Raw genomic sequence first — 40,494 nt, 5'->3', positions numbered from 1 at the left:
CCCCCTCGCCGGCGACCTTGATGGCGGGCAGCACGTCCTCGAGCCTCCACGCCACGCCCTTCTCGGCGATCCTGGCGTCAAAGGCGTCGAGCATCGCGCGGTCATAGGAGCGCGTCGAGGAGTCAATCGGGAACATGCCGGACGCGTCGCCGATCGAGAGGACCTTCTCGCCGGTGAGCCTCCAGTGCGCGTAGCCGGCCAGCGTGGTCATGAACGCGATGTGCGGCACGTGCTCCTCGTTGTCGAGAATGGCCTGGTAGACGTGGCTCACGCTCCAGCGCTCGGGGATGTGGAAGCGGAAGAGCTCGCTGAGCTCGTGGGCCGCGCGCGTGGTGGTGGTGTTGCGCCAGGTGCGGAACGGCACGAGCAGGGTGCCGTCCGCGTCGAAGGGCAGGTAGCCGTGCATCATGGCCGAGATGCCGAGCGCGCCCACCTTCTTGAGCGTCACGCCGTAGCGCTCGCGCACGTCGCGCTTGAGCGAGGCGTAGGCGGCCTGGAGCCCGGAGACGAGCTCCTCCTCCGGGTAGGTCCAGTATCCGTCCGCGAACTGGTTCTCCCAGTCGTGGGTCCCCACGGCGATCGGCTCGTTGTCGGCGTCGTCGAGCACCGCCTTGATGCGGGTCGAGCCGTACTCGATGCCGAGCGTGGTCCGTCCCGCCTCGAGGTCGGCGACGATCTGTTCTGTGGTCTTGGGCATGATTGCTCCCAGCTCAATGGGGCCGTGCCCGCGGGGGGCACGGCCGGTTCCGGACGTTTGCGCGACGCCGCCCTAGCGGTAGTAGACCTCGCCGAGCCTGAGGTCGCGCAGGAAGTCGCGCAGGTTGGTGTTCGCGTCGATGATGACCGCCTCGATGCCCATGCAGTCGGCCCAGTCGGCCATCTGGTCGGCGGTGAGGTCGAAGCTCACCGCGGTGTGGTGCGCCCCGCCCGCGTAGATCCAGGCCTCGGTGCCCACCTTGAGGTTGGGGCGCGGGGTCCAGAACATCGTGCCGGTGGGGAGCTTGGGCATGGGCTTCTCGACCTTCTTGCAGTCCACGTCCTGGATGATCAGGCGGAAGCGGTCACCGAGGTCGATCAGCGAGGTGGCGATGGCCGGGCCGGTCTTGCTCGTGAAGACCAGGCGCGCGGGGTCCTCGCGGTCGCCCATGGAGAGCGGCGTGGCGCGCATGGCGATCCTTCCGTCGGCGACGGACGGGTCGACCTCCGCCATGTGGGACTCGAGGATGCCCTCCTTGCCCGGGACCAGGTTGTAGGTGTAGTCCTCCATGAGCGCCGAGCCCTTGGCGTCCGGGTCGCCGGCGGTCATGACCTTCATCAGGCGCACCATCGCGGGCGTCTTCCAGTCTCCCTCGGGACCGAAGCCGTAGCCCTTCTGCATGAGGCGCTGGATGGCCAGGCTCGGCAGCTGCCTGAGGCCGCCGAGGTCGCCGAAGTGGTCCGAGAAGGCGTTGTAGTTGTGCTCCTCGAGGAAGCGCTCGATGCCGATCTCCTGCGCGGCCTGGACCTCGACGTGCGCGCGGAACTCAGCCGGGTCGCGCCCGTCGAGAATGACGTCGTAGGTGTCGTAGTACTCGTCGGTGAGGGCGCGGACCTCGTCGGGCGTGACGGCGTCCACGTAGGGCACGAGCTCGTTGACGGGCCAGGCGTCTACGGTCCACCCGAACTTGACCTGGGCCTCGACCTTGTCGCCGTCGGTGACGGCCACGTTGCGCATGGTGTCGGCGAAGCGGCACACGCGGATGTTGCGCGACTCGTTGACGCCCACCGCCACGCGCATCCACTGCCCCAGCTCGGTGAGGACGGCCTCGTCCTTCCAGTGGCCGAAGACCACCTTGTGGGTCCAGCGCATGCGGGCGAAGATGTGCCCGAGCTCGCGCTCGCCGTGGGCGGCCTGGTTCTCGTTCATGAAGTCCATGTCGATGGAGTCGTACGGGATCTCCTCGTTGTACTGCGTCGCGAACTGGCAGAGCGGCTTGCGCAGGTCGTGCAGGCCGGCGATGTAGTTCTTGGACGGCGAGAAGGTGTGTGCCCAGGTTATGATGCCCGCGCAGTCGGGGTCGGCGTTGGCCTCGTTGAAGGTGGCCTGGATCACGTCGCTCGTGAGCAGGTTGGGCTTGAGCACGACCTCGTACGGGACCTTGTCCGAGGCGTTGAGCGCGGCGACGACCTCCGCGGAGTGCTCGGCTACGTGCCGGAGCACCTCGTCGCCGTAGAGGTCCTGCGTGCACGGGCAGAAATAGAAGCGATATCTCTTGATGTCGAGCATCCCGGTTCCTTTCTTGACGGGGCGGACGGGGGCCGCCCTAGGGGACGCCCCTCATCCTCGCGCCCCGTCCCGAGGGACGGGGCTTGAGGAAGGGGAAGGGAACGACCCCTCGCCCCGCGCGGCGGGGCGAGGGAGCCAGCGTTGGGTCACTCCGTCTGCTTCTTTCTCGCCAGGACGATGCTCTGGATGACGAGGAACAGGCAGATCATGGCCGCGACGGTGATCTTGGACCACCAGGCGTCGGTGAAGCCGGCGGAGGAGACGATGTTCTGGATGACGCCGAGCGAGAGCACGCCGAAGAACGTGCCCGCGATGTTGCCGACGCCGCCCGTGAGCATCGTGCCGCCGATGATGGAGGCCGCGATGGCGTTCATCTCCATGCCGTCCGCGTTGGTGACGGCGCCCGAGGCGGAGTGCAGGATGTAGACGTATCCCGCGATGCCCGCGAGAAGCCCGCTGATGACGTGGGCGAGGAACAGCGAGCGCTTGGTGTTGATGCCGAGCATCAGCGCGCTCTGGCGGTTGCCGCCGAGGGCGTAGAAGCTGCGGCCGAGGCTCGTCCAGCGCAGCATAACGAAGGCCAGCACCACGAGGATGAGCGCCACGGCCACGCCGATCTCCATGTAGGCGGGCGTGAAGTTGCCGGAGTTGTTCATCGACCCGAGGAACGGGATGTTGATGCGCGTGTTCTTGAGGGCGAGGAACGCCTCGTTCTGCACGTTGAAGGGCTCGGTGTGGATGATCGTGGTCAGGCCGCGGGCGAAGAACATGCCGGCGAGCGTGACGATGAAGGGCTGTATCTCGAGGTAGGCCACGAGGAAGCCCTGCACCAGCCCGAAGGCCAGCCCGATGCCGAGCGCGATGAGCAGCGCGGTGACGGGGTTGCCGCCCATGTAGTCGAGGTTCACGGCGCAGCACATGGTCACGAGGCCCACGACGCCGCCGACGGAGATGTCGATGCTGCCGCAGATCATGACCAGCGAGAGGCCGATCGACGTGATGATCAGCGGCGCGTTGGTGTTGAGGATGTTGAAGAACGTCTGCCACCTGAGGAATCCCCTGCCCAGGAACGCCATGGCGAACGCGTACATGAGGACGAACACGACGATGGTGATCGTGAGCAGCAGGTTGGTGTCGGTGATGGTGCGCTTGGTGGCACCCTTGCCGCCCTTGGCGGTCTTGCTCAGAGCTGCCATCTTACTTTGCCACCTCCACTTCGGCCTGCTTGGGGCTGCGGATGCGACGCCACAGCGCGGAGAGCTTGGCACGGACGATCGGGGCGCTCAGCACCACGAGCACGATGACGACGATGGCCTTGTACGCCGGAAGGGCGGCGGAGGCGACGTTGAACTTGTAGAGCGTGGTGGTCAGGAACTGGATGATGTAGGCGCCCAGGATCGACGAGCCCATGTTGAACTTGCCGCCGGACAGGGAGTTGCCGCCGAGGGCCACGGCCAGGATGGCGTCCATCTCGATGTCGGAGGCGATCGTCTGGTAGTTGATCGTGTTGAGGCGGCTGACCTTGATGAGGGCGGCCACGGCCACGCACACGCCGAGGATCACGAACGTGAGCCACTTGATGAAGGTCGGGTTGAGGCCGTTCAGACGCGAGGCTCGCTCGTTGATGCCCACCGACTGGACGTAGAGGCCCAGGTTGGTGAACTTCAGCACGAGGAAGATGATCACGAAGCACGCGATGGCGATGAAGCACGGCGTGGGGATGGGGATGCCCGCGATGAACCCGCCGAAGACACCGAAGCCGGAGTCGGTGGGGATGATCGGCAGCTGGTTGTTGTTGATCCACGCGGCGATGGAGCGGCCGGCGGTGTAGAGGATCAGTGTGGCGACCATCGGCTGGACCTTGAAGACGGCCACCATCACGCCGTTGAAGGCGCCGCACACCATGGCGACCAGCACGCCGACGAGAAACGCCACGATGATCGGCGCCGCCAGGGTGTCGGGGTGCATGTTGCCGCCGCAGAGCACGGCGAGCATGGCGGAACCCGCCACGGCGATCGTGGCGCCGACGGAGATGTCCTGCCCGCCCGTGGCCGCCGTGACCAGGGTCATGCCGATGGCCAGGATGGCCAGCTCGGAGCCGTTGTTGAGAATAGAGATGACCTGGCCGGACAGGACCGAGTTGCCGGTGCTGTCCTGGTTGACCGTGATGGCGAAGAACGACGGGTCGGCAATCAGGTTGAACACCACGAGCGCGAGGAGCGCCACGATCGGGATGATCAGCTGGCTGTGGATCAGGCGCTTGAAGAAGCCGTCCCCCGCCTTCTTCTCAGTCTTCCCAGTTGTCACTTTGCCTCACCTCCCGCGATGGTGCTCATGATCTTGTTCTGGTTGAGGTCGTCGCCCGAGAGCTCGCCGACGACGTGGCGGTCGCGCATGACCACCAGGCGCGAGCAGGTGCGGATCATCTCGTCGAGCTCGGAGGAGATGAACGTCACGCTCATGCCCTGCGAGGCGAGCTGCAGCACGAGCTTCTGGATGTCGACCTTGGTGCCGATGTCGATGCCGCGCGTGGGCTCGTCCAGGATCAGGTAGTCGGGGTGCGCGAAGAGCCAGCGCGCCAGGATGACCTTCTGCTGGTTGCCGCCGGACAGCGACTTGATCGGCGTGTCCGCCGAGGCGGTCTTGATGTCGAGGAGCTGGATGTACTCGTCGGCGATCTTGTAGGTCTCGGCCTTGGAGAAGGGCTTGAGGAACCCGCGCAGCACCTGGGCCGCGAGGATGATGTTCTCGCGCACCGAGAGGTCGCCGATGATGCCGTCGCCCTTGCGGTCCTCGGGCAGGTAGGCGATGCCGTTCTTCATGGCGTCGAGCGGCTTGGAGATCTTGACCTGCTTGCCGGCCTTCTTGACGGTGCCGCCCGTGACGTGGTCGGCGCCGAAGATGGCGCGCACGCACTCGGAGCGACCGGAGCCGAGAAGACCGGTGAAGCCGGTGACCTCGCCCTTCTTGATGTGGAAGTCGAAGGGGTAGATGGCCGCAGTGCTCTTGAGGCCCTCGGCCTCGTAGACGGTCTCGTCCGCGTCGTCGCCGGCGTAGGTGGCGTAGTCGCCCTTGATGTCGGCCATGTCGTCCATCTGCTTGCCGAGCATGGCGGCAACCAGGTCGACGCGCGGCATCTTCTCGATCTCGTACTCGCCCACGAGCTGGCCGTCGCGCATGACGGTGATGCGGTCGCAGATCTCGTAGACCTGGTCGAGGAAGTGCGTGACGAAGATGATGCCCACGCCGCGCGCCTTGAGCTGGCGCATCATGCCAAAGAGCTTGTCGACCTCCTGCTCGTCCAGCGACGAGGTGGGCTCGTCGAGGATGAGCACCTTGCAGTCCATGTCCACCGCGCGCGCGATGGCCACCATCTGCTGCATGGCGATCGAGCAGCTGCCGAGCTGCTGCTTGGCGCTCACGGGGATGCCGAGGCTCTGGAGGATCTTGTCCGCGTCCGCGTACATCTTCCGCCAGTTCTCGGTCTTCTTGTGGCCGCGGCCGATGTACATGTTCTCCGCCACCGTGAGGTTGGGGCAGAGCGTGATCTCCTGGTACACCGTGGCGATGCCCAGGTCCTGGGCCTCCTGCGGCGAGCGGATGGAAACCGCCTTGTCATGGCCGGCGAGATAGATGTCACCGCCGTCCTTCTCGTACACGCCGGTCAGGACCTTGATCAGCGTGGACTTGCCCGCGCCGTTCTCGCCCATCAGGGCGTGGACCTCGCCCGGGCGGAGCGTGAAGTCGACGTTCTGCAGCGCCTTCACGCCCGGGAAGTACTTGCAGATGCCCCGCATCTCAACGAGATGGTCTTTTTCCACCGGTGTTCACCTCCCTGTTCACAGGTTGGGGCGCGGCGCCTGCGTAGTGTCAGTCGCGCCGCGCCCCCCTTTGTTCAATCGATCAGAAGTTTCGTCTCAGATGAGGCCTAGATGCCGTTCTCGTCGATGTACTCCTGCGTGCAGGTGTCGCAGTCGGCGTAGCCCTCCTCCATGATGATGGTCTTCTCGGTGATCTCCTCGCCGGCCTCGAGCTTCTTGATGATGTCGAGGATCGTGGAGGCCTGGTAGGGGTTGCACTGGCCGTCGTAGTTCCAGTTGCCGGCCATGACCTCCTCGAGGGCCCAGGTGTTGTGGTCGAAGCCCATGATGACCACGTCGCCGTCCTTGCCGTGGGTGATGCCGGCGGCGTCGAGGGCGGCAACGGCGCCCTTGGCCATGTCGTCGTTCTCGGCGTAGATGACGTTGAACGGGGTGCCGGCGTCGATCACGGACTGGGTGATCTGCTGGGCGGTCTCGGCGTTCCAGTCGGCGGCCTGCTGGGTCACGATGTTCCAGCCGTTGGCCTCGGCGGCGTCGTTCAGGCCGTTGGTGCGGCCGACCTGGGCGGCGGAGCCCATGACGCCCTGGATGTGGATGATGTTGTACTCGGGGAGCTGCTGCTCGGCGAGCCAGTCGCAGGCGGTCTTGCCCTCGGCGTCCATGTCGGAAACGACGGCGGCCACGTAGAGGTCCTCGGGGGCGTCAACGACGCGGTCGAACAGGATGGTCTGGGTGCCGGCGTCCTTGGCGTCCTGCAGCGGGGTGTCCCAGCCGGCGGTGTCGGCGGCGGAGACGAGCAGGTACTTCACGCCGTTCTGGATGAACTGCTGCGCGGAGGCGATCTGCTCCTCGTTCTTCATGCTGTAGGCGAACTCGGCGTTGAAGCCGTTGTCCTCGGTGAAGGTCTCCTTCATGTCCTTGTCGTTGGCGGTGCGGTAGCCGGACTCGTTGGGGTCGTTGTTGATGATGCCCACCGAGATGAGCTCGCCGGAGCCGGAGGAGGCGCCGTCATCCGTGGAGGCGCCGCTGTCGCCGCCGTTGCAGCCCGCGAGCACGGCCATGCCGGAGGTGCCGCCGACCAGGCCGAGGCCCTTCAGGAAGTTCCTTCTCGAGATGCTCATGTTCGTTCCTTCCCTTTCCCGTTTTGCGCCGCGCCTTGTGCGATCGGCGCACAAATCATTAAGTAAACGCATATAAACACGTTTACTTACGAACCGAACCTCGTTCCCAGGCGCCTTTCCCTCGCGCCCGGCCCCGGTCTGCCCTCTGCCTCCTATGGGCGCGCGACCGGGTGATGCTTCACTCAAGCGGACCAGGAGTCGCCTCTTGTCCCCCGACTCCTGTCTCGCTCCCCCCTCTGAGCTTCCCTCTCTGTGCTTTTGCTGATTCTTTTGTACTCTCTGCGTTAGGGGCGGGGCACGCTCTTACCCGTCAACGGCAGCATCCCGGCCGTAAGCGCAATGTTTACGAATTGTTTATACGGTTTTCGGCGCTTTGGTAGCCTAAATGTTTAGCTTTGTTTAGAAAACGCGGCCTCAACGATGGTTTGCATCCCACAGGCGCCGGAGCCCGCGCAGCGTCAGCGTCTCGTCCACCGTCACGTCTCGGCGCAGCAGGGCGGCGAGGCCGGCGGCCCCGTCGCCGGTGAGCACGACGGGGACCTCGGCGCCGAGCTCCCCCATGACGGCGTCGAGAAGCCCGTCGACGCGCGCGGCCTCTCCCAGGACCACGCCCGAGCGCATGGCGTCGCGCGTGTTGCGGCCGATGACGCGCGCGGGGGCACGCAGCTCGATCATCGGCAGACGGGCCGCGGCGGCCGCGAGCGAGCGGGCGCCGAGCGCGACGCCGGGGGCGATGATGCCGCCCGCGAAGGCGCCGTCGGCGTTCACGACCTCGATGTTGGTTGTGGTGCCCAGGTCGACCACCACGACGGGCGCCCCATGGTCGGCGCGCGCGGCCACGACGTCCGCCACGCGGTCGGCACCCACCTCGGAGGGGTCGTCGTAGAGCATGCGCACGCCGGTCTTGAGCCCGGGCCCCACCACGAGCGGGCGCGCGCCGCCCACCTGGGCGAGGGCGCGCGTCCACGGCTCCGTGAGCGAGGGCACCACGCAGGCGAGGATCGCCCCCGCTGGCGCGGGAGCCCCGAGCGCGCCGAGCGCCTGCTCGAGCGCCAGGCGCGCCTCGTCGGCCGTGAGCCGCTCGGGCGTGGTGAGCTCCCAGGTGCCCGCGAGCCCCTCGCCCGAGAAGAGCCCGAGCCGCGTGGTGGTGTTGCCCACGTCAACGGTCAGCACGTTCTTCTCGCCACCCTGCGCCATTGGTCCTCCGTGTGATCGCCGTGCGCGCCCGCGCCGTCATTCTCTATACTCTACCAATCCGCAGAAACCCGACTCCCCATGAGGGGGAGCGGATATTCAAAGGAGACCATATGAGCGCTTCTGCCTCGCGCGCCTCGTGGCGCGAGCAGCTGAGCCCGGTGGGCATCGCCATCGGGTGCGTCGGCTGCGTCATCATCACGGCCTCGTCGGTCTACACCGCCCTCAAGATGGGCGCGCTGCCGTGGCCCACGATCTTCACCTCCATCGTCGCGCTGTTCTGCCTGCGGGCCTTCGGTCGGCGCAGCCTCAACGAGGCCAACGTCACGCAGATCGTGATGTCGGCCGGCTCGATGGTGGCCGGCGGCCTCGCCTTCACGATCCCCGGCATCTGGATGCTCGGCCTGGCCGACGAGGTGAGCTGGACCGAGATGCTCGCCGTGGCGCTGGCCGGCACGCTTCTGGGCCTGGTGTGCACGGCGGCCATCCGGCGGCGCTTCGTGGACGAGTCCGACCTCGAGTACCCCATCGGCACCGCCGCGGCCGAGACGCTGCTCGCCACCAGGACCGGCGGCGTCACGGGCAGGCGCCTCTTCGGCTCGATGGGGCTGGCCGGGCTCTGGTGCGTGGCCCGCGACGCGCTGGGCCTCATGCCCACGCTGGTGGCGCAGCTGCCCATCCCCGGCGTGAGCTTTGCGCTCTACAACTCCCCGCAGATGCTCTCGGTGGGCTTTCTGGTGGGCGGCGTGTCCGTGGCGTTCTGGTTCGCGGGCGCCGTGGCGGGCAACTTCGGCGTCATCGTGGGCGGCACCGCCGCGGGCCTGTGGGACACCGTCACCGCGCAGGGCGTCGTGTCGAGCCTGGGCATGGGCCTCATGATGGGGTCGGGCATCGGCGTGGTGGTCAGGGACATCCTGCCGCACGCGGCCCACGTGCTCCGCGGCCGCGGCGCGCTTGCCGGCGAGAAGGACCGCGGCGGCCGGCGCGACTTCGGCGTGCTCGCGCTCATGGTGGCCGCGGCGGCGCTGCTCGTGTGCATGGGGCTCGGCCTGGGGCCGGTGGTTGCCGTGGTCGTGGTGCTTCTCGCCTTCGTGACCACGATCATGAGCGCGCAGTCGGTGGGCCAGACCGGCATCGATCCGATGGAGATCTTCGGGCTCATCGTGCTGCTCGCCGTGGCGGCGTTCTCGGACGCGAGTCAGGTGCAGCTCTTCTTTGTGGCGGGCGTGGTGGCCGTGGCGTGCGGCCTGGCCGGCGACGTCATGAGCGACTTCAAGACCGGCGCGATCATCGGCACGAGCCCGCGCGCGATGTGGGTGGGCCAGGCCATCGGCGCGCTGCTGGGCACCGTGGTGGCCGTGGCCGTGCTCGTGACGCTGGTGGGCGCCTACGGGACGGGCGCCTTCGGTCCGGGGCAGATGTTCGTCTCGGCGCAGGCGAGCGTGGTGGCGACGATGGTCTCGGGCATCCCGAGCGTGCCCGCCTTCGTGGTGGGCCTTCTGGGCGGCGTGGCGCTCTACTGCCTGGGGCTGCCGGCGATGATGTTTGGCCTGGGCGTCTACCTGCCGTTCTACATGTCGCTCACCGCGACGCTCGGCGCGCTCGCCAAGTGGGTCTACGACCGCGTCTGCGCCGCCCGCGGCGTGGGCGACGCCGAGGAGCGCGGCATCGTGGTGGCCTCCGGCGTGCTCGGCGGCGAGTCGATCGTGGGCGTGGTGATCGCGCTGGCGAGCGTGGTGACGGGGCTCGCGGGGTAGCGCGGCCGGCCGTCGCCCGCCCGCGGGCGTAGGGACTGTCCCTTGTCAATCACGGGACGAGACACCCTCCCAAACCTCACAGCTAGTCTCTTCTCCAAAGGTCATTCCTTGGAAAACGTCTCCCGAATATCGAGAAACACAGACCAGCTGTGAGGTTTGACTCAGAGGCGAGAAGGACCGGCGGCCGCAGGCGTCACGCGTAGCGACGGGCGACCGCCAGGGTCTGCGGCACGTAGGCGCCGCCGAACAGCACGCAGTGCAGCAGCAGCGGGGCCAGCTGGTGCAGGCCCACGCGCTCACGCCAGCCGTCGGCGAGCGGCGAGGCCTCGTCGTAGCCGCGGACGATCTCGTCGAGATGGGGGCAGCCAAAGAGCGCGAGCATCGCGAGGTCAGTCTCGACATGCCCGCCATAGGCCATCGGGTCGATGAGGACGCCGCCGGTGGGGGCGTCCGCGTTGGCGTCCCAGAGCAGGTTGCCCGACCAGAGGTCGCCGTGCAGGCGCGCGCAGGGGGCGCCCGACGCGCGGACGAGCGCGGGCTGCGGGGCGTCGAAGGCGCCGTCCGCCAGGCGCGCGGCCACGCGCCCCAGCAGCGTGGCGGCGGCCGCGTCGAAGGTGCCGTCGTCCACGAGGATGCGCACGTAGTGCATGATGCGGTGCTCGGCGAAGAAGGCGCCCCAGCTCGCGGGCGCGTGAGCGGCGTCCGTCACGTAGGGCGTGCGCCCGAGCGGGTGCCAGGGGTCGCCGGTCCAGCCCGCGGGCGGGCAGCCGTACCAGGGGGCGCCCGCAGCGTGCGTGCGCGCGAGGGCCGCCCCGGCGCGCCGAGCCGCCGCGGCCGTGGGCACGCCGGTCGCCACGCGCTCCTCTACGAGCTCGCTCGCGTCGACACGCAGCACGCGCGCGACGCGGATGCCGCCGGCGGGCTCGGCCTCCGCGAGCCACGCGAGCGCCGCGGCCTCGCCGGGCACGTTGTCCCCGCGCGTCGCGCGCTTCACGAACGTAGCGCCGTCCTTCTCGCCCATCTGCGCCCCTCCTGTCACCGTGCACCTCGCAAGCATAGCGCCCGCGGACGGCGCGGCCACGCTACAATGATGCGACCCGCGCCCAGAAAGGACGGACCATGGCCCAGATCAACTATCAGACCGCCCGCTTCGAGGGGTCGTTCGGCACGGTGGCGCAGCTGCCGCCGTCGACCACGCCCGAGGTCGCCGTGGCGGGGCGCTCCAACGTGGGCAAGTCGTCGCTGCTCAACAAGCTGTTCGGGCGCAAGGGGCTCGTCAAGGTGTCGTCCACGCCGGGCAAGACCGCCAACATCAACTTCTTCGAGGTGGACGGCATCCGCTTCGTCGACCTGCCCGGCTACGGCTTCGCGCGCGTCTCGCAGAGGGAGAAGCAGCGCTGGGCCGACCTCATCTCGGGCTACTTCGCCCAGGAGCGCAGCTTCAACCTGGTGGTGGCGCTCGTGGACATCCGTCACGACGCGCAGAAGCTCGACCACGAGATGGTGGGCTTCCTCCAGCAGAGCGAGCTCCCCTTCGTGGTGGCGCTCACCAAGGCCGACAAGCTCGGCCGCTCCAAGCAGGCCCAGCAGGCCGCGGCCATCGCACGCCAGCTCGGCGTCGCACGCGAGCAGGTGGTGGTGACCTCGTCGGAGACCGGACTGGGCGTCGACGAGCTGCGCCGCCGCATCGCGGAGGCGTGCCTGTAGCGCCGCGCGACCGGCGCGCTACAGCGCCAGCAGCCCCAGGTGCTCGAGCAGAATCTTGAGTCCCAGCAGCACGAGCACCACGCCGCCCGTGACGCTCGCCGGCTTCTCCCAGCGCGCACCGAAGAAGTGACCCACCGCCACGCCCACGAGTGACAGCGCGAACGTGATGACGCCGATGAGCGTCACCGCAGGCACGATGTCCACCGCCAGCGCCGCGAACGAGATGCCCGCCGCCAGCGCGTCGATCGACGTGGCCACCGCCAGCACCAGAAACTCGCGCAGGTCGATGCCGCTCGTGTCCTCGCAGCCGCAGCCGTCCCCCTCGTCCCCGCCGCAGAGCGCCTCCCAGAGCATCTTGCCGCCGATGAATGCCAGCAGCACGAAGGCCACCCAGTGGTCCACCGGGCCGATGAGCCACATGAACTGGCTGCCGAGCGCCCAGCCCACGAGCGGCATGAGCGCCTGGAAGCCCCCGAAGAACAGCGCCAGCACCACGGCCGTGCGCAGGTTGAGGCGGCGCATCCCCAGCCCCCGGCAGACGGAGACGGCGAAGGCGTCCATCGACAGCCCGACCGCCGTCAGCAGCAGCTCCACGATTCCCATGACGTCCCCTCTCCCCCTCAGGCGCGCCATCATACCATGCGCCCCACCCGCCAGGCGCAACGGCGGGCCAACACGCACGGGTATGTACACTCGCTCCGGGTATGTACACCCCCGGGCACAGCGCCGTTTACAAACCACCAGGTCAGAGCGTTGGCAAAACGAAATGGCCGTCCGCTTGGTGTACATACCCGACAGGAGTGCGCATACCCGTCAAGCGAGGGCATGCCCACCCGCCGCGGGCGCGCGTTTCGACCCTGAAAACGGCCTTGCGCTCCACCGCGCTAAAGCGTATAGTCGCGTTCACGCTTTAGCGCAGTAAAGCACACCGAGAAGAACCTCGTGGAAGGGGTCACCCCATGGACAGAAGGACGTTCCTCCTCACCTCGCTCTCCGCCGCGACGCTCGCGGCCGGCGCGCTCGTCGGCTGCGGCGGCACCAACGGGCCCGCGAGCGACGACGCCAGCGACGCCACCACCGACGAGAGCGGCGCCGTCGACACCGGCGCCGCCCAGACCGGCACGCTCATCGTGGGCTTCGACTCGGCCTACCCGCCCTACGGCTACGTGGGCGACGACGGCGAGTACACCGGCTTCGACCTGGACCTCGCCACCGAGGTTGCCAACCGCAACGGCTGGGACGTCCAGCTCGAGCCCGTTGACTGGGACGCCAAGGACACGCTGCTCAACAGCGGCGCCATCAACTGCATCTGGAACGGCTTCACCGTGGAGGGTCGCGAGGACGACTACACCTTCTCCGAGCCCTACATGCTGAACGCCCAGGTCGTGGTCGTGAAGGCGGGCTCCGACGTCACGAGCCTCGCCGACCTCGCCGGCAAGACCGTGATCACGCAGGTCGACTCCGCCGCGCTCGACGTCCTCGAGGGCGACCAGGCCGACCTCGCCGCCACCTTCGCCGGCGGCGCCCCGCAGACCATCGGCGACTACAACACCGCCTTCCTGCAGCTCGACTCCGGCGCCGTGGACGCCGTGGCCTGCGACCTCTCGATCGCGGCCTACCAGCTCGCCGCCAACCCCGACAAGTACACCCAGCTCGACGAGCAGCTCTCCACCGAGCACTACGCCGTGGGCTTCAAGAAGGGCGACACCGAGACCGCCGACACCGTCACCGAGACGCTGCGCGCCATGAACGAGGACGGCTTCGTGGAGGAGCTCTGCGACAAGTACGCCGACCAGGGCATCTCGTACAGCAACTGGTGCCTGGAGTAGCGATCGCGTCATAGCTGCGGGCCCGGCCCTGGGGGCGCTCGCCCCTCAGGGCCGCTCGCGTGAGAGGAGCGCAGGTGGACTTCCCGACGATGGTCGGCATGCTCGGCGAGGGGTTTCTCGTCAGCCTTCAGATATTCGCGCTCACGCTCGTGGGTTCGCTGCCGCTCGGCATGCTCGTGGCCTTCGCGCGCATGAGTCGCTTCAAGCCGCTCGCGCTTCTCGCCCGGCTCTACATCTCCATCATGCGCGGCACCCCGCTCATGCTGCAGATGTTCGCGATCTACTTCGCTCCGTACTACGTCTTCGGCATCAGCCTCACCACCGACTCCAAGTGGTATGCCACCATCGTGGCGTTCATCATCAACTACGCGGCGTACTTCGCCGAGATCTACCGCTCGGGCATCCAGTCGATACCGCAGGGCCAGCACGAGGCGGCCGAGGTGCTCGGCTACTCCAAGGCGCAGACCTTCGTGCGCATCGTGCTGCCGCAGGTCATCAAGCGCATCATGCCCTCGATGACCAACGAGGTCATCACGCTGGTCAAGGACACGTCGCTGGCGTTCTCCATCGGCGTCATCGAGATGTTCACGGTGGCCAAGCAGCTCGTGGCCGCGCAGGTGACGATGGTGCCGTTTGCCATCGCCGCGGCGTTCTACTGGGTCTTCAACCTGCTCGTCGACTTCGTCGCCGGGCGCATCGAGAGAAAGCTGAGCTACTACCATGACTAGCGCCGTCGGTGCCGAGAAGGACGTCGAGCGGGCCGCGCGGGGCGCCGAGAAGGGCGCCGCGCCCGTGGTCTCGCTCGAGCACGCGCGCAAGAGCTTCGGGGACGCCGAGGTGCTGCGCGACATCTCGCTCTCGGTGGCCCCGGGCGAGGTCGTGGCCATCATCGGGCCCTCGGGCGGCGGAAAGTCCACGCTGCTGCGCTGCCTCACGCTGCTCGAGCGCCTGGACGGCGGCTCGCTCTCCTACGAGGACCTCGCGGTGGCGCGCGACGGCTCCTACGGCGACAAGGCCACGCTCGTGCGCGCCCGTCAGCGCTTTGGCCTGGTGTTCCAGAACTACAACCTGTTCCCGCACTTCTCGGTGCTGCGCAACGTGATGGACGCGCCGGTCTGCGTGCAGCGCCGCCCGCGCGCCGAGGCGGAGGCCGAGGCCCGGGCCCTCTTGGCCAAGATGGGCCTCGCCGGCAGCGAGGACAAGGTGCCCTGCCAGCTCTCGGGCGGGCAGCAGCAGCGCGCGAGCATCGCCCGCGCCCTGGCCATGCACCCCGACATCGTCTACTTCGACGAGCCCACGAGCGCCCTGGACCCCGAGCTCACCGCCGAGGTCCTGCGCGTCATCAAGGAGCTCGCGGCCGAGAACATGACGATGGTGGTGGTCACGCACGAGATGTCGTTCGCGCGCGAGGTGGCCGACCGTGTGGTCTTCATGGACGGCGGCGTGATCGTGGAGCAGGGCCCGGCCGAGCAGGTGCTCGCCCACCCGCGCGAGGAGCGCACCCGCGCGTTTCTCGCCCAGCGCGGCGAGTAGGGCGCGGGCGGGCGACGGAGCGCGCGCCGGCTACTCCGCGCTCTTGAGCGCGCCCACCATGTCGATGCGGTCGAGCGAGCGGTTGGTGATGAGGTTCACCACCAGCGTGAACGCAAAGGCCAGCGCCGCGGAGATCACGTAGGTCAGCGGGTCCACCACCACGTCGAAGTACAGCGACGGCATCCGCAGGATCCACGTGAGGCTGCGCGCCAGCGCGTAGCCCATCGGCAGGCCCACCACGATGCCGATCAGCGTGAGGACGATCGTCTCCTTGTTGATATAGCGGTGCACCTCGCCCGCCCGGAACCCCAGGACCTTGATCGTGGCCAGCTCGCGCTCGCGCTCCGAGATGTTGGTGTTGGACAGCGTGAACACCACCGTGAACGCGAGCGCCGCCGCCAGGACGATGACCACATAGACCACGGTGTTGATCAGCGTGAAGGCACCCGAGAAGTCGTTCACGAGCTTCTGGGTGGCCGTGACTGAGAGCATCCGCCCGTCCTCGGTCAGCTCCTCGGCGTACGCGACCTGCTCGTCCGCCGACCCCGTCAGGTGAGCGAGAAGCGCGTTGGGCTTAAGCTCCGCGCCGAAGGCCTCCTCGTAGGCGTCCTCACTCATGTAGAGCGCGTCGCCGAGGTAGCTGAGCGCCACCGCCCCCACCCGCGCGTCGCCCTCGGCGAGCGTGGAGTCCTGCAGGTGCGCCTCGTCGCCCGGCTCGAGCCCCGTGACCTGCTCGAGCCCCTTGGTCGCCGCCACGCCCGCCTCGTCGAGGTCGATCCGCTCGCCCGCTTCGTCGCGCAGGTCCACGTAGGCGCCCAGGTCCGTGCCCTCGGGCACCACGTAGAGCTGCACGCTCTCCTTGTCGTCGCCAAAGGTCGCGGTGACGCTGTCCACGTAAATCGGCACCAGGTCCGCCACCTCATCAGACCCCGCGAGGTCGTCCTCGACCGAGCCCAGGTCATCCGCCGACGTCACGACCATGAGGTCGTAGCGCACCACGCCGCCGTCGCCGTACTGGCGCGGGGACAGCGAGATCACCGTGTCGCGGATGCCGAAGCCCGTGATGAGCAGCGCCACGCACCCGGCCACGCCGAGGACCGTCATGAGGAAGCGCCGCTTGTAGCGCAGGAGGTTGCGCGCGGAAACCTTGTTGAGGAACCCCAGCCGTCGCCACACGAGGCCGACGTGCTCCAGGAAGATGCGCGACCCGGCCTTGGGGGCCTTGGGCAGCATGAGCGAGGCGGGCGTCTCGCGCAGGTCGCGCCAGCAGACGGCCAGCGTGGCCCCCACGATGCCCACGGCGAACAGTGCGGTGGCGCCGCACGCCGCGAGCGCGTCGAACCCCAGCGCAAACCCCGGCAGCGCGTACATGGTCGAGAAGAACGTGAAGATGATGACCGGCAGCGCCACGAAGCCGAGCACGTTGCCCACGACGCCGCCCACGACGCACGCTGCCAGCGCGTAGAGCGCGTACTTGGAGAGGATCCGCCCGCGACCGTAGCCGAGCGCCTTGTAGACGCCGATGAGCCCGCGCTCCTCCTCCACCATGCGCGTCATCGTGGTGAGGCTGATGAGCACCGCCACCACGAAGAACACCACGGGGATCACGGTGCCGATGGCCTCGATCGAGGAGGCGTCGGAGTCCACGCTCGCGTAGCTCGCGAGGCTCGAGCGGTCCTGCACGTACCACGTGGCGTCAGGGATGTCGTCCACCTCGGCGCGCGCGTCGGCGATCTGCTGCAGGGCGTCGGCGCGCTCGGACTCGTAGGTTGCGCGCGCGTCGTCGAGCTCGGCCTGGCCGGAGGCGAGCTCGGAGCGACCGGACGTGACCTCGTCCCAGCCGCTCGAGATCTGCCCCTGGGCGGCCGCGAGCTGGTCGTAGGCGGCGCTCGCCTGGTCGAGCCCGGCGCGCGCCGAGGCGAGCTGCTCCTCCTGCGTGACGATCTCCACCATGCCTGGCACGAGCGTCGACACCTGCGCCAGCTGGTCGCGCAGCGAGGCGAGCTGCGCGGTCACCTGCGTGCGATCGAGGCTCAGGATTTGGCGGATGGCGCCCTGGAGCTCGGGGCTCAGCTGGGCGAGAATGCCCTCGATCTGCTGCTGGGTCTCGGCGGGCAGCTCGTTCCAGGACGTCTCGACGTCGCCGAGGGCGTCGAGAATCGCGATGATCTGGTCGATGGCGCCCGTGCCCTCGCTCACGAAGGCATCGATCCGCGGCTGCAGCGCCGAGGCCGCCGACTGGGCCCCGACGGCGGTCGTCGCACCCGCGAGGCGGTTCCAGTCGTCGGCGGGCCAGGCGTCGCCGGCCAGCGTCGCCATGACCGCCGCGCTCGTCTCGGCCTGGTCGCGCGCGGCGGCGAGCTGCGCGGCGCCGTCCTCGACCTGCGCGCGGCGCGACGCGATGGTCGCGGGGATCTGGTCGACCGAGCAGCCCAGCTGATCGGCGATCTGCGCGAGGCCCTCGTCCACCTGCGCGCCCGACGAGGAGAGCTCGCCGGCCGCGGCGTCGAGCCGCGCGCGGCCGTCGTCCAGCTCGGCCTGGCCGTCCGCGATCTGGTCGGCGGCATCCTCGAGCCGCGCGTTCGCCTCGGCCTCGGCGTCATCCACCTGGGCCGTGGCGTCGGCGCGCAGCCCCTCGCCACGGGCCCGCTCGCGCTCGGCGCGCGCGTCCTCCACGCGCTGGCGCACCGCGTCGACGGTCCGCTCGTACTCGTCCGAGTAGCACAGCGGATCCGCGGCCCCCTCGACCGTGAGGTAGGCCACCGAGTAGGTGTCCGGGTCGCTCACGCAGTCGGGCAGGACGAAGAACGAGTACTGCGCGCCGCCGCTCGAGCGGAACGACATCGTGCCCTCGCCCGCATTGACGTCCATGGGGTCGAGCACCACCGCGATGATCGTGTACTCCTTGCGCTCGAAGACCTCGGTGGCCCCGTCCTCGCCGTCGTCGGCGCCGCGGAACGTGACCGTGTCGCCCAGGCAGAGCCCGGAGTCATCGAGGAAGCGCCGCGTGACCGCCACCTGGTCGTCGCGCGTGGGCAGGTGCCCCTCCAGGACCAGCGGCTCGTTCATGCCGTCCTCGGAGAGCGCACGCACCTCGACCTTCTCGGAGGAGGAGCCCACCGCCGTGTAGACCGTCTCGGCCCAGCCGCCCTCCGCGGCCTCCACCCCGTCGAGCGCCGCGAGGGCGGCCACGTCGTCGTCCGTGAGGCCGAGCGTGGACTGCACGCGCAGGTCGAAGAGGTCCTGCTCGTCGAAGAAGGCATCGGCGGAGTCGCGCAGGTCCGTGCAGGCGGCGCGCAGCCCCACGAGCATCGTGACGCCGAGCGCCGTGATCGTGGCCAGCGCCACGAAGCGCTTGAGGCTCCCACGCACCGTGCGCAGGATGCCGCGGGCGAAGGCGCTTCTCGGCCCCCGTGGCCCCCTCTTCCTGTCAGCGCGCCGCGCCAACGCCCTCGCCTACCACTCGATCTGCGCGATAGGCAGCGGATTGGGGTTGACCGTCATGTCCGTCACGCGCCCGCTCTTGAAGCGGATGAGGCGGTCGGCCATGTCGGCCAGCGCGGCGTTGTGGGTGACGATGACCACCGTGACGCTCTCGGAGCGGCACATGTCCTGCAGAAGCTGCAGGATCTGCTTGCCGGTCTGGTAGTCGAGCGCGCCGGTGGGCTCGTCGCAGAGCAGCAGCTTGGGGTTCTTGGCCAGGGCGCGCGCGATGGAGACGCGCTGCTGCTCGCCGCCCGAGAGCTGGGCCGGGAAGTTGTCCATGCGCTCGGCCAGCCCCACCTTGGCGAGCGTCTCGGCCGGGTCGAGCGAGTCCGGGCAGATCTGCGTGGCCAGCTCCACGTTCTCGAGCGCCGTGAGGTTGGGCACGAGGTTGTAGAACTGGAAGACAAAGCCCACGTCCGCGCGCCGGTACAGCACGAGGTCGTTCTCGCCGGCGTGGCTGATGTCGCGCCCGTCCACCACCACCAACCCCGCGGTGGGGCTGTCCATGCCGCCCAGGATGTTGAGCGCGGTGGTCTTGCCCGCGCCCGACGCGCCCAGGATGACGGCGAGCTCGCCCCTCTCGACCACGAAGCTGGCCCCGTCCAGGGCGTTTATCTGCGTGGACCCCGAGCCGTAGGTGCGCACGACGTCCGTGAACTCGATGTAGGCCATTCCCCCGACTCCAATAACTCGACAACGTGTTGTCTAATCGGAAGTATACTGGGGGCACGTCAACGCGTCATGAACGTCTCGACAGCCGGGAGCAAAGTGTCGAGCCGTCCTCCGAGCGTCCACAAACCCCAAGGGCTCCGGAAACGGGGGCGAGAAGACCGTGAGAAAGCAGCCGCAGGTCACCGAACAGACCCGCGCCAACCTGCGCGCGGCGTTCTGGGAGCTCTACGCGCAGCGGCCCATCGAGAAAATCTCCGTGCGCGAGATCACCGAACGCGCCGGCTACAACCGCGCGACCTTCTACCTCTACTACCACGACATCTACGAGCTTCTGGAGGAGATCGAGGACCAGCTGCTCGACGGGCTCTCGAGCCTGGTCAACGACCGCCTCATGCGCGGGGAGCGGCTCGACTTCTCGCAGCACATGGGCACGATCCTGCAGATGGCGCAGCGGTATCGCGGCTACTTCGAGGTGCTCGTGGGCGAGCGGGGCGACCCTGCGTTCGTGCGCCGCTTCAAGGGGGTGCTCGCGCCGCTGCTCGAGCGCTTCGTGCTGCCGGCCGAGGGCCTCGCGCCGCAGGAGGCGCGCGTGCTGCTGGAGTTCTACCTCTCGGGCATCGTGGCCGCGGTGAGCACGTGGCTCTCGGAGGACGAGCCGATGTCGATCGACCAGCTCATCGCCCTCATCGTCGGCGAGATCCTGCGGTAGAACCTGCGCCCCGGCCACCTAGTGCGCACGGAAGAAGGCGAGCGCGATCGCGTTGGGGCCCACGTGCGTGCCGATGGTGGCGCCCACCGAGGTGATCGGCAGGTCCTTCTCGGCGATGCGACCCTCCCAGATGGCCCGGTTGTCCTCGAGGTACTTGCGCAGCAGCTTGTCCGAGAGGCCCGTGTAGCCCAGGAGCACCGGCATGCCGAAGTCGATGCCGCTCTTGTCGACCTCCTGGTGCAGCAGGTTGCGACCGTTCTTGGAGCCGCGCGCCTTGCCGAACATCACGACCTCGCCGTCGCGCACGCCCACCACGGGCTTGATGTTGAGCAGCTCGCCGATGGTGCCCACGCTCTTGGGGATGCGCCCGCCGCGCTTGAGGTACTCCAGCGTATCGAGAAGCGCCACCAGGCAGACGCGCTCGCGCTCCTCCTCCAGGCGCGCGGCGATCGCGGCGGCATCGAGCCCCTCGTCGGCGAGGCGCAGCGCGAGCAGCACCAGGACGCCCTGGCCGATGGTCGCGTTCTTGCCGTCCACGACGTGGACCTCGTCGAAGTCGGCCGCCGCGGTGACGGCGCTCTGCCAGGTGCCGGACAGCGCCGAGGACAGCGTGACCACCACGGCCTCGTCGCCGGCGGCGCGGACCTGCTCGAAGACCTGCGCGTACTGGTAGGGCGTCGCCTGGCTCGTCTTGGGGAGCTCGTCGCTCTCGACGAGCAGCTCGTAGAAGCGGTCGTTGGTGAGGTCCACGCCGTCCGCGTAGGTGGTCTCGCCGAAGGTGATGCCCAGCGGCAGCACCGTGAGGCGCGGGTCCGCGGACGCCTCGCCCGGGATGTCGAAGCCGGAGTCGGTGATGATGCGAACGGACATGGGCGTCCCCTTCCCTCGGGCCCCGGGCTAGCGCCCGATGGTCCTGAGCTTCTCCAGGATGTGGTTGAGCGAATCGTACATCTGCAGGCGCTGACGCGCGGCGAGCTCGCCGCCGGCCTCGTCGAGCACTCGGTGAATGATGTCCTCGAGCGGGCGCGTGACCTCGCGGCCCTTCTCGGTGAGGAACACCGGCGCGCGGTACTTGGTGCCGTCGCCGTCCGCGTCGCCCACCTCAACGAGCCCGTCGTCCTCGAGGTGCGCGAGCGTGCGCGACATGGCGGCGCGGCTCACGTCAACGAGGCGCGCCAGCTCCGAGGCCGTGATGCCCTCGGGGTGCTTGAGCAGGTAGTACAGGCACATAACGTCGGAGCCGCGGAAGCCCAGGCGCCGGGCCTCGGCGTTCTTGATGCGCTGGATCTCCTTGCTCAGCGCACCGATGATGCTCACAAAGTCCTCGAAGCGCGTCTCTGGCATGCCGGTCCCTTCGCTGCCTGTCACCCCCACAGTATCGACGCAGTTGTTACCTTGTCAACATCTCCACGGGTCCCCCACGGACGGGGCGCCGCGTGTCTCCCGCCCGCCCAAAGCGGGTATCCCTCCCCTAGGCAGCCGGCGAGAATAACGCGCAGAATCGGACATGCGCGTTATTTTTACCTGCTCATATATAAAGTGGTAGCTGATTCTGCGCGTTATTCACGTCGCGACCGGAATGGCCCGCGCGGCGAGAAGGGCGGCGGCGAGGCGAGGGGGGATTCGTGGACCTGTTCGACTACCTCGTAACGAGCCTCGAGGGCTTCGACGAGCGCCCGCTCGGGCCCGTCGACTCCGCGGCGCTCTCGCAGTTCTGCATGGTGCGCGGCGAGGGCGTCGTCCCGCCGGCGCGCCTGGGGGACGCCGCGTGGCGCGACCGTCTGCGCGCCTGGGCCACGCGCCCCGCGCGCTTCTCGGACCTTCTGCGCGCCGATCGCATGGACGACCAGTTCTGCGGGCTCGCTCCTGACGACATACGCCGCGAACTGGCACTTCTCGTTGCCAGCCCGCGCTTTCGCGACCTGGAGCTGCGCGACCGCGCCTCGGTTTTCGACGAGGGGGCGCACGTGCAGTTCGCGGCCGCGACGCTGGTGTGGCGCTCGCCGCGGGGCCGCGAGAACGACTTTGCCTACGTGGGCTTTCGCGGCACGGACGACAGCGTCACGGGTTGGCGCGAGAACTTCGACATGGCCGTCGACCCGCCCGTGCCGGCGCAGCGCCTCGCGGCGGAGTACCTGGCCGACGTCGCCCGCCACCTGCCGCGCCGCCTCTACGTGGGCGGCCACTCCAAGGGTGGCAACCTCGCCACCTACGCCGCGCTCGTCGCGCCGCCGGAGGTCCGTGACCGCATCGAGCGCGTCTTTGACCATGACGGCCCCGGCTTCAAGGCGAGCCTGCTCGACGAGCTGGACTTCTCGGCGCTCGAGGGGCGCATCCACCGCACCGTGCCCGAGGAGTCGGTGGTGGGCATGCTCATGGACACGCCCGCGCCCACGCGCGTGGTCAGGAGCTCCGCGCGCGGCGTGGCCCAACACAGCGTCTTCACCTGGGAGATCGAGGGCTACGACTTCGTCTACGCCGAGCGCGTGGCCCCCTCGGCGACCTTCGCGCACGAGCTGCTGGACGGCTGGCTCTCCTCGCTCGGGGAGCAGGAGACGCCGCGCGTGGTGGACGCGCTCTTCCGCGCGATCGAGGCGTCCGGGGCGAGAAGCGCCGGCGAGGTGATCTTCGGCGGCGCGGGCTCGATCGGCCTGATCACCGAGGCGGCGCGCAACCTCGACCAGGAGACGCGCGACGTGCTCATGCCCGCGCTGTCCAAGCTCGCCGCCGCGGCCGCGCGCGCCGGCGCCCACGGCGTGGCCGGCATGGTCCGCGGCGGCTGAGCGAGCGACCGACGCCGACCGGGCGCCCCGCCTCGCGCGGGCGCGCATCGGGTAGACTGGCGAGAACAGCAGCGTGGGAAGGAGAGACCATGCCGGAGATTCGCAAGCAGAACGCACCGATCGTCGAGGGAGGCCGCACGGGCGCGCCGACCCTCATGAGCCCGCGCGCCTACAACCTGACGCTGGCCGCCCTGCTCTTCGTGAGCTTCCTCGTGATGGGGCTCGCGGCGCGCTGGGTCACGACGCCCTCGTTCTACCTGACGTTCGCCCGCTCGGCGGGCGCGCTCGTCATTGGCAGCTTCGTCGTCACGATCGTGAGCATCTTCGTCATGAGCTCGGGCAAGAAGCACCAGAGCGTGACGCGCTCGGCCGTGGGGTTCGCGCTGTTCACGCTCTCGTTTGGCTTCACGCTCGGCGCAGCCACGGCCTCCTACGACAACGTGACCGTGAGCGGAGCGCTGCTCGCCACCGCCGGCGTGGTGGTGGTCTTTGGCGCGCTCGGCCTGGCATTCCCGAGCTTCTTCGCCAAGGTCTACCGCGTGTGCGCGGCCGGGCTCATCGGCGTGCTCGTGGCCGGACTGGTGCTCTCGCTGCTGGGCGTCAGCCAGGGCGCGCTCGACTGGGTCATCCTGGCGCTGTTCTGCGGCTTCGTGGGCTACGACCTCTACCAGGCCGCGATCGACGCGCCCACGCTCCCCAACGCGATCTGGCACGCGGCCGACATCTTCATCGACATCGCCAACATCCTGCTGAGCCTGCTCAACATCATGGACCGCGACTAGCTCCCGCCGGCGCCGCGCGTGCCGCTCGCCGGCCCCGATTGTTTCAACGAGAAGAACACCCTTGCGCGCCCGGGCGCGGACGCGTATCTTGTCCCCCAACAGACGACGCCGCCCCGCGGCAGACCAGCGAGAGGAGAGAAGCCATGACCACGACCGTTGCCAACGCTGCGAGCACGTCCCTGAAGTGGTGGTGGCGCAACTTCTCGTCGCTCGGTCGATGGTGAGCTCACGCGCCCTTACATCTTGCGCCTGAGGGGCTCCCGGAAGACCGGGGGCCCTTTTTCGTAGGCATCCGCGCGGGCCGCTGCCCGCATCCCCCAACAAACCCCACTCCGAAAGGATTCAAATCATGTCCCAGAACGCTGCCACCGCCCAGAACGCCCGCACCGTCACCGCCGTCGACCACGGCAAGCTCGACGTCCAGGCCCTCGTCCTTCTCGCCGTGCTCCTCGCCGTGGGCTTCATCCTCAACTTCACCGTGGGCAACGCCGTCGCGGCCGTGACCGGCGGCGTCATCCAGCCCGAGTTCATCATCTCCGCGTTCTGCCTGATGATCCTCGTGGTGCGCCCCAACGTGGGCCAGGCGCTCATCGTGGGCCTCATCTCGGCCGCCGTCATCCAGATCACCACCAAGTCGCCGTTCATCGACTTCGCCGCCGAGGGCGTCGCCGCCATGCTGATGGCGCTCATCGTCGCGGGCGGCATGCGCACCGGCGCCCGCGCGGCCGTCCCCGCGCTCGGCACCTTCGTCACCACCGTGGTCTCCGGCGTCATCTTCATGGTCATCAAGATGGCCCTGATGGGGTTCGCCCAGAACCTCACCGCCGTCATGCTCCCCGTGGTGCTGGCCACGGGCGTCTTCAACGCGATCCTGGTGGGCGCCCTGTACCCGCTCCTGCGCAAGATGCTCAAGCTGAACGACTAGTCCTGACGACGAAGCACGCGCTACCATGAGGGGCGCCGCAGCGAGCGGCGCCCCTTTCCCGGACGCAACGAGAGGCCCCCATGGCAACACCCGCACCCGCGATCATCGAGCTCGACGACGTCTCCTTCTCCTACGGGGGCGAGACGAGCCGCGCGCTCGACCACGTCACGCTGGAGGTGCGCGCCGGCGAGTTCGTGGGCGTGGTCGGCCCGTCCGGGGCCGGCAAGTCCACGCTCGCCGCCGTCATGTCCGGCGCCATCCCCCACCACTTCCGCGGCTCGTTCTTCGGCGCGGCGCGCGTGGACGGGCGCGACACCTGCGAGGTCTCGCTCACCGACATCGCGCGCGTGGTGGGCAGCGTGGCCCAGGACATCGACGCGCAGATGGTCGCCCCGGTCGTGGAGGACGAACTGCTCTTCGGCCTGGAGAACTTCGGCGTCCCCCACGACCAGATCGAGCGGCGCCTCGCGGACGCGCTGGCCACCGTGGGCATCGAGGCGCTGCGCGACCGCGAGATCGCCACGCTCTCGGGAGGCCAGAAGCAGAAGGTGGCCATCGCGGCCATCCTCGCGCTCGCGCCGCGGGCGCTCGTGCTCGACGAGCCCACCGCCGCGCTCGACCCGGCCTCGTCGAAGCTCGTCTTTGACACGCTGCGCAAACTCAACCGCGAGAACGGCATCACGGTCGTGGTGATCGAGCAGAAGGTGGCGCTTCTCGCCGAGTTCTGCGGCCGCGTGGTCGTGATGGCCGAGGGGCGCGTCGCGCTCGACGGCACGCCGCGCGAGGTCTTCTCGCATGCTGCCGAGCTGCGGCACATGGGCGTGGACAGCCCGCGCGTGGCCCGCGTGTCCAACAGCCTCGCGGAGCACGGCCTGGCGCCGGCGGGAGGCGCTCCGTGCCTCAGGGTGGGCGAGGCGACCGAGCTCGTGCGCGGGATTCTCGGCGCCGCCGGCGCCGGCGCGCCGGATGCCGAGGCGCCGCGCGGAACCGCGACGGGCAGGGCATCCCGCCACGCGCCCGTGCGCCGCCCGCACGAGGGCGAGCCCGTGGTGAGCTTCAGGCACGTGGGCTTTTTGTATCCCGGCAGCGGCGACGGCGTGAGCGACGTCAGCCTCGACGTGTGGCCGGGCGAGCTGGTGGGCGTGGTCGGGCAGAACGGGGCCGGCAAGACCACGATGACCAAGCTGCTCAACGGCCTGCTCAAGCCGGCCGAGGGCCAGGTGGTCGTGGCGGGGCTCGACACCCGCGAGGTGCCCGTGAGCCGGGTCGCGCGCCACGTGGCGACCCTGTTCCAAAACCCCGACCGCCAGCTCTGCAAGGGCACGGTGCTCGAGGAGGTCGCCTTTGGGCCCGAGCTCGCCGGCGCGACGCCCGACGAGGCCCGCGAGCGGGCGGGCCACGTGATTGAGCGCTTTGGCCTGCCCGCCGACGAGTCGCCCTTCTCGCTGTCGCGCGGGCAGCGCCAAATGGTGGCGCTGGCCTCCGTCGTGGTGACGGAGCCCGAGGTGGTGCTGCTCGACGAGCCCACGAGCGGACTCGACTACCGCGAGTGCATGACCGTCATGGAGACGGTGCGCGAGCTGGCCGAGGGCGGCTGCGCCGTCGTGATGGTCAGCCACGACATGGAGGTGGTCTCGGACTTCGCCGAGCGCGTGGTGGTCATGGCGGACGGGCACGTGCTCGCCCAGGGCCCCACCGACGAGCTCTTCGCGGACGCCGAGCTCATGGCGCGCGCCAGCGTGGAGGCGCCGCAGGTCGTGCGCCTCTCGCAGGAGCTCGCGCGCACGGCGTCGCCCGCCTTTGCCGGGATCAGTCAGGTCTCCGGCGTCGTCGACCTCGTGGAGGAGATAATCAGCCGTGGTTAGCGTCATCGACTACGTCCCCGGGGACACGCTGCTCCACCGCCTCAACCCCGTGACCAAGCTCGCGGTGGCCGCCGCCATCATCGTGGCGACCTTCCTCGCCGACACGTTCCCGCTGCTCGTGGGGCTGATCGCGCTCACGCTGGCGCTCGGCCTCTACGCCGGCGCGCTCGGGCGACTGGCGTCTCTGCTCAAGGTGCTCGTCCCGCTGGCCGTGGTGATGTTCCTGCTGCAGACCGCCTTCGCCCAGAGCGGCGAGCACCTGGTGGGCTGGCTCACCACGGGCGGGGTGGAGAGCGCGGCCAAGGCGTGCCTGCGGCTGCTCGGCGTGGCGATGCCGCTCATCCTGATGCTCTCGGTGACCAAGCTGGGGGACCTCGCCAACGCGTGCGTGGAGGTGCTGCACGTGCCGTACCGCTACGCGTTCACGTTCACCACGGCGCTACGCTTTGTGCCGCTCTTCGCGCAGGAGATGAACGCGATCGTGGAGGCGCAGACGGCGCGCGGCGTGGAGTACGACACCAGGAACCCCTTCCGCAAGCTCGTGCTCATGCTGCCGCTGTGCGTGCCGCTGCTCGCCAGCTCGGTGAGCCGCACCGACGCCACGGCGCTCGCCGCCGAGCAGCGCGGCTTCTACCTGCGCACGCGCGCGAGCAGCTACAAGCGCTACCCGCTTGCCAGCGCCGACCTCGCCGTGCTGGCGTGCTGCGTGGCGCTCATCGTGGCTGGCGCGCTGCTGTAGGGGGCGAGCGTTGTGACCGTCGGGCAACGCACCCCGCAGCGGGCGGCGCGCGGAGAAGGAGGCCTCGTGGGGGCAGATGAGAAAGGTCGGCAGCCCGAGGTCGCAACCGCGGCGACGCGCCTTCACATCAAGGGCTTTGACGCGCTGCCCGAGGAGGCCGTGGCCATCCGAACGGCCGTCTTCATGAGCGAGCAGGGCTTTGTTGACGAGTTTGACGACACGGACGACCGCGCGTGCCACCTGGTGCTCTTCGACGGGGAGCAGCCCGTGGCGACCCTGAGGCTCTTTGCCGGTGAGACCCCCGGCGAATGGGTGGTCGGCAGGCTCGCCGTTGCCAGGAGCCATCGCGGGCTCGGCCTGGGCGCCCTGACGCTGCGCGAGGCGGAAGCCGAGGCGGCTCGGCGCGGCGGCGGGCACGTGATCCTGCACGCGCAGGTCCGGTCCAAGGGGTTCTACGAGCGCTGCGGCTACGAGGCCTACGGAGAGGTGGACCTCGACGAGGGCTGCCCGCACACCTGGATGCGCAAGGAGCTCTAGCGCTCCGGCCGCGACAGCGCCGTTTTGGCCGCGCGCGGCCTCGGGGCCCGCCTGCCTGCACAAGTTGGGCGGTTTTTCGGGCGCCCCGTGAGTAGCGACGGATAGGTCTCCCGTGTTTGCGCAGGTAGGAAAATGGGAGCCCGACGGTACTACTTGAGGCGCCCCTCAAAAACCGCCCAACTTGTGCGCACCGTCAGGGGCAGGTCCCAGCAGAGGGCTCCCCGGGCGCATAATGGGGCCAGAACCAGCGTCCGCCCGCGTCCCGGGAGCCCCATGACCGCACCCTCGCCCACACCCCTTGACGTCCTGCGCCAGACCTTCGGCTACGACTCGTTCCGGCCGCACCAGGCCGAGATCACGGACGCGGCGCTCGCGGGCCGCGACGTGCTGGCCGTGATGCCCACCTCCGCGGGCAAGTCAATCTGCTACCAGGTGCCGGCGCTCGTGCTGGCCGCACGCGCGGGCGGCCTCACGGTGGTGGTCTCGCCGCTCATCTCGCTCATGGCGGACCAGGTGGGGGCGCTGCGCCAGAGCGGCGTCGCGGCGAGCTACCTCAACTCGACGCTCACCGCGCCCGAGCGCGCCGAGGTGCTCCGCGCGATGACGTCCGGCGAGCTCGCCCTGCTCTACGTGGCCCCCGAGCGCCTGGACGACCCGTCGTTTCTCGAGACCGCGTCCGCGCGCGGCGTCGCACTGCTTGCCGTGGACGAGGCGCACTGCATCTCGCAGTGGGGAAACGACTTCCGCCCCAGCTACCAGCGGATCATTGACTTCGTGGCGGCGCTGCCGGCGCGCCCGCCGGTCATGGCGCTCACGGCCACGGCCACGCGCGCGGTGCGCGAGGACATCCGGGAGGCGCTCGGCCTGCGCGACCCGCTCGTGGTCGTGGCGAGCTTCGACCGCCCCAACCTGAGCTTCTCGGTGGCGCGCCCGCGCGGCCGCGCCGAGAAGGACCGGGAGCTCGTCGCCTTCTGCCGCGCGCGGGCCGAGCGCTCCGGCATCGTCTACTGCTCGAGCCGCCGCGCCGTCGAGGAGGTCTGCGAGCTGCTCTGCGACGAGGGGCTTCTCGCCTGTCGCTACCACGCCGGCCTCCCGGCCGACGAGCGCGAGCGCAACCAGGAGGACTTCCTCTGCGACCGCCGCCGCGTGATGGTGGCCACCAACGCCTTTGGCATGGGCATCGACAAGTCCAACGTGAGCTACGTGGTCCACTACAACCTGCCGCTCAGCCTGGAGAACTACTACCAGGAGGCGGGCCGCGCCGGGCGCGACGGCACGCGCGCCGAGTGCCTGCTGCTCTACTCCCCCGGCGACGTCCACACCGCCGAGTTCCTGCTCTCCCGCTCCGAGCCGCGCGAGGACCTCACGCCCGAGCAGCGCGCCGAGCTCGCCGAGCGCGACGCCGAGCGGCTGCGCCAGATGGTCTTCTACGCCACCACCACCGAGTGCCTGCGCGCCCACATCCTGCGCTACTTCGGCGAGGAGGCCCCCGCGTACTGCGGCAACTGCGGGAACTGCCTCGCGGACTTCGAGGAGGTCGACGCCACCACCGACGCGCTCAAGGTCGTGAGCTGCGTGGCCCGCATCGCCCAGCGCGGGCGCAGCGCGGGGGCGGCCCTGGTCACGGACGTGCTGCGCGGCTCGCGCGGCGAGAGGGTCCTGCAGCGCGGCTTCGACACGCTCTCCACCTACGGCATCATGCGCGACGTCCCCGCCGCGCGCGTGCGGGCGCTCATCGACGAGCTGGTCTTTCGCGGCGTACTGGCGCGGACGGCGGGCGACTACCCCACGATCTGCCTGGGCGGTGCGGCGGGCGCGTTCCTGCGGCGCGAGTCCCCGTGGGACGAGCCGTTCGTCGTCAAGGTGGCGCGCGGGAAGCCGCGGGCCGCCGCGGTGCCGGCGGGGTCGCCGATGCGGGACAAGACCCGGCGCGCCACGGACGTCTCCGAGCTCGACGAGGCCGGTCGCGAACTCTACGAGCGCCTCGCGCAGCTGCGCGGCGAGCTCGCGCGCGAGCAGGGCGTGCCGGCCTACTTCATCTTCAGCAACGCGACGCTCGTGGACATGTGCGCCAAGCGGCCGCGCGACGCCGAGGAGCTTCTCGGCGTGTCCGGCGTGGGGGCCAAGAAGGCCGAGCGCTACGGCGAGGCGTTCCTCGCCGCGATCAACGGCTAGGGCCGCGTCGCCGACCACATGCGGCTTCCTGACGATCTTGCGCCAAGAAACGTCAGGAAGCCGCACCGCAACGTCTGACGTGCGGAAAGCTGACACTTTTGGTGGCCAAACCGTCAGGAAGCCGCATGCCAAAGTTTGAGGTGCAGGAAGCTGACGCTCTGAGCCGCTAAACCGTCAGGAAGCCGCACGTCATCCCAGCTCGACGGTGTGGAGCGACTTGTAGCGGGCGCCGTCGGGTCCCAGGATGCCGCGGAACAGGGTGACGCGGCGAGCCTCGTCCGGTCGCGGGAACGCGAGGTCTCCTAGCGCGGCGCGCGGCAGCCGGGCGCGGCGGGCGAGCGTCACGTGCGGGCGGAAGGGCTTCTCGTCGTACGCGAGGCCGCGGGCGGCCAGCTCCGCGCGCGCCCGGGCGGCGAGAAGCCCCAGCTCATCGGTCGCGCGAACCCCCAGCCAGAGCGTGGTCGCCCGCCCGGAGCCGAACGTGCCGAGGCCCTCGGCGGCCAGCTCCACCGGCCCCGCCCCCGCGCACGCCGTCTCGAGCGCGTCCATCGCGACGCGCGCCTCGGCCTCCCCCACCTCGCCGAGAAACGCGAGCGTGAGGTGGCGGTTCTCGGCCGGCACGAAGCGCCCCTCGCACGTCCGCTCGAGGGCGCGCGCGAGCGCCGAGACCTCGTCCGCGAACGCCTCCGGCAGCTCCAGCGCAACAAAGGCCCGCATCCGTCCTCCCCTCGGCGCCCGGACGTTTCCACTTGAAGAAGCCCGATCGGGCGCCGGATCGGTGTGACACAATATCGTCACAGGTGGGGAGAGGAGTCAAGGTGTTCCGTCCGTCATGTGACGCCCAGAATCCTGACGCGCACGCGAACCACGCCGTGTCGTTCCCGTTCCCCTCGCCTCCGCTCGGAACGCTGGTTGAGGAGGCATAGCCATGGCAGTGCGTCTGCGCGAGCTGAGTGACCGCATGGAGCGGCTCGGCGTGACCCTGGTGGCGGGGCGCGACGGCCTCAATCGCACCGTGCGCTGGGTGCACATGGTCGAAAGCATCGAGGTCACGGAGTTTCTCGACGGCCAGGAGCTCGTCTGCATGACGGGCATCGGCGTGCAGCGGGGCGGCGAGCCGGCCTTGGAGGAGCTCGTGCGAGCCGCCGCGGCGGCGGGGGCGAGCGGAGTGCTCATCAACGTCGGCCCCTACGTGAAGAGGATTCCCGACACCCTGGTCGCATACTGCAACGAGGTGTCCCTGCCGCTGTTCTGCGCACCCTGGGAGGTGCACCTCGCCCGCGTGATGCACATGACGTCCCTGGCGGTCGCGCTCGCCGACCAGGAGAGCCTGGAGCTCGAGGCGGCGCTCAGGAACGCGCTGCTCAAGCCCGACCAGGAGTCACTCTATCTCGAGCAGCTCAACCGCGTGGGCTATCGTCGCGAGTGGAGCTACTGCGTGAGCGCACTCGACCTCGACGTCCCCGCGGACGACGGTCCCGACGAGGACCTGAGGGGCATCGTGCTCCCGTCGGTGGACTCCCCCGTCGAGGACGCCGAGCCGCTCTCGGACGCCCTGCTGCGCCGCACCAAGAACATAGCCGACGACCTGAGAACGCTCCACGAGTGGCGCATGACCCCGTTCTCCTTCGACGGGCTGGTCATCCTGGTCTTCGCCGACTACCAGCTCGACGACGTCCGCCGGATGACCGAGGAGGTCATCGACGCCTGCGTGGCGCGCTGTCGGCATCGCATCCGCGCATACGCCGGAGTCGGAAAGGTCACCAAGAACGCTCGCTGCATCGGCAAGAGCTACGGGCAGGCGGTTCGCATCGCGCGGCTCCAGCGCCTGCGGGACGTGCCCGACTCGCCGTGCCTCTACGACGAGATGGGCGTGGACAAGCTGCTCGTCGCCGTGGACGATCCCGCGATCCTCGAGGAGTTCGCCGACGAGAGCGTCAACCGGATAGTGAGCTACGACGAGACGCACAACTCGGGCCTGCTCGAGGTGCTGAGCATCTACCTCTCCCACAACGGCAGCGTGCAGCAGACGGCCGACCAGCTCTTCGTGCACCGCAACACGGTCACCTACAAGCTGAACAAGATCGAGTCGCTGCTCGACGCGGACCTGTCGGACTTCGAGACGCGCGTGAGGCTCTACCTGGGCATCAAGGCACGCGAGATAGCGCTCTGCTAGCGGTCGCCGACCTGGGCCGGCCGCGTCGCGTCACGCGAGCGCGGCGTCCGCGGAGAGCGCTGCGTTGAGCATGACCGTGGCCCCCTCGGCACAGTGCCTCACGCTCGAGTGCTCGCGCTCGCAGTGCGAGAGGCCCGCGCGCGACTGAACGAAGATCATCGTGGTCGGCAGCATGTAGGCCGCGAACTGCGCGTCATGGCCCGCGCCGGAGTGAATCGGCATGTGGCTCACGCCCGCCCGCTCGCACGCGTCCTCGACGAAGCCCCGCAGCCGCGCGTCGAAGGGCGTGGTGTCGCGCTGCCAGGCGAGCTCGACCTCACAGGAGCATCCGGCCCAGGTGCGCTCGGTCAGGGAGAGCACCACGTCGCGAGCGCGCTCGATGACGGCCGGGTCCTCGTGACGCACGTCGAGCGTGAACTCGAAGACGTCCGGCACGCAGGTGTGCACGTTGGGGTGGCAGGTGACCTCGCCGGTCGTGTAGACGAGGTCGTCGACGTCGAGCGCATCCAGACGGTCGTGCAGGTGGCGCAGCGCCTCGGAGGCGGCGTAGAACGCGTCCCTGCGTCGCGGCATGGGGAAGGTGCCCGCGTGCGTGGTCTCCCCCAAAAAGCGGATGCGATACATGAACATGCCGATTACGCAGTCAACGACGCCCAGTTCGCAGCCGGCCTCCTCGAGAATGGGACCCTGCTCGATGTGCGTCTCGAAGTAGCAGCAGGCCTTCTCGGGCGAGATGCGCCGCTCGGCGTCCCCACGATAGGGAAACTCCGCGAGCGCCTCCCCGAAGGTGCGCGCCGGACCGTCGATGGCCCGCGACGCCATCATATCGTCATAGCGAAAGCCGCCCTTGACCGCCTCGGGAAGCCAGTCGTAGCAGGTGATTCCCGAGCACATCATGGAGGGCGGGTATAGCGAGCCCTCCTCGTTCGTCCAGATCATCGCCGTGAGCGGGTGACGATGCGCGATGCCCTCGCGCGCCACCGTGGTGAGGACCTCCATGGCGCTCATGACGCCGAGAATGCCGTCGTAGTTTCCCCCGTTGCGCACCGAGTCGGCGTGCGAACCCATGACGATCCGCTTGGCGGAGGCATCGGTGCCCGGCAGCGTCGCGTACATGTTGGCGAGGTCGTCGGCCTCAATGACCGCGCCGATGGCCTCCATGCGACGGATGAACTCGGCCCTCGCCTGGGCGTCCTCGGCCGAGAGCGCATAGCGGGTGACGCCACCGTGCCCCGTGTCCCCGAACTTCGAGAAGGTCTCGATCAGGTCTCGCATCCGTTCCTCGTCACAGGCGTACATGGCTGACCCCCTTCTGCCGAAGCATGGCCCTCTGATTGGATCCGTGCACAATGAGAAGAAAAGCTCCGTGCGCGAGCACATAACAGGCATGCTATGGGGCGTTTGTTTCGAGCCATTTACGTCGCGATATCAGTATTCGCTCAGACATGTATTTATGCTCTAGCACAAATTCTTTTGAGCGACAGCTCACTTACAATTCGCCGGCGGCGTTCGTAGACTAGCCGTCATTCGTTCACACCGACGAAGGGGGAACCATGAACGACATGACCCGGCGCGACTTTGTCAAGATCGCCGGCGGTGCCACTGCTGCGCTGGGAGGCGCGCTCGGCCTCGCGGGGTGCCAGGGCAGCGCCATCTCGCAGGCGTCGGGCGACGACTCGTCGGACGGCGACACCATCAAGATTGGCATCCTCTACTCCACGACCGGCGACTTCTCCATCTCGGAGACGCCCATGCAGAACGCGGCCAAGATGGCCGTCGACGAGATCAACGCGGCGGGCGGCATCAACGGCAAGCAGATCGAGACCGTCGTCACCGACTACGGCTCGGACCCCTCGCTCGCCTCGCAGAAGGCGCAGGAGATGATCCTGGAGAACGGCGTGTGCGCCATCGTGGGCACCAACTCGTCGGCCACGCGCGAGGCCGTGCTGCCCACCATCGAGCAGAACAACTCGCTGCTCGTGTACAACACCTTCTACGAGGGCGGCACCCCGTCCCCCAACTGCCTCTACACCAACACCTGCCCCAACCAGCAGATCAAGGACTTCATCCCGTACATCTGCGAGAACATGGGCAACCGCATCTTCTTCGTGGGATCCGACTACGAGTTCCCGCACACGGCGCTCGCCTATGCCAAGAAGATCCTCGAGGAGGAGGGCGGCGAGCTGCTCGGGGAGGAGTACATGCCCACTGACGCCACCGACTACTCCTCGGTCATCAACAAGATCAAGACCGCGGCGCCCGACGCCGTGTTCTCCGCCGTCGCGGGCAACGCCTCGGTCCCGTTCTACAAGCAGTACAGCCAGTACGGCATGGACCCGAAGGAGGTGCCCATCTGCTCCATCTCCGCGCACGAGGGCACCGTCAAGGGCATCGGCGAGCCCGCCGTGGGGACCTACTCGAGCTTCGAGTACTTCAACAGCATCGACTCCGACGAGTCGCAGACCTTCATCGAGAACTACGCCGACGCCTTCGGCACCGACACCACCGTCTCCAACTCCGCCGAGGCCGCCTACCACGGCACCTACATGCTCGCCAGGGCTATCGAGAAGGCCGGCAGCACCAACACGGACGACATCATCGCGGCGGCCGCGGGCCTCGAGTGGGACACGCCCGCCGGGCACCTCAAGATGCACGAGTCCAACCATCACGCCTACCTGTACTCCTACATCGGGCGCGTGACCGACGACCTCACCTTCGAGATCGTCAGGCAGTCCGACGGGCTGATCGAGCCCGACCCCGAGGCATAGCCCCCGTCGGCGCCGCTGGGCGCGCACACCCAAGAGGAAAGGAGGTCAGGCGATGGAGCTGTTTCTGTCGCAGCTTGTCAACGGCATCTCTAACTCGGCGATCCTGTTTCTGGCCGCCGCGGGGATGGTCATCATATTCGGCATGCTCGGCGTCGTGAACATGGCGCACGGCGAGTTCATCATGGTGGGCGCCTATGTGGGCTGCACGGTGGTGGGGTCGCTCGGGCTGCCCTTCCCCGTGGCCTGCGTGCTCGCGTTCGTGTTCACGGCGCTGCTCGGCGTCGTCATCGAGCGCCTGATCATACGGCGGCTCTACGGCAAGGTCGCCGAGACGATGCTCGCCACGTTCGGTCTCACCTACATCCTGCAGCAGATCGTCAGGATGATCTTCGGTCCCGAGGACCAGCACCTCGCCATGCCCATCGACGGCTCCGTGCAGATCGGCCCGGTCATGATGCCCGCCTACAACCTCTTCCTGGTGGCGGCGGCGCTCGTCGCGCTGGGCGTGACGATGCTGCTGTTCTTCAAGACGTCGTTCGGCATGCAGCTGCGCGCCGTCACGCAGAACAGCGACATGTGCCGCTGCCTCGGCATCAACGTCGAGCGCGTCAACTGCCTCACCTTTGCCTACAGCTGCGGGCTGGCGGGGCTGGCGGGCGTCCTGATAGGGGTCGTCAAGTCCATCACGCCGAGCATGGGCACGACGTATCTGGTCGACAGCTTCCTGGTGGTGGTGCTCGGCGGGCTCAACTCGCTCGTGGGCACGCTCGCCGGCTCGACCGTCATGGGCGAGCTCCAGACGCTCATGGCCGGCTACATGAGCGACACGACGGCGCGTCTCATCATCTTCGCGGTGATCATCGTCATCATCCGCTTCCGTCCACAGGGGCTCTTCGCGTCCCGGGAGAGGAGGTAGTCCCATGGCCTCCAGAATCAGGTCCGTCTCGCTCGACCGCTGGGTCGCGTTCGCCCTGTTCGTGATTCTCGCCGTCGTGCCCTTCGTGGGGTCGCTCTACAACACGCAGACCTTCGGCCGCTTCATCTCCTACATGATCCTCGCGCTCGCGCTCGACATCCTCTGGGGAGGGTCGGGTCTCATGGACCTCGGCTTCGCCGTGTTCTTCGGCCTCGGTGGCTACGTCGTCGGCATCTCGCTCTCCATCCAGCACGGGCTGCCGGCCTTCATGACCTCCGGCGGACTCACCGAGCTCCCCGTCTTCTACACGCCGCTGCTGTCCATCCCCGTGGCGTGGGTGATCGCGATCGTGCTCCCGGCGCTCGTCGCGCTGCTCATGGGCTACTTCGTCTTCACCAGCAAGGTCAAGGGCGTCTTCTTCAACATCATCACGCTCGCCTTCGCGTCGCTGTTCGAGCTGCTCATCCGCAACCAGCAGGCCTACACCGGCGGCTCCACCGGCGTCAACGGCATCGCTCGGGGACTCTCGGACATGGGGCTCAACACCATCCAGTGGTATTACGTCGCGCTCGTGGCGCTCGTGGCCGTCTACGCTCTCTGCCGCTGGCTCATGTCGAGCCGCTTCGGCAAGATCGTGAACTCCGTCCGGGACAACGAGGACCGCCTGCAGTTCCTCGGCTACAACCCCGCCACGTTCAAGATGACGATCTTCGCCATCTCCGGTGCCATCGCCGGCTTCGCGGGCGCTCTCTACATCCCCATGTCATCGTTCATCTCGATCGACTCGGGCGGCGTGGTGTTCTCGACCACCATCCTCATCTGGCTCGCCGTGGGCGGTCGCGGCAACCTCACGGGCGCCATGGTGGGGGCGCTCCTGGTGAACCTCCTGCAGAACACGCTCTCCACCTCCTTCGGTGACATGTGGCAGCTCGTCCTGGGCGTCCTTCTCATCCTGATCGTGCAGTTCCTGCCCCGCGGCATCATCGGCACGCTCCTGGACCACCAGCGCACGCGGCGCCTGGAGCGCATGCGCGGGGAGACGGACGGTGGCTCGGGCACCGACCGGGTCGACGCGGAAGGAGGCCGGTGATGGCGTTTCTCGAACTGGTGAACCTCACCGTTGAGTTCCAGGGGTTCCGCGCCGTCGACGAGGTGAACCTCGCCATCGACAAGGGCGACCTGCACGTGATCATCGGCCCCAACGGCGCGGGCAAGACCACGATCATCGACATGATCACCGGCAAGACCAGGCCCACCTACGGTGCCATCAACATCGACGGCGAGAACATCACCGGCAAGAGCCCCTATGAGATCGCCAAGCGCTATCGCGTGGGGCGCAAGTTCCAGGGCCCCAACGTCTTCGACCACATGACGGTCGAGGAGAACATCGAGGTCGCGCTTGCCGGGCACAGCGGGCTGGGTCAGACGTTCGCCTATCGCCGCACCCCGCAGATCGCCGAGCGCATCGACGAGCTCCTCGAGCAGGTCGGGCTCGCGGACATGCGCCGCATGGACCCCACCTACCTCTCCCACGGGCAGCGCCAGTGGCTGGAGCTGGGCATGGTGATGGCGCAGGACCCCGAGATCATCACGCTCGACGAGCCGACGGCCGGCATGACCGCCGACGAGACCTACAAGACCGGCGAGCTCATCAAGCGCGTCATGTGGGGCAAGACGGTCATTGTGATCGACCACGACATCGACTTCGTCAAGCAGATCGCCCAGAGGATCACGGTGCTCAACCAGGGCCGCGTGCTGGCCGAGGGCTCCTACGACGAGATCACCAACAACGAAGAGGTCGTGAGGGTCTATCTCAAGGCCGACAGCGAGGAGGTGTAGCCATGCTGGAGCTCAAGGACGTCGATGTGAGCTATGGACGCAGCCGCATCGTGAACGGCATCTCGCTCACCATCGGCGACGACGACGTCCTGGTGATCCTCGGCCGCAACGGTGTGGGCAAGACGACCCTGCTGAAGGGCATCGTCGGGCTGCTGCCCATCGGGTCCGGGTCGCTCTCGCTCAAGGGGGACGACATCACCAAGACGCCCGCCTGGAGACGCAGCCTGCTCGGCATCGCCTACGTCCCCCAGGGACGCGAGATCTTCCCCCAGCTCACCGTCAGGGAGAACCTCGAGATGGGGGGCATAGCCCACGGGAACTCCCTCGACGAGAAGGCCGAGGAAATCTTCGGGTACTTCCCCGCGCTCGAGCAGCACCTCTCGCGCAGGGGAGGCGTCCTCTCCGGCGGACAGCAGCAGCAGCTCGCCATAGCGCGCGCCCTCATGGCCGACCCGAAGGTCCTTCTGCTCGACGAGCCCACCGAGGGCATCCAGCCCAACGTGGTGCAGGACATCGCCGGCATCCTGAAGCGCTACCACGAGGAGAAGGGGGTGCCCATCATCGTCGTCGAGCAGAACCTCGACTTCGCGCGACGCGTCGGCAGCACCTTCGCCATGATTCAGAAGGGGCAGGTCGTGGCAAGCGGCGGCATCGCCGAGCTGACCGACGAGCTCAGCCGCAAGTACCTGAGCGTCTAGACAACCGACGACATCCCACCACAGCTAGGAGGCCCCATGAACTACGTCATCTGCATCGCGCGCGGGTTCGGATCGGGGGGCAAGACCATCGCCACCCACGTGGGCGAGCGCCTGGGCATCCCCGTCTTCGAGGACCAGGTCCTCACCATGGCGTCGGAGCGCTCCGGCCTGAACGAGCGCCTCTTCCGCGAGGCCGACGAGCGGCTGCGCGGCAGCGCCATCATGCGACGCCTCAGGCAGACGCCCGGCCATCTGCAGGAGGCGCTGCCCCACGAGCGCGCCTTCACCTCGGACGAGAACCTCTTCGCCATCCAGGCGCACATCATCTCCGACCTCGCCGCCTCGCAGTCGTGCGTCATCGTGGGAAAGTGCGCCGACGTGGTGCTGGCCAACCGCTCCAACGTGGTCTCGATATTCATCACCGCGCCGGAGCAGGAGGCGGTCGCCACCATCATGCGCCGCTGCCAGTGCGACGAGGCCCGCGCCCGCGAGCTTGTCAGCAAGACCGACCGCTACCGCTCCGACTACTACCGCTACTACAGCGGCGGCCACGCGTGGAAGGACCCGGACAACTGGGACCTCATCGTGAACACCGCTCGCACGGGCCGCGAGCGAGCGGTCGGGCTCATCTGCTCCTACGTCAACCTGCGCTTCGGCCCGCCCGATGCCCAGGGGGCCGCGGACGGGCCCGCGGGCGCCTGACGCCCGCGCGGCGTCCCGAGCGCCCGCAGAGCGAGACGCCAACCGCAACAGCCAAAAGCGAGAAAGGACCGACATGGACAGCGCCCAGATCAAGGACCTCGACCTTCGCTACAACCTGCACTCGTGGAGCAAGCAGGCGGGCCTCAACCCCCTGCCCGTCGCGGGCGGCGAGGGCATCTACTACTACGACACCGACGGCAACCGCTACACCGACATGTCCAGCCAGCTCGTGAACCTCAACGTCGGACACGGCTGCCAGCCCATCGTCGACGCCATCAAGGAGCAGGCCGAGAGCTACTGCTTCATCCAGCCGTCGTGCGCCTCGGAGCCGCGCGCGGTGCTGGCGAAGATGGTCATCGACCGCATGCCCGACAACATGGGCAAGGTCTTCTTCACCCTGGGCGGGGCCGACGCCAACGAGAACGCCATCAAGATCGCGCGACTCTACACCGGGCGCAAGAAGGTCTTCTCGCGCTATCGCAGCTACCACGGGTCCTCGTTCGGAGCGGGAAACCTCACCGGGGAGCCGCGCCGCTACCCGCTCGAGCCCGGGATCCCCGGCTTCGTGAAGTTCTTCGACCCCTACCTCTACCACGAGACCATCAAATTCGACAGCGAGGAGGAGGCCAGCGCCTACTACGTGTCGAAGCTGCGCGAGCAGATCGTCTACGAGGGCCCGGACCAGGTCGCCGCCGTGGTGCTGGAGACCATCACCGGCTCCAACGGCGTCATCATCCCGCCGCGCGGGTACCTGCCGGGCGTGCGCGCGGTGTGCGACGAGTTCGGCATCATGATGATCTGCGACGAGGTCATGTGCGGCTGGTGCCGGACGGGCAAGATGTTCGGCTTCGAGAACTTTGACGTGAAGCCCGACATCGTGACCTTCGCCAAGGGCATCACCTCGGGCTACGTGCCGCTGGGAGGCTGCGTGGTCTCCAAGGACATTGCCGCGTACTTCGACGATCACACGCTGCAGTGCGGCCTCACCTACTCCGGCCATCCCCTCGCCTGCGCCGCGGGCATCGCCTGCCTCAAGTTCTACGACGACGAGCACATCCTGGACAGGGTGAAGGAGACCGGCGCGGTCCTGGCCGAGCTCGAGGACCAGCTGCTCGAGAAGCACGCCTGCGTGGGCGACGTACGCCACATCGGCCTCTTCTCGGCAGTTGAGCTCGTGAGGGACAAGAAGACCCGCGAGCCGCTCGTGAGCTGGGGCCGGGACCCGCGCGGCATCATGCCGGGCATCATCTCGCGCCTCGCCGAGCGCCGCTTCATGACCTACTCGCACGAGAACAACATCATCGTGGCGCCGCCGCTCGTGATCACCGCGGACCAGCTCCGCGAGGAGATGGCCAAGCTCGACGAGGTGCTGGGCGAGGTGGACGACGAGCTGTAGGGTCCGGGGGGGCAGACAGAGAACAAGGGAAGGAAAACCACTCCCACAAAGAGGAGAGAAACACGGGAAGAAACTTTCCGCCCCCAAAGGGCTAAAGG

36 protein-coding genes are annotated in these 40,494 nt (G+C 68.5%); 21 read left to right on the top strand and 15 right to left on the bottom strand.

Annotated features, from left to right (window positions below; genetic code table 11):
* The 7 genes from ACWTSU_RS01245 to ACWTSU_RS01215 form a co-directional block, all read right to left on the bottom strand.
* Positions 1 to 697, bottom strand: a 697-nt coding sequence (locus ACWTSU_RS01245) for an FGGY family carbohydrate kinase (RefSeq protein WP_455138091.1), incomplete at its 3' end; no start/stop codon positions are given.
* A 72-nt stretch (positions 698 to 769) separates the two neighbouring features.
* Positions 770 to 2,266, bottom strand: coding sequence for an L-arabinose isomerase (gene araA / locus ACWTSU_RS01240; RefSeq protein ID WP_455138090.1), 1,497 nt, complete (start codon positions 2,264 to 2,266; stop codon positions 770 to 772).
* A 146-nt stretch (positions 2,267 to 2,412) separates the two neighbouring features.
* The gene (locus ACWTSU_RS01235; RefSeq protein ID WP_455138089.1) at positions 2,413 to 3,462 is read right to left on the bottom strand and encodes an ABC transporter permease subunit; all 1,050 of its coding nucleotides are present in this window, start codon (positions 3,460 to 3,462) and stop codon (positions 2,413 to 2,415) included.
* 1 nt (position 3,463) lies between these two features.
* Positions 3,464 to 4,573, bottom strand: coding sequence for an ABC transporter permease (locus ACWTSU_RS01230; RefSeq protein WP_455138088.1), 1,110 nt, complete (start codon positions 4,571 to 4,573; stop codon positions 3,464 to 3,466).
* A complete protein-coding gene (locus ACWTSU_RS01225) occupies positions 4,570 to 6,087 on the bottom strand; it encodes a sugar ABC transporter ATP-binding protein (RefSeq protein WP_455138087.1) in 1,518 nt (505 codons plus the stop codon). Before ACWTSU_RS01225 ends, ACWTSU_RS01230 begins: the two co-directional genes overlap by 4 nt.
* A 107-nt stretch (positions 6,088 to 6,194) precedes the next feature.
* Positions 6,195 to 7,208, bottom strand: a complete 1,014-nt coding sequence (locus ACWTSU_RS01220) for a substrate-binding domain-containing protein (protein ID WP_455138086.1) — start codon at positions 7,206 to 7,208, stop codon at positions 6,195 to 6,197.
* Positions 7,209 to 7,622: 414 nt separating this feature from the next.
* Positions 7,623 to 8,405, bottom strand: a complete 783-nt coding sequence (locus tag ACWTSU_RS01215) for a type III pantothenate kinase (protein ID WP_455138085.1) — start codon at positions 8,403 to 8,405, stop codon at positions 7,623 to 7,625.
* A 110-nt stretch (positions 8,406 to 8,515) separates the two neighbouring features.
* Between ACWTSU_RS01215 and ACWTSU_RS01210 the strand changes: the two genes are divergently transcribed.
* Entirely contained in the window at positions 8,516 to 10,159 is a 1,644-nt protein-coding gene (locus ACWTSU_RS01210; RefSeq protein ID WP_455138084.1) for an OPT/YSL family transporter, read from the top strand.
* Between the two features lie 193 nt (positions 10,160 to 10,352).
* Here ACWTSU_RS01210 and ACWTSU_RS01205 read toward each other — a convergent pair whose 3' ends face one another.
* Complete coding sequence (locus ACWTSU_RS01205) at positions 10,353 to 11,180, bottom strand: fructosamine kinase family protein (protein WP_455138083.1); 828 nt, start codon at positions 11,178 to 11,180, stop codon at positions 10,353 to 10,355.
* A gap of 98 nt (positions 11,181 to 11,278) precedes the next feature.
* On the opposite strand from ACWTSU_RS01205, the gene yihA reads away from it, so the two are divergent.
* Entirely contained in the window at positions 11,279 to 11,866 is a 588-nt protein-coding gene (yihA, locus tag ACWTSU_RS01200; protein WP_455138082.1) for a ribosome biogenesis GTP-binding protein YihA/YsxC, read from the top strand.
* 18 nt (positions 11,867 to 11,884) lie between these two features.
* On the opposite strand, the gene ACWTSU_RS01195 is transcribed toward yihA, so the two are convergent.
* The gene (locus tag ACWTSU_RS01195; RefSeq protein WP_455138081.1) at positions 11,885 to 12,469 is read right to left on the bottom strand and encodes a manganese efflux pump MntP; all 585 of its coding nucleotides are present in this window, start codon (positions 12,467 to 12,469) and stop codon (positions 11,885 to 11,887) included.
* Between the two features lie 356 nt (positions 12,470 to 12,825).
* On the opposite strand from ACWTSU_RS01195, the gene ACWTSU_RS01190 reads away from it, so the two are divergent.
* The 3 genes from ACWTSU_RS01190 to ACWTSU_RS01180 all read left to right on the top strand — a co-directional run bounded on the left by ACWTSU_RS01190 (position 12,826) and on the right by ACWTSU_RS01180 (position 15,228).
* Positions 12,826 to 13,695: a transporter substrate-binding domain-containing protein gene (locus tag ACWTSU_RS01190; RefSeq protein ID WP_455138080.1), complete on the top strand. Its 870-nt coding sequence runs from the start codon at positions 12,826 to 12,828 to the stop codon at positions 13,693 to 13,695.
* A gap of 74 nt (positions 13,696 to 13,769) precedes the next feature.
* Positions 13,770 to 14,423 carry an amino acid ABC transporter permease gene (locus ACWTSU_RS01185; RefSeq protein WP_455138079.1) on the top strand — a complete coding sequence of 218 codons (654 nt, stop codon included), beginning with the start codon at positions 13,770 to 13,772 and terminating at the stop codon, positions 14,421 to 14,423.
* Positions 14,416 to 15,228 (top strand): amino acid ABC transporter ATP-binding protein, encoded by an 813-nt coding sequence (locus ACWTSU_RS01180; protein ID WP_455138078.1) that lies wholly within the window; start codon positions 14,416 to 14,418, stop codon positions 15,226 to 15,228. The genes ACWTSU_RS01185 and ACWTSU_RS01180 overlap by 8 nt, the downstream gene beginning before the upstream one ends.
* Positions 15,229 to 15,258: 30 nt before the next feature.
* Here ACWTSU_RS01180 and ACWTSU_RS01175 read toward each other — a convergent pair whose 3' ends face one another.
* Entirely contained in the window at positions 15,259 to 18,675 is a 3,417-nt protein-coding gene (locus ACWTSU_RS01175) for an FtsX-like permease family protein (protein ID WP_455138077.1), read from the bottom strand.
* A gap of 9 nt (positions 18,676 to 18,684) precedes the next feature.
* Entirely contained in the window at positions 18,685 to 19,386 is a 702-nt protein-coding gene (locus ACWTSU_RS01170; protein ID WP_455138076.1) for an ABC transporter ATP-binding protein, read from the bottom strand.
* Between the two features lie 160 nt (positions 19,387 to 19,546).
* On the opposite strand from ACWTSU_RS01170, the gene ACWTSU_RS01165 reads away from it, so the two are divergent.
* Positions 19,547 to 20,095, top strand: coding sequence for a TetR/AcrR family transcriptional regulator (locus ACWTSU_RS01165; RefSeq protein ID WP_455138075.1), 549 nt, complete (start codon positions 19,547 to 19,549; stop codon positions 20,093 to 20,095).
* Positions 20,096 to 20,113: 18 nt separating this feature from the next.
* Here ACWTSU_RS01165 and ACWTSU_RS01160 read toward each other — a convergent pair whose 3' ends face one another.
* Both ACWTSU_RS01160 and ACWTSU_RS01155 read right to left on the bottom strand, forming a co-directional pair.
* On the bottom strand, positions 20,114 to 20,965 hold the full coding sequence (locus ACWTSU_RS01160) for a DegV family protein (RefSeq protein WP_455138074.1): 852 nt from the start codon (positions 20,963 to 20,965) through the stop codon (positions 20,114 to 20,116).
* A gap of 27 nt (positions 20,966 to 20,992) precedes the next feature.
* Positions 20,993 to 21,439, bottom strand: coding sequence for a MarR family winged helix-turn-helix transcriptional regulator (locus ACWTSU_RS01155; protein ID WP_455138073.1), 447 nt, complete (start codon positions 21,437 to 21,439; stop codon positions 20,993 to 20,995).
* 281 nt (positions 21,440 to 21,720) lie between these two features.
* On the opposite strand from ACWTSU_RS01155, the gene ACWTSU_RS01150 reads away from it, so the two are divergent.
* From ACWTSU_RS01150 to recQ, 7 genes are all read left to right on the top strand, one after another.
* Positions 21,721 to 22,878, top strand: a complete 1,158-nt coding sequence (locus tag ACWTSU_RS01150) for an Mbeg1-like protein (protein ID WP_455138072.1) — start codon at positions 21,721 to 21,723, stop codon at positions 22,876 to 22,878.
* Positions 22,879 to 22,967: 89 nt separating this feature from the next.
* The gene (locus ACWTSU_RS01145) at positions 22,968 to 23,660 is read left to right on the top strand and encodes a Bax inhibitor-1 family protein (protein WP_455138071.1); all 693 of its coding nucleotides are present in this window, start codon (positions 22,968 to 22,970) and stop codon (positions 23,658 to 23,660) included.
* Positions 23,661 to 24,009: 349 nt separating this feature from the next.
* Entirely contained in the window at positions 24,010 to 24,585 is a 576-nt protein-coding gene (locus ACWTSU_RS01140) for a hypothetical protein (RefSeq protein ID WP_455138070.1), read from the top strand.
* Positions 24,586 to 24,665: 80 nt separating this feature from the next.
* A complete protein-coding gene (locus ACWTSU_RS01135) occupies positions 24,666 to 26,450 on the top strand; it encodes an ABC transporter ATP-binding protein (RefSeq protein WP_455138069.1) in 1,785 nt (594 codons plus the stop codon).
* Positions 26,443 to 27,189: an energy-coupling factor transporter transmembrane component T family protein gene (locus ACWTSU_RS01130; protein ID WP_455138068.1), complete on the top strand. Its 747-nt coding sequence runs from the start codon at positions 26,443 to 26,445 to the stop codon at positions 27,187 to 27,189. Before ACWTSU_RS01135 ends, ACWTSU_RS01130 begins: the two co-directional genes overlap by 8 nt.
* A 66-nt stretch (positions 27,190 to 27,255) precedes the next feature.
* Positions 27,256 to 27,726: a GNAT family N-acetyltransferase gene (locus tag ACWTSU_RS01125; protein ID WP_455138067.1), complete on the top strand. Its 471-nt coding sequence runs from the start codon at positions 27,256 to 27,258 to the stop codon at positions 27,724 to 27,726.
* A 273-nt stretch (positions 27,727 to 27,999) separates the two neighbouring features.
* On the top strand, positions 28,000 to 29,901 hold the full coding sequence (gene recQ / locus ACWTSU_RS01120; RefSeq protein WP_455138066.1) for a DNA helicase RecQ: 1,902 nt from the start codon (positions 28,000 to 28,002) through the stop codon (positions 29,899 to 29,901).
* 189 nt (positions 29,902 to 30,090) lie between these two features.
* Here the strand turns inward: recQ and thpR are convergent, their stop codons facing one another.
* Positions 30,091 to 30,618, bottom strand: coding sequence for an RNA 2',3'-cyclic phosphodiesterase (thpR, locus tag ACWTSU_RS01115; RefSeq protein WP_455138065.1), 528 nt, complete (start codon positions 30,616 to 30,618; stop codon positions 30,091 to 30,093).
* Between the two features lie 211 nt (positions 30,619 to 30,829).
* On the opposite strand from thpR, the gene ACWTSU_RS01110 reads away from it, so the two are divergent.
* Positions 30,830 to 32,077 carry a PucR family transcriptional regulator gene (locus tag ACWTSU_RS01110; protein ID WP_455138064.1) on the top strand — a complete coding sequence of 416 codons (1,248 nt, stop codon included), beginning with the start codon at positions 30,830 to 30,832 and terminating at the stop codon, positions 32,075 to 32,077.
* Positions 32,078 to 32,107: 30 nt separating this feature from the next.
* Here the strand turns inward: ACWTSU_RS01110 and ACWTSU_RS01105 are convergent, their stop codons facing one another.
* A complete protein-coding gene (locus tag ACWTSU_RS01105) occupies positions 32,108 to 33,376 on the bottom strand; it encodes an allantoate amidohydrolase (protein ID WP_455138063.1) in 1,269 nt (422 codons plus the stop codon).
* A gap of 254 nt (positions 33,377 to 33,630) precedes the next feature.
* Here ACWTSU_RS01105 and ACWTSU_RS01100 point away from each other — a divergent pair, with 254 nt between their 5' ends.
* The 7 genes from ACWTSU_RS01100 to ACWTSU_RS01070 are packed head-to-tail and all read left to right on the top strand — an operon-like array spanning position 33,631 to position 40,396.
* Positions 33,631 to 34,845, top strand: coding sequence for a transporter substrate-binding protein (locus tag ACWTSU_RS01100; RefSeq protein ID WP_455138062.1), 1,215 nt, complete (start codon positions 33,631 to 33,633; stop codon positions 34,843 to 34,845).
* Positions 34,846 to 34,897: 52 nt separating this feature from the next.
* Positions 34,898 to 35,761: an urea ABC transporter permease subunit UrtB gene (gene urtB, locus ACWTSU_RS01095; protein WP_455138061.1), complete on the top strand. Its 864-nt coding sequence runs from the start codon at positions 34,898 to 34,900 to the stop codon at positions 35,759 to 35,761.
* Between the two features lie 4 nt (positions 35,762 to 35,765).
* A complete protein-coding gene (locus ACWTSU_RS01090) occupies positions 35,766 to 36,851 on the top strand; it encodes an ABC transporter permease subunit (RefSeq protein ID WP_455138060.1) in 1,086 nt (361 codons plus the stop codon).
* Positions 36,851 to 37,600: an ATP-binding cassette domain-containing protein gene (locus tag ACWTSU_RS01085; RefSeq protein ID WP_455138059.1), complete on the top strand. Its 750-nt coding sequence runs from the start codon at positions 36,851 to 36,853 to the stop codon at positions 37,598 to 37,600. Before ACWTSU_RS01090 ends, ACWTSU_RS01085 begins: the two co-directional genes overlap by 1 nt.
* A 2-nt stretch (positions 37,601 to 37,602) precedes the next feature.
* A complete protein-coding gene (gene urtE / locus ACWTSU_RS01080; protein ID WP_455138058.1) occupies positions 37,603 to 38,298 on the top strand; it encodes an urea ABC transporter ATP-binding subunit UrtE in 696 nt (231 codons plus the stop codon).
* A gap of 36 nt (positions 38,299 to 38,334) precedes the next feature.
* A complete protein-coding gene (locus tag ACWTSU_RS01075) occupies positions 38,335 to 39,000 on the top strand; it encodes a cytidylate kinase-like family protein (RefSeq protein WP_455138057.1) in 666 nt (221 codons plus the stop codon).
* The gene (locus ACWTSU_RS01070) at positions 38,963 to 40,396 is read left to right on the top strand and encodes an aminotransferase class III-fold pyridoxal phosphate-dependent enzyme (protein ID WP_455138056.1); all 1,434 of its coding nucleotides are present in this window, start codon (positions 38,963 to 38,965) and stop codon (positions 40,394 to 40,396) included. Before ACWTSU_RS01075 ends, ACWTSU_RS01070 begins: the two co-directional genes overlap by 38 nt.
* Positions 40,397 to 40,494: the final 98 nt, after the last annotated feature.

Source organism: Thermophilibacter sp., assembly GCF_966187215.1.
This window is presented reverse-complemented; position numbering and strand designations above follow the sequence as displayed.

What these genes read in the sequence shown, in the direction of transcription:
- araA (WP_455138090.1), bottom strand. Translation starts at nt 2,266, where the DNA reads ATGCTCGACATCAAGAGATATCGCTTCTATTTCTGCCCGTGCACGCAG.
- ACWTSU_RS01235 (WP_455138089.1), bottom strand. Translation starts at nt 3,462, where the DNA reads ATGGCAGCTCTGAGCAAGACCGCCAAGGGCGGCAAGGGTGCCACCAAG.
- ACWTSU_RS01220 (WP_455138086.1), bottom strand. Translation starts at nt 7,208, where the DNA reads ATGAGCATCTCGAGAAGGAACTTCCTGAAGGGCCTCGGCCTGGTCGGC.
- ACWTSU_RS01215 (WP_455138085.1), bottom strand. Translation starts at nt 8,405, where the DNA reads ATGGCGCAGGGTGGCGAGAAGAACGTGCTGACCGTTGACGTGGGCAAC.
- ACWTSU_RS01210 (WP_455138084.1), top strand. Translation starts at nt 8,516, where the DNA reads ATGAGCGCTTCTGCCTCGCGCGCCTCGTGGCGCGAGCAGCTGAGCCCG.
- ACWTSU_RS01205 (WP_455138083.1), bottom strand. Translation starts at nt 11,180, where the DNA reads ATGGGCGAGAAGGACGGCGCTACGTTCGTGAAGCGCGCGACGCGCGGG.
- yihA (WP_455138082.1), top strand. Translation starts at nt 11,279, where the DNA reads ATGGCCCAGATCAACTATCAGACCGCCCGCTTCGAGGGGTCGTTCGGC.
- ACWTSU_RS01195 (WP_455138081.1), bottom strand. Translation starts at nt 12,469, where the DNA reads ATGGGAATCGTGGAGCTGCTGCTGACGGCGGTCGGGCTGTCGATGGAC.
- ACWTSU_RS01190 (WP_455138080.1), top strand. Translation starts at nt 12,826, where the DNA reads ATGGACAGAAGGACGTTCCTCCTCACCTCGCTCTCCGCCGCGACGCTC.
- ACWTSU_RS01180 (WP_455138078.1), top strand. Translation starts at nt 14,416, where the DNA reads ATGACTAGCGCCGTCGGTGCCGAGAAGGACGTCGAGCGGGCCGCGCGG.
- ACWTSU_RS01170 (WP_455138076.1), bottom strand. Translation starts at nt 19,386, where the DNA reads ATGGCCTACATCGAGTTCACGGACGTCGTGCGCACCTACGGCTCGGGG.
- ACWTSU_RS01160 (WP_455138074.1), bottom strand. Translation starts at nt 20,965, where the DNA reads ATGTCCGTTCGCATCATCACCGACTCCGGCTTCGACATCCCGGGCGAG.
- ACWTSU_RS01155 (WP_455138073.1), bottom strand. Translation starts at nt 21,439, where the DNA reads ATGCCAGAGACGCGCTTCGAGGACTTTGTGAGCATCATCGGTGCGCTG.
- ACWTSU_RS01145 (WP_455138071.1), top strand. Translation starts at nt 22,968, where the DNA reads ATGCCGGAGATTCGCAAGCAGAACGCACCGATCGTCGAGGGAGGCCGC.
- ACWTSU_RS01140 (WP_455138070.1), top strand. Translation starts at nt 24,010, where the DNA reads ATGTCCCAGAACGCTGCCACCGCCCAGAACGCCCGCACCGTCACCGCC.
- ACWTSU_RS01135 (WP_455138069.1), top strand. Translation starts at nt 24,666, where the DNA reads ATGGCAACACCCGCACCCGCGATCATCGAGCTCGACGACGTCTCCTTC.
- recQ (WP_455138066.1), top strand. Translation starts at nt 28,000, where the DNA reads ATGACCGCACCCTCGCCCACACCCCTTGACGTCCTGCGCCAGACCTTC.
- thpR (WP_455138065.1), bottom strand. Translation starts at nt 30,618, where the DNA reads ATGCGGGCCTTTGTTGCGCTGGAGCTGCCGGAGGCGTTCGCGGACGAG.
- ACWTSU_RS01110 (WP_455138064.1), top strand. Translation starts at nt 30,830, where the DNA reads ATGGCAGTGCGTCTGCGCGAGCTGAGTGACCGCATGGAGCGGCTCGGC.
- ACWTSU_RS01105 (WP_455138063.1), bottom strand. Translation starts at nt 33,376, where the DNA reads ATGTACGCCTGTGACGAGGAACGGATGCGAGACCTGATCGAGACCTTC.
- ACWTSU_RS01100 (WP_455138062.1), top strand. Translation starts at nt 33,631, where the DNA reads ATGAACGACATGACCCGGCGCGACTTTGTCAAGATCGCCGGCGGTGCC.
- urtB (WP_455138061.1), top strand. Translation starts at nt 34,898, where the DNA reads ATGGAGCTGTTTCTGTCGCAGCTTGTCAACGGCATCTCTAACTCGGCG.
- ACWTSU_RS01090 (WP_455138060.1), top strand. Translation starts at nt 35,766, where the DNA reads ATGGCCTCCAGAATCAGGTCCGTCTCGCTCGACCGCTGGGTCGCGTTC.
- ACWTSU_RS01085 (WP_455138059.1), top strand. Translation starts at nt 36,851, where the DNA reads ATGGCGTTTCTCGAACTGGTGAACCTCACCGTTGAGTTCCAGGGGTTC.
- urtE (WP_455138058.1), top strand. Translation starts at nt 37,603, where the DNA reads ATGCTGGAGCTCAAGGACGTCGATGTGAGCTATGGACGCAGCCGCATC.
- ACWTSU_RS01075 (WP_455138057.1), top strand. Translation starts at nt 38,335, where the DNA reads ATGAACTACGTCATCTGCATCGCGCGCGGGTTCGGATCGGGGGGCAAG.
- ACWTSU_RS01070 (WP_455138056.1), top strand. Translation starts at nt 38,963, where the DNA reads ATGCCCAGGGGGCCGCGGACGGGCCCGCGGGCGCCTGACGCCCGCGCG.